A 56938-nucleotide genomic window follows, 5' to 3' on the forward strand; every position below is an offset into this window, starting at 1 on the left:
CGGAGGAGCGGCGCGCGTTGGAGCAGGCGCTGGCCTCCGGTGAGCTGCTGGGGGTGGCGAGCACCAACGCGCTCGAACTCGGGGTCGACATCGCCGGGCTGGACGCGGTGGTGGTGGCCGGGTACCCGGGGACGCTGGCCTCGTTCTGGCAGCAGGCCGGGCGCGCCGGGCGGTCCGGCGACTCGGCGCTGGTGGTGTTCGTGGCGCGGGACGACCCGCTGGACACCTACCTCGTGCACCACCCGGCGGCGATCCTGGACAAGCCGGTGGAGGCCACGGTCACCGACCCGGGCAACCCGTACGTGCTGGCCCCGCAACTGGCGTGCGCGGCGGCGGAACTGCCGCTGACCGAGGCGTGCCTGCCCGCGTTCGGACCGGGCGCCCGCGCGGTGCTGGATTCCCTGGTGGAGTCCGGAACCCTGCGGAAACGGCCCAACGGCTGGTACTGGACCTCGCGCGAACGCCCCCAGGGTGCCGTCGACATCCGGGGTTCCGGCGGCGAGCAGGTCGCGGTCGTCGAGGCCGATTCCGGGCGGATGCTGGGCACGGTCAGCCAGGGCAAGGCGTGCTCGACGGTGCACGAGGGGGCGCTGTACCTGCACCAAGGGCGCTCTTACGTAGTCGACGAATTGGACCTGGACGGGCTTCTAGCGCTGGTACACCCAGAGAGCCCGGATTGGACTACCTCGCCTCGTGAGGTCGTGGACATCTCGGTGCTGTCTACGCTGTCGCAGCAGGCTTATGGCGGCGTGACAGTGTGCCTGGGCGAGGTAGCGGTGACGTCCCAGGTGGTCGGCTACCTCCGCCGCCTGCCGTCAGGCCAGATCCTGGACCAGGTGCCGTTGGACCTACCGGAGTCCACCCTCAACACCCGCGCGGTCTGGTACACGATCGACCAGGACCTGTTGACAGCAGCAGGTTTGGCCCGCACCGAGATCCCCGGCTCCCTGCACGCCGCCGAACACGCCGCGATCGGCCTGCTCCCCCTCTTCGCCACCTGCGACCGCTGGGACATCGGCGGCGTCTCCACCGCCCTGCACCCCGACACCGCCCACCCCACCATCTTCGTCCACGACGGCCACCCCGGCGGCGCAGGCTTCGCCGACCGGGGCCACGCCGCCCTCCTCCCCTGGCTCCAAGCCACCCACCAAGCCATAACCTCCTGCGACTGCCCCACCGGCTGCCCGTCCTGTGTCCAGTCACCGAAGTGCGGGAACGGGAACGAGCCGCTGGACAAGGGTGGGGCGTTGAAGGTGTTGCGGGTTGCTGTGCAGGCATTGCGGGGTGGGGCTGAGTAGGTCTGGGGTTGGGGGCTGGCGGCTCTCGTGCTCGCCTGCGGCGTCGACGGTCAACGCCTCGCCTTCGGCATTGGCCTGGGCGCGACAAAGCGAAGAGCTCGATGCGGCGAACTTGTTTTGCGCGGGGCCCCTACGACACCCGGGCAGAACCACAAAGCAGGGGCCCAAGAGCAGGCCCTGCCACGGTGAGCGACGCTACGAGTGCCGTCCCCCCACACAAAACAAGTCCGCCCCATCGAGCCGGCCTGGCACCAGCGGATCCGAGGAGCGTTCTGGGGCCAACGTTGTAGAGGGGCGCGTTGGGCCAACGCCTGAGAGGGGCGCGGAGGGCCAACGTCGCACAGTCTCGACCAGTTGGGACCGGTGACTCCGAGGAGCGCGTGGTTGACCAACGTTGTCTAGGGCAGGTTGGGGCCAACGATCGTTAGGGGCCGGGTGGGAACCTACGACTGAGACAGGGCGCGTGGGGCTGGCGCCTGCGGGCGCGCGCCGGGACCCTCTTCTCCCGCAGAGGGGGGAATGCGGCAGCGCGCCGGGGGCGACCGGTTGGGCGGTCGCGCTTCCCGGCGCGCTGCATGCCGCCGAGCTTGGGGGTTGGGTCTGCTACCGCGCTTGGCCACGGGTGTGTGCGCGGGACCGTCGACGGGGAGTTCGCGACCTGCGGGGTAGGCACCGGGAGGCGGGTCGGTGCCTGGTGCAGGGTCGGTCATCCCGGGGCGGGGTGTCGACTGGGCGGCTGGGCCGCTGTCCCTGTCCGTGGCGGTGCGCGGGAGACCGGAGTCCCCAGCTTGTGCTCGGCTGGCTGCCTGTCCCTCGGGGACGCACTCGGGCGGGAGTTGAGCGTCGGCCCGGTGAGACAGGCTGGGTGTGGTCGGACCGGGGCGCCCTAGGCGGGAGGGCGGGATCCGGTCCACCACGGTGGGTGGTGGTCGGTCAGTCGCGGGTGGCGACCAGTGGGCGGGTGGTCGGCTCACGCAGCGCGTCGAGCAGTGCGTCCTGGATGGTCTCGGTGGTCGGGATCTGCCAGCCGCACACCTCGGGCTTGACCCGCCAGTGCACGACGCCGTGCTGGAACGGGCTGGGCGGCAGGGGGATCCAGTCGCCGGTGCCGCGCAGGGCGACGTCGGGGTTGGCGGCGAGTTCGGCGGTGAGGCCGGAGCCGGTGCGGGTGAGGAAGAACCAGCGGTGCTCCGGGGTGGCGAGGATCGGCACCGGCAGCCCGACCGACCGCAGCACCCTGGCCGCGCGCCTGCCGAGGTCGTCGCCGACCTCGATGGCGTCGTAGCCGAGGCCGGTGGCCAGCAGCAGGCTGTAGGGCTGACCGGTCCACCAGGTGGCGACCTGCTCGGCCTTGGTGCCGACCCGGTCCTGCCAGTCGGCGTGGATCGGAACGGGGCCCGTGGTGTCCTCGGAACCGTCGCGACCGGCCCAGTGGCCAGCGACCGGGTAGGTACCCGGCAGCACCGGCCAGCCGCGGAACGCGAGGCCGATCGCCTCGGCGCGCAGCTCGACGCGGAACGCTCGCCGCCAGTTGTCCGACCTCACGGTTCCCAACATCTCGGGCACTGCCTCCTCGGGGTACGGGAGCCGGTCCGGCGCCCTACACCTCACTCAACGGCATCGAGGACGCTGTACGAAACTCGCCGTCGGCAACTGGTCGGTCTGGCGAGGTAAGTGACCGGTCAGCCGACCGGAGCGACCAAACTCACCTGACCGGTCACCCGCACACCCCCGCGAGGTCACCGCACGGCCGTACACCGAACTGCGGCGACGCCACCAGCGGGCCTGCCACCTGCGGAAACACCGGTCGCCACGGTGGGTGACCACCGCCGCCACCCGGACGGCCCCGGACATCCTGTGATGCCGTTCACCGTCCGGAGCCGACCGCTTGGCCGCCGCTGACCGGTCCGGCCCGCGCCGCCGCGGCTGCCGACCCGACCACCGCGACGCCGGGGACCACCACCTCGACCGTCGCGTCCCAACCGCTCACCGCACACCGGACGAGCCGCGCGCCCATCCGCTCGGCGACCCACCGAGCCCGCCCGCAAGCGGACTCGACGCCGTCGACCACGTGCGCGGCCGCGGCCAACGCCCCGAGATCGGCGGCGCCCCGCGCCCGGTGCCGGGCCGCGACCACACCACCGAACGTCAGGACCATGAGTACCACTGCCATCACCCCGGCGATCACCGCGAGACCCAGAACCGTCGCGAACCCGCTGTCGCCCCGATCGCCGCTGGGGTGGGGTCCAGCACCCGGTGCCCACGGCGAACGGGTGGTCATGGCGTGACCCCGGGTTCCAGCACGGCGTGGGCGGTGGCGTGGGTCGGGAACAGCGGGTGGTTGGTGTCGATGGTGACGGTGATCGTGTCGGACGTGGTGCGGATGGTGATGGTGGCTTCGGGTGGAGCCGCTTGTCGGGCCGCTGCCTGCGCTCGGCCGAGGTCGCCCCTGATGGCCAGGCGGGCTGCCTGGGCGGCGGCGTCCACGCAGCGGACGTGGTCCACGGCGGCGGCGATCGCGGTCAAGGCGAGCAGGAGGACGACCACGACGGCACTGAGGACCAGCGCCGCCTCAACGGTGACCGAGCCTTCGTCGTCCGTCACGGCGACAGCGCATCGGTGATGATCTTGGCAAGCGCGGTGGACACCTGGTCGCTGATGAGGATGGCGATCAGCACCCCGCCGAGCATGGCGGCGCCCAGGACGCAGAGGGCGTACTCGACGGAGGCCGAACCGGTCTCGTCGTGGAGGAAGTCGTGCACGGTGAACTCCATGAGTCTCTTTCGGACAGTCAGAAGTGGAACGTTCGCGCGGCGGTGCCGATGACGACGGGCAGGACGCCGACGCAGAGGAACGCGGGGAGGAAGCACAGCCCGAGCGGCAACGTGATGAGCACCCCGGCCCGCTGCGCCCGCGCCTCAGCGGCATGCTCCACCCCGGCCCGCACGTCACCCGCCAACCGGCAGGCGACCTCAGCGAGCCCAGCCCCGGACCGCGCGGTCCGCCGAGCCGCCCTGGCCACCGCGGCCGTCTCCGAAGCGTCGACCGCCGCGGCCCAGGCTTGGCGTGGATCAGCACCCAACGCCAGTTGCTCAGCCACACCGCGCAGAACGGCGCCCGCGCTCCCAGGTAAGCCCTCACTCACGGCAGTGATGGCTGTCGGCACGGGCATGCCTGCCCGAAGACACGCCGCGAGCATGTCCCAGGTGGCAGCAAGCCTCAGCTCATCCATCTTGTCCTGCGGCGGCCTAAGTGCGCGCCGCGCACCTAGGTAAGCCAAGACACCAGCGACAAGTCCCACAACGCCGGCCACCGCAACACCCAGACTCGCCGCCGAGACGCCCACGAACACAGGCACCAACCACTTCGGCCGCCCCCTGCGATCGAGCCCCATGACCCGCCGAAACCTCCGCCGCCCAGGCGCCAACGGCGCGACGACCACTAGCGCCACAGCGAGAAGCAGAAGCGCGGCTATCACGTCGACACCCCGCAGTCGGCGACGCAACCGATCCGAACGAGACCGGCACAGGTCGACAAACCCTTGAGCGCCAATGCTCCCTGGCCGAACGCGATGTTCGCGGAGATGGCCGCGGCTAGAGGTGGTGTTGGAATCATGCAGGTATCGCGTGGTCGATGAAGTCGGGATTCGGGATGAGAACGGTTCCGGTGAGCAAGCAAAGAACGAGGCGCAGCTTTGTCGAACACGAGAGCTGGTCGCGGCCTCAAGGCTCGATGACGCAGCCGGGGGTTGGGTGTGACGGTGGGAGTGGGCTTAAGTGGAGTGGTCATGTGGGCACCGCGCAGCGGGTGATGTGGGCAGTCGGGAATGGGCCGCGGTAGGGGCGCAGGGCGAGAACACAGCGCGGGTTGGCGGGAGACGGTGGCGGGCGGATACGGGTGGAGGTTGAGGTTGGTGACTCGATGCCGCGGCCGGGGGCTGGGTGTGGTGGGCGTGGGCTTAAGTGGAGTGGTCATGTGGGGACCGCGCGGTGGGTTATTCGGGTGGTCCAGGTTAGGCCGGTGCTGGTGAGTAGGGCGCCGAGGACGAGGGTGGATTGGCCGAGGGTGGTGGTGGCGAGGGTGGCCAGCGGGTGTGCGCCTGTGGCCTCGCCTACGGCTAGGGCGGCGGCGGGGAGGGCGGCTAGGAGGGTGGTGCTGATTTGTGGGCCCGCGAGACGGGCTTGGACGGCTCGGGTGAATGTGGCTTGGTGGGACAGGTCTTGGGCTACGGCGGTGAGGGTGGCCATCAGGGGGACTCCGTGGCGGGCGGTGAGGTGCCAGGCTTGGCGCAGTTGAGGGGGGTTGATCTCCAGGTCACCGCCCAGGCGAGATGCGGTGGCGATGAGGCGGAGGCTCTCCGCTGCGCTGGCGGGCGCGTCCTGTGCTGCCTGTTCGGCGGCGGTGACGGGGTGCGCACCTGTTGCCAAGTCGGCGACCAAGCCCGCGACGGCCTCGGCGAGGTCTTCCAGTTCGGCCAACTGCCTGCGTTGGCGCAGCGTCATCCGCCATCGGTGGCAGAGGGCCGCTCCCACCAACCCGGCCGCGAGCGCGCCCCCGAGCCCGAACGCCGCCCATCCGCCGACGCACCCCAGCACGACGAGGAGGGCGTCGGGTGTGGTGGCCCGCACCTGCCATCGCCGGACCGGCGGCGCTGCCAGTCGTCGAAGCCGCCGAGCAGGCCGCGTCGACGGCCACAGCAACACCGCGATCGCGAGCATCACCAGAACCACGGCACACCTCGCAGGCAACGGCACCGCGCCCGGACGCCAACACACCAGCCCGGACCACACCTGATCCCGTCGGCCGGAACACCCCCGCGAACCACGCACCCTCCATCGCCCGCGCGGCGGCCCGATCGATCACGAACTCCGGCCCACGTTCGACACAGCGCCCGACGTACAACGGCAGTGGCGCCCGGGCGGGACGAGGGAGACGCGAGCAGGCTGATCAGCGCCCCTCCCGTAGCTCGCCTTTGCGGCCACGAGTTGCCGCGAAACGGATGGCCACCACCGAGAGGCGGCTCAGACGCAGAGCGCCGCGAACTCACGCCCGCCCGCTCCTCAGTCAAGCGGACGATGCCGTTCGAGCACGGCGACCGGCCACCCGACGCAAACCGCACGACGAGTTGGTGCGACGTGGATCCCCGCGGCAGCTCACACCTGGTGGGGCTAAAAGGATGTCGGCGGAGTTCGTTGGCTGGGCAGAGGGCTGGTCGGCGAACAGAGGTCATGACCACGGGACACCTCGGGCGGTGAGCAGGGTGGCGAGCAGGGGGCGGTGGGCTGTCCAGGTGCCGTCCTTGTAGGCGGTGTGGGTGGCGGGGCCGGTGGGAGTGGCGGTGAGGACGGCGATCTCGGTGAGGGTCGGCGTGGGGGTGCGGCGCATGTGGAGGACCAGGTGGATGGCGGCGGTGAGTTGAGGGTGCAGGGCGGTTCGGTCGAGGCCACCCAGCGCGGCCAGGGCCTCCAAGCGGGCGGGGAGTTCTTGCGGGGAGTTGGCGTGGACGGTGCCCGCGCCGCCGTCGTGGCCGGTGTTGAGCGAGGTGAGGAGATCGATCACCTCCGGGCCCCTGACCTCACCGACGACGATGCGGTCGGGGCGCATGCGCAGGCCCTGGCGGATCAGGTCGCGCAGGGTGACCTCGCCTGCGCCCTCGATGTTGGGCGGGCGGGCCACCAGGCGGACGAACTGGGGGTGGTCGGGGTGGAGTTCGCCCGCGTCCTCCACGCAGATGACGCGTTCGTGCGGCGGGACGACACCGAGCATGGCGGCCAGCAGGGTGGACTTGCCCGCGCCGGTGCCGCCGGTGACGAGGAACGCGAGGCGGGCGGTGATGACCGCGGTGAGCAGGTCGTGGACCTCGGCGTCGACCGTGCCCAGGGCGCGCAGGTCGGCCAGGCGGTGGTTGGCCGGGCGCAGGACGCGCAGCGACAGGCAGGTGTGTTCGGCGACCGGGGGCAGGACGGCGTGCAGCCGCACCTGGCCGCCCGGCAGCCAACCGTCCACATAGGGCTGGGCGTCGTCCAGCCGCCTGCCCGCCGCCAACGCCAGGCGTTGGGCCAGCCTGCGGACGGTGTCCTCGTCGGGGAAGCGGACATCGCTCCGACGCAGCCCTGACGGCCCGTCGACCCACACCTGGTCCGGCGCGGTGACCAGGACATCGGTCGTGCCGCAGTCCCGCAGCAACGGCTCCAGCGGTCCGGCGCCGACGAACTCCTGGCGCAGCAACGTCAGCGCGGACAGCACGTCGCGGTCGCCGACCACCCCCACCTCGGCCCGCACCGCGTCGGCCACCAGGGCAGGCGACACCTCGGCTCCGCCACCCACCAGCCGCCGCCGCACCCGGTCGATCAGGTCACCGGACATGGCTGGGCACCGTTTCGAGGGCGTGCAGGACTGCCTTGCTGGCCCGGGAGAGCGAGCCCCGCAAGGGAAAGCTGCCTTCGTCGAGCCGGGCAGGGAGCGCAGGATCGCGCCGGTAGGAAGCCAGCAGCGGTAGGTCTACCGCCTTGGCGATGTCCGGTGGTCGCAGGTGCGGTGCGTCCCGAACAACCAGGGACGGTCGGATCCCCTGGGAGGCAAGGTAAGTGGCCAGCCGTCTCGTCGCGGCTGCTGCCCGGAGTTCGGCGGGCACGATCAGAACCGTCAGGTCGGCACGATCAAGAGCGACCCGGCTCGTCGGATCCGGGGTGCGGGGCAGGTCGCACACCACCGTCTCCCCCGCGCGCGTGCCCGCTTCCATTACGGCGACCACCGCGTCCGGCGACGGGCCATCGCCCTCCCTGGCACCGGAGAGCAGCGTCAGCCGGAACCTGCCCTTCGTCCGGCCGGGCAAGGACGAGTGCAGACTGGACACCGGCACCCGACCGGTGCGCAGGCGGACGTCCGGCCAGCGCAACCCCGGTTCGTCCTCCGCGCCGAGCACCAGGTCGAGGCCGCCGCCCATCGGGTCGCAGTCGACGAGCAGCGCGTTCGTCCCCGAGCGGACCGCCGTGAGCGCTACCGCAGTGGCGAACACCGAGGCACCCGCCCCGCCGGTGCCACCGATGACCGCCAGGACCCGGCCCGCCGTGCCCGCCGGGGCCTCGGTGACATCCGCGAGGGCGGCGGCCAACCAGGGTTCGTCCTCGGGCAGCGAGACGACCTGCTCGGCGCCCAACCGCACGGCGCGCTCCCAGCTGCCGGGCGGCGGGGTGCCCGCGACGACGAGCACGACCCCTTTCCTGCGCGGCAATCCCGCATCGGCGCAGGCGGCGGCCGCGGGGTCGTCGAGCAGGACCAGGGGCGCGCTCGGCCACCTGGCGCGCACGTCGGACAGCTGATCAGCGCGGTGCGGCTCGGTTCCGGCCGCGGCGCACAGCCGCAGCACGTGCTCGGTCAGGGACTCGTCCCGCAGCCACGCGGTGGGTCGGTGCACGGCTCCTCCTTCGTCGTTCGCCGGTGCTGTGACCAGAATCTGGTGAAACTGGCAACGGCGGAAGGAGACCTGGTCAGGCTGGGGACAACTCGGGGGGATGTGGACAACTCGGGGGTCCGCGAGCGGATCGGGACGGCGGAGTGTCGGTGGACTAGGGCAAGCTGGAGGGGGCTGCCCTGCTCCGGATATGGGACGACCCCCGCCAGGGGGGAGGGGCGGGGGTCGTCAGCGGGTTCAGCCCCGGGGGGTCGGACTGAACCGGCCCGGCTCTATGGCCGGGTAGCCATACTGTATCCCCTCCACGGCGTTCGATGGCCACATACGGCAGAAGACACCCTGCCGAGTTCGAACGCGGCGCCCCCAGGCAGCTGTGCGGGGCCGGACGGCGGCACGCAGACCACCGTCCACGTGCGCTTCCCACGGCATCGGCGGACATCAGGGCAACCGGCCACATGACAGCGGCTCCTATGCTGACCCGGTGAACGACTCCGCGGCGCTCCCGCCCGCGCCCGGTCGGGTGGCGGCCTTCTTCGACCTCGACAAGACGGTGATCGCCAAGTCGAGCGCGCTGGCGTTCAGCAGGCCGTTCTTCCAGGGCGGGTTGATCAACCGGCGCGGGGTGCTCAAGAGCGCCTACGCGCAGTTCGTCTTCGCCTCGTCCGGCGCGGACGCCGACCAGGTCGAGCGGATGCGCGCGCACCTGACGGCGTTGTGCGCGGGCTGGGACGTCGAGCAGGTGCGGTCCATCGTGGAGGAGACGCTGCACGACATCGTCGACCCGTTGGTGTACGCCGAGGCGGCCGAACTGGTGGCCGCGCACAAGGCTGACGGGCACGACGTGGTGGTGGTGTCGGCCTCTGGCGAGGAGATCGTGACCCCGATCGCGGCGATGATCGGCGCGACGCACAGCGTGGGCACCCGGATGGTCGCCGTGGACGGCCGCTACACCGGTGAGATCGACTTCTACTGCTACGGCCCGAACAAGGCGACCGCGATCCGGGACCTGGCCGACGAGTTGGGCTACGACCTCGCGGCGAGCCACGCCTACTCCGATTCCAGCACCGACCTGCCGATGCTGGAGGCGGTCGGCAAGCCGTCGGTGGTCAACCCGGACCGGGGGCTGCGCAAGGTGGCCGCCGAGCGGGAGTGGCCGGTGCTGACGTTCACCAAGCCGGTGTCGCTGCGGTCGCGGTTCCACGCGCCGTCGGGCACGACCGTCGCGGTGACCGCCATCGGGCTCGGCGCCGTGGCCACTGCGGGCGCCGCGTGGTACGGACTGCACCGCCGTCGAAGGAGATGACCGGTTCCCGCCTCGGACAAGGGATCTCTCCCGGGTGGGCAGGGGAGCCTACGCTCACGGGCAGTCGCGGTCGACGCTTTCGCAGACCTTGACCGGTGCACACGAAAGTGCCCTTGAAGTGACCTTCGCCACTGGGTAGAAAGGTGATGCGGACCCCGAGTCGGCCAGGGACGGAGCGAAGAGAAGCTCCGATCCACCCCGAGCGGGCTCCGTGCGCGAACACCGGAGCACCCACGCGCAGCACGCCGCGGGAGGCATGTCGTCAAGGGACTGCGTACCGGGACGCCGGACGCCGAGGCCAGGTAGGTACGACTTCAGTTGCACGCTTGGTAACCCGAGTGATTCGCGCCGCGACTTTGGGCGGTCCTGCTCTTCGGAGCGGGACCGCCCAAATCGTTTCCCCGCGTTGACCACCGCTCCCGGCACTGGGTAACTTCACCGTGATAGCTCCACTTGTGGTGAAGAACTCACAGCATGGGAGTCCGCAGTGCCCACCCGCGCCGTCCGCTGGTCGTTCACCGCCCTGGTCGCCGCGTGCGCCTGCGTCGCCACCGCTGTGGCAGTCCCCCTGCTCATCACCCCCGCCACCGCAGGCCCGGACGACGGCGCGTTGACCAGGCCGGGGCCGCCGCTGAGCCAGGATGCGGTCATGCACACCTGGATCGATGCCCGGCTGCACCGGATGCCGCTGGAGCAGAAGGTGGGCCAACTGTTCGTGGCCACCGTGTGGGGGAAGTCGGCCGCGGAGGCCCATCCCACCAACCGGGAGCGCTACGGCGTGGACACCCCTGCCGAGGTGGTGCGGCACTACCAGGTCGGTGGCGTCATCTACTTCAACAACGCCGGTACGGACAACGTCGACAGCCCGGCCCAGCTCGCCGCCTTCTCCAACGGCCTGCAGCGCGCCGCGCTCAACTCCGCTCCGAACCTGCCGCTGGTTGTCGCCATCGACCAAGAGGGCGGCAACGTCACCAGGGTGCCCGCTCCCGCTACCGAGTACCCCAGCGCGATGGCGCTAGGGGCGGGACGTAGTGCTGCCGACGCGCGGACGTTGGCCAGCGTCAACGGCAACGAACTGCGCGCGATGGGCATCAACCAGAACTTCGCCCCGGTCGCGGACGTGAACTCCAACCCGCGCAACCCGGTGATCGGTGCCCGCGCGTTCTCCGCGCACCCGGACCTGGTCTCGGACATGGTCACCGCGGAGGTGCGCGGGTACCAGGCGAGCGGCAAGCCGTCGGACACCGTCTCGGCCTCGGCGAAACACTTCCCCGGCCACGGCGACGCCGCGACCGACAGCCACACCGGGCTGCCCGCGATCACCAGGACCGCCGAGCAGTGGCGGGCGGTGGACCTGCCGCCGTTCCGGGCCGCGGTCGACGCCGGGGTCGACTCGATCATGACGGCACACATCCAGTTCCCGAGCCTCGACCCGACCGGGGTGCCCGCCACGGTGTCGCGCCCGATCATCACGGGGCTGCTGCGGCAGGAGTTGGGCTTCACCGGCGTGGTGGTCACGGATTCGTTGGCGATGCAAGGGGTCCGCGAGATGTTCGGTGACGCCGAGATCCCGGTCTTGGCGTTAGAGGCCGGTGTTGACCAGTTGCTCATGCCGCCCGACCTCGCGTTGGCACAAGAGTCCGTGATCAGTGCAGTCCGTTCAGGCAGGCTTACCGAGCGCCGGATCGACGAGAGCGTGCGGCGAATCCTTGCGCTGAAGTGGAAGCGTGGGATCTTGACGCAACCGCTGGTAGACGAACGCACGGTCGGTCGGCTCGTCGGCGCCCCCCAGCACAAGGCCGCGATACAGCGGTTGACCGACCGGACCGTCACGGTTCTGGCGAACGACGGCACACTGCCGCTGCGCACGACGCCCGGGCGGGTCCTGGTGACCGGGGTGGGCGATCCGACGAACGCGGACAACTCCCCCAACACCCTGGCCGCCGCTATCGGGGCACGGGGGTCGACGGCGAACGCGTTGCCCACCGGTACCCGACCGTCGGTTGCGACGGTCGCTCAAGCGGTGACCGCTGCGAAGGGTGTCAACCTCGTAGTGGTTCTCACCAACAACCTCGCAGGCAACACCGAGCAGCGTTCTTTGGTGGAAGGGCTAGTGGGCTCCGGTGTGCCTGTAGTCGCCGTCGCCACGCAGGCGCCCTACGACCCTGGGTTCGCCAACGCGCCCAACTGGCTGGTGACCTACTCCTGGCGTGCTGTCTCGCTCGAGTCGCTTACCCGGGTGCTGTTCGGCGAGGTCTCTCCGCGCGGGAAGCTGCCGGTAGACGTCAACCTGGGGAATGACCCGACATTGCCGCTCTACCCCTACGACCACGGCTTGACCTGGTAGCGGGCTTCCGGGAGCTGCGGAGGCCCTACCTGCTGTATCCGTGAAGGGTGGGGCGATGCTCGTACAACTCGGAGCGGCGGTGGCGGTCTTGGCGGTCACGGCGGGCGTAGGGCCAACGGGCAGGTTCGACGTGCCGGTGAACGGCTTCGCAGCTGCCACGACGGTGCTGCGCGAAGGTAGCCCTGAGTCCGTCGGTCTCGACCCGGCGCCGATAGAGGCGGCCAAGGCCACCATCGCAGGCAGCCCCCTCTTCCCCGGGGCAGTGACTCTGCTGGCACATGACGGGGTCATCGTCGACCGGACCGCGACCGGTAAGGCCGTGCGATACGCGGACGCGACGACCGAGCTTCCCGCTGAACAGCAGGTGCCGATGCGCGTGGACACCATCTTCGACGTGGCGTCGGTGACCAAGCTGTTCACCTCCATCGCCGTCTTGGGCCTGGTCGAGGACGGGAAGGTCGACATCGAGAAGCCTGTGTCGACCTACCTGCCGGAGTTCGGCGTCAACGGCAAGGCGACCATCACCGTCAAGCATCTGCTTACCCACACCTCCGGCCTAGAGCCCTTCATCCCTCTCTGGCGGGACTATCCGGACAAGGCAGCGCGGATCAAGGCCGTCATGGACCACGCTCCGTCTGCGCCGCCCGGCAGCGTCTACACCTACTCCGACCTCAACCTCATCACCCTGGGCGTGCTGGTCGAGCGCCAACGCGGAGAGTCTCTGGACTCCGTGGTCACCAAGAGGATCACTACACCGTTGGGTCTAACCGACACCGGCTACAACCCACCAGCCAGCAAGCGGGACCGGATCGCGGCCACGGAGTACCAAACGACACCGGCACGCGGGATGGTCAGAGGCGAGGTCCACGACGAGAACGCGTGGTCGCTGGGTGGGGTAGCCGGTCACGCCGGGGTGTTCTCGACCGCTGAAGACCTGGCCGTGTTGGGGCAGACGATCCTCAACGGCGGCACCTACCGGGGTAAGCGCATCCTGCGTGAGGCCACGGTCCGGGAGATGTTGACCAACCACAACGCCGCCTATCCCGGTAACGCCCACGGCCTCGGCTTCGAGCTGGACCAGCGCTGGTACATGGGCGGCTTGGCGGGCCCCAGGACAGCCGGGCACACCGGCTTCACCGGGACCTCGCTCGTGCTCGACCCGGCGTCGCGGTCCATCGCGGTCCTGCTGACCAACCGGGTTCACCCGGTGCGCACCAACGGCTCGATCAACTCGGCGCGGGAAGCGCTGGCCTCCGGGCTGGCCAGGGCGCTGGCCGTGCGCCCGCGCCAGGGTCCAACGGCCTGGTACACCGCGACCGGTGGCGCGACGCTGCTCACCGGGCCGCTGCGGTCGACCGGTCCGGTCTCGGTGAGCTTCGCCGCATTCGTCGACACGGACGCGGGCGACAGCCTCGTGGTCGAGTTCGAGGACGGCGGGGAGTGGCGCGCGCTGCCGCTGCGGGTGTCCGGGCCGGGCGCCCCCGAGCAAGAAGTCTCCGGTTTGTCCGGTTCTGGGCACCGTAGTTGGTGGACAGTCCACGCGATTGGGCCGGTCGGGGCGCCCGTGACGGTTCGTTGGCGCTATGTCACGGACAGTCGCTATAGCGGCCGAGGGGTGACACTTGATCGAATCACCGTCACTGACAGTAGGCGAATCCTACTCGACGGTGAGAAACAACCCCACTTGATACGCCCGCTCGGGTGGGGGCCCAAAACTCGTTGACCTTCGGATGCTAACAATCCGCGTTCGCCCAGCGATGCGGTGGGCAAGCCCCCACCAGGGGCGACGACCGGTACGGACACATTTGGGTAGCGTTGCCACCAGATGTCATGCACCGTCTTGTACTACCCCATAACTGTTAGTAAGTTTCCCACGTGAGTGCGAGTCAAATGACAGCAGAACACAGCGAGTCAAGCCCGTTGGTCCGCATTCGCTCGCTCCTGCCCGGCCTAGCCCGTGCGGAGCAGCGGGTGGCCAAGGTTGTGCTCGACAGTCCGTCCACCGTCGCCAGGCGCAGCATCACCGAGGTCGCCGAGGCCGCGGGCACCAGCGAGACCACCGTGACCCGGTTCTGCAAGGCGATCGGCGTCGGGGGCTACCCCGAGCTGCGGATCGCCCTTGCCGCCGACACGGCTCGCTCAGCCGCGCGCGTCGACCGCGACCTCGGGGGTGAGATCGCGCCAGAGGACGACCTGAAGACCGTCGTCGGCAAGGTCACCTTCTCCGACGCGCGCGCCGTCGAGGAGACAGCCGAACAGCTCGACATCGAAATACTCGCCAAGGTGGTCGACGCCGTGGCGACAGCGGGCCGGGTCGACGTCTACGGCGTCGGTGCCAGCGCGTTCGTCGCCGCCGACCTGCAGCAGAAGCTGCACCGGATCGGCCGGGTGAGCTTCGCCTGGAACGACACCCACATCATGCTGACCTCGGCCGCGGTGCTGAGCCCAGGCGACGTCGCGGTGGCGATCTCGCACACCGGGGCCACCGTCGACACCGTCGAGGCGCTGCGCACCGCCCGCGAGCACGGGGCGACCACGGTCGCGCTGACGAACTACCCGACGTCCCCGATCGCCGAGGTGGCCGACCTGGTGCTCACCACGGCCGCGCGGGAGACCACGTTCCGCTCGGGGGCGACCGCGAGCCGCATCGCGCAGCTCACCGTCGTCGACTGCCTGTTCATCGGGGTCGCGCAGCGGCACCTGGACCAGTCGATCAAGGCACTGGACTCGACCAGGGACGCCGTCGGCACGCACCGGCTGGAGACGAGGCACGACGGGCGGCGCAAGCCGCGGGAGAACGGGAAATGAGACCTGGTGCGCGGGCCAACCGCGCCGGGGAGGGGGAACTCGGATGACCGTGCCACGTCAGTCGGTCCATGTGGACTCCCCGACCGAGCGGCGCAACCCGCGCACCACGGAGATCGACCGGATGTCGACGCTCGACATCCTGCGCACCATCAACTCAGAAGACCAACTCGTCCCCACCGCCGTCGCCGCCGCCCTCCCACACCTGAGCCGCGCCGTCGACATGGCGACCGAGGCACTGCAGTCCGGCCACCGCGTTCACTACGTCGGCGCGGGCACCTCCGGCCGCCTCGCGACCCTGGACGCGGCAGAGCTAACGCCGACCTACAACGTCCCCGCTGAATGGTTCCTGGTCCACCACGCGGGCGGACCTTCCGCACTACGGGAAGCGGTGGAAGGCGCGGAAGACGACGAGTCCGAAGGCGCCGCCGAGATGCGCCGTGACGCGCGCCCCGGAGACTTCGTCCTCGGCCTCACCGCTTCCGGGCGAACCCCGTATGTGCTGGGGGCACTAGCCGAGGCTCACCGCATCGGCGCGAGCACCGCCCTGGTCTCGAACAACCCGGACGCCGCCCGCGCCCCTGGCGTCGACCTGGTGATCGCGGTGGACACCGGGCCTGAGGCGATCTCCGGATCGACCAGGATGAAGGCCGGTACCGCGCAGAAGATCTTACTCACCACGTTCTCCACTGCGGTGATGGTGAAGATGGGGCGCACGTACTCGAACCTGATGGTCAGCATGCGCGCGACCAACGCCAAGCTACGCGGCCGAAGCCTCCGGATCCTGCGCGAGGCAACGGGGTCCGGGCAGCAGGAGTGCTCGGCCGCATTGCTCGCGGCGCACGGGGACCTGAAGGTAGCGATGGTGCACCTACTGTCCGGCGTGGACGTGATGGATGCGGCTCGGGCGTTAGCCGAGTCGAGTGGACACGTGCGACGAGCGTTGGGGTTGTTGGGGGCGCACGCTTTCTGAGTTTCTGCCTCGGGTTGTCCACAGGAAAGCTTCTGCTCGCCTTCCTCAAAGAAGCGCCCTCTCAGACGTTGGCCAGCCACACGGCCCTCTGCAACGTTGGCCCTAACGTGCCCCTCTCAGGCGTTGGCCCGAAACCGCTCCTCGGATCCGCTGGTGCCAAGCTGGCTCGATGGGGCGGACTTGTTTTGTGTGGGGGGACGGTGCCCGTAGCGTCGTTCGCGGACAGGGCCATGCTCTTCGGCCCCTGCTTTGCGGTCCTGCCACGGGTTCCGTAGGGGCCCCGCACAAAACAAGTTCGCCCCATCGAGCAAAGCTCAAAACTCGCGCCCCCACGCAATGCCGAAGGCGAGGCGTTCACCGTCGACGGCGCAGCCGAGACCGCGAGCCGGATCTCCCCAGCTCAAGATCAAACCGCCCAAAGCACCCCCCGATATACAGCTTACCGAGAGCCACCGACACCACGCACCGAGCGAGCCAGCACCCTGTGGACAACCAAGCGCTCAGGCCGTTGCAGCATCAGCGATCGACGCAGCTTCCCGAGCACCCGCCTCTAGGGACTCGCAGCTATAGGTGATCCACTCGGCAATGGCATCTGGCGCACCAGAGGCGAAACCGGCGGCAAGCTCCCGATAGCGGCCAACATTGCGTAGGAACGCCACCTCGGGAACAGCGAGCCCCTTGGGGTCCAACCCCGTGCTGATAAGAGTCAACCGAGCAGCGGCACGAGCAACAACCCCGTCTCCAGTACCAAAGGGAGTCAGAGCCAACAGCTCACCATGGACGATCGCGGCAAGAACCGGTCCAGGAACCTTTGTGCCGCCCGCAATAAGACCCGCGAGCAGGTCCAAGCGACTAGTGACACCCAGCCCTGCGCGAGGGCGGCCGAGGCCATCGGACGCAGTCAGGTCGGCGGCAGCCAAGACATGCAGTCGGGCCAGGGCTTGCATGGGGGCGCGTTCCCAGGTGGGCAGCAGCGGCCCCAGGGCCTCGGCGACGCGGAGGGCGCCTGCCAGGGTGGGGTCGATGACCTCGCCGTCCGGCGGGATGTCGGCGGGGCCGCCGTCGAGGACGGCGGAGGCGCGGGCGGCGCGGACGGATGCCTCGGCGGCGGTGGCGGGCCAGCCGCGGCGGTTGGTGGGGTGGCGGTGGACCTCGGCGACGGCGTCCCTGGCTCGCGCGACGGCGTCGGAGACGCCGGGGAGGTCGAGGAGCGGGGCCAGCGGGTCGGTCACCTGGCGAACATTACCGGCGGGTCACCGAGGTGCTAGCTCGGGTCCAGGGTGCGTTCCCGGTTCGAACGCGGGCCGGGTAGGGGTACCGCGGGGGTCAGTCTGATCTGGTTTCGGCCACTGTCCTTGGCCTCGGCTAAGGCTTGGTCCGCGTACTCCTGGAGCGTCGCCAGGTCTGTGCCGTGCTCGGGAGACAGCGCTATCCCGCCGGAGATGGTGAAGTCGCCGACCAGCTCGGTACGGCCACCGGCGGCCTTGGTCAGTTCGACCGCCATGGACTCCACCGCACTCCTGATGCGTTCGGCGATGGCCCAGGCGTCGGCGCGGGAGGTGCTGGGCAGGAGCACCGTGAACTCCTCGCCGCCCCAGCGGCAGACCAGGTCGTCGCGGCGGACGCTGGTGCGCAGGACGCCCGCGAGGGCCTTGAGGACCTCGTTGGCGCCGAGGTGCCCGAGCCGGGAGTTGACCTGCTTGAACCGGTCCAGGTCGAACATCATGACCGCGGTGGGGCGCCTGCGGGCCTGGTCGGCGACGAGGGCGAGGGCGGCGGCCGGGTTGAACCCGCGCTGGTTGGCCAGGCCGGTCAGCGGGTCGTGCAGCGCGTCGACCTCCAGCCGGTCGCGCTCCAGCTCCAACTGCTCGATGCGCTGGGTGTGCCGGGTGTACCCGACAACGACGACCGATAGCGCTGCCAGCAGCAGGCCATAAGCGACACCTGCGCCCCATGCCGCGATCAGGCCGAGACAGAGCGTGATCGCCAGGTCCGCGTTCTCCTTGCGGTGTCCCAGGATCGAAACCCACGACCAGTCGCCACGCAGACCGCGGGCGATTCCGATGACAACTGTCTGCGCGAGGTAGTACACACCGAACGCGGCCGCCACCGCCGCCGTAGCGGCTAGGACCTCGTTCGGCTCCACCCTTGCGCCGCGCACCCAGTTGTGCAGTGGGGTCGCCGTGGCGAGGGCCTGGGCCGCCAGCGCGGACGAGGTGATGGCGAAAGTCGTGAACACATAACGTCCCGGCGGTTTCCGCGCGATGAAGTACCGGCGGATTCGGATGACCAGGACGAGCGCCACGACCAGCGGAATCGGCAGCACGAGCGCACCCGCGCAGGTCCATACCCCCGTGTGGTCGATGTGCTCACCCGACAAATGCGCGGCCCTGCGTCGTTCTTCCGCCGGTCGGGTTGCCTCCATGTGCAGTATCGCGAAGGCCGTGAGCAGCGCGAACAGCCGCAGTGAAAGGGAATCCGGCCATCCGGCCGACACCGCGCCGACCACCGCCCATGCGAAGATCGCCACCTCGGTCGCCACGATCCACGTGAATCCGGAGGACGTCGTGTGGGCGAGGAGGTCGAGGGCCCTTATCCGCCTCGGTAGGGGTATGCCGGACAAGCGGGTGTCCTGGGGACTTGTCAGACTGGGCATTGTCCCCCTTTGCGACAGACGGGACACTGAACGTGACCCGCGGCGGGCGGGGTACGTTCGGTCCCCCCGGACCCGAGAGGGAGGTAACACCGTGCGGAACCGCGAGTACTGAGCCGAACTGCTGCCACGGCAGTTCGAGTCGACCCAGCAGTCCGACCCCTCGAGGAGGAAGCCGCGATGCGCAACCGCGAGTACTGATCCCCAGCCATGCCACCGCCCCTCTCGGTACCGAGGCTCTCCCCTGACGCCAGGCGAAGCCCACCACCGCGCAGCCTATGGTCGCGACCACACCGGCAAGCGTGCTGGTCGGCGAAGTGGGACCGGGAGTTCACGGCGGACCGGCCACCGACGAGCACCGACTGGTCCTGCCCTGCACGCAGGCCCGTTCGGACCGCCCCGGTGGCGCGCCCGGTGATCCGATCCGGGAGAAGTTCGACGCAGGCCGCCCCGGCGAGGTAAGTGCCACCTGCTCCGGGTGCTGCGAACAGTGACAGCCCGACCACCGCGTGCCCGCGCTGGTCGGGTAGCACCACACCGTCCCCGGCGAAGGCGGCGGTCCTGGCGGCGGGCCGGGGCCGCGGCCCGAACCGCACCCGCGGTTGCCCGTGCCCCATCTCACACCGGGTGGTCGACCCCGTTGCCGGAGGTCGCCGTCCTGCTCGCGCGATCAGCGCGGCGGACACGGGGGTCGGGATCGCGTCGGCGACCCGCACCGCCCGGAACTCCGGGGCAGCCAGTGGTGAACGCCCACCCATCATCCCCCCACCACGTCGACCTCTCGGCATTCCCTACCTGGATCACCGCCGACCACGGTACGTCCCCACCAGGCTACTTTCCGCCGAATCGGAAGAGGACAGCCGAACGGAGCAGATACCCACCGATCGGCCGAACTCCGAACCGGGCCCCACTGGTCTATACCTATGCGGTGTCGGACTGTCGGGCGGGCGCCAGGAGCACTAGATTCCTCTCGACAACCGGCCGCGCCCGCCGGAGGAACCGGAGATTCACCGAGGAGGTCAGGTCCATGACCGAGCAGTCCGGTCAGACACCGACGCTGGACAACCTGTCGACGGAGAGCCGGGTGTTCGCCCCGACCGACGAGTTCAGCGCGGCGGCCAACGTCGGGGCGGCGGCCTACGAGCAGGGCGCCGACGACCGCGAGGCGTTCTGGGCCGAGCAGGCCGAGCGGCTGAGCTGGGACACCCGCTGGGAGCGGGTGCTCGACTGGGACGACGCGCCGTTCGCCAAGTGGTTCGTCGGCGGCAAGCTCAACGTGGCGGCCAACTGTGTCGACCGTCACGTCGAGGCGGGCCTGGGCGACCAGGTCGCCATCCACTGGGTTGGCGAGCCGGGCGACAGCAGGGCGATCACCTACGCCGACCTGCTGCGCGAGGTCAGCAAGACGGCCAACGCGCTGGCCGAGCTCGGCCTCGAGCCGGGTGACCGGGTCGCCATCCAGCTGCCGATGATCCCTGAGGCCATCTACTCGATGCTGGCCTGCGCCCGGCTCGGCCTGGTGCACAGCGTGGTGTTCGGCGGCTTCTCCTCGACGGCGCTGCGCTCGCGCATCGACGACGCCCAGGCGAAGCTGCTGATCACCTCCGACGGGCAGTACCGGCGCGGCGCGCCCGCCCCGATGAAGGACAACACCGACGAGGCGACCGCGCACACGCCGTCCATCGAGCACGTGCTGGTGGTCCGCCGCACCGGTGGCGACGTCGGCTGGACCGAGGGCCGCGACCTGTGGTGGCACGACCTGGTTGATCGACAGCCGGAGACGCACGCGGCGCAGGCGTTCGACGCCGAGCACCCGCTGTTCATCCTGTACACGAGCGGCACAACGGGGAACCCCAAGGGAATCCTGCACACCTCGGGCGGTTACCTCACCCAAGCCTCTTACACCCATCACGCCGTCTTCGATCTCAAGCCGGAGACCGACGTGTACTGGTGCACCGCCGACATCGGCTGGATCACCGGGCACTCCTACATCGTCTACGGTCCGCTGTCCAACGGCGTGACCCAGGTCGTCTACGAGGGTACGCCGAACACCCCGCACGAAGGTCGACACTGGGAGATCATCCAAGAGCACAAGGTGTCGATCTACTACACGGCACCGACCCTGATCCGCACTTTCATGAAGTGGGGCGCGGACATCCCGGCTGGCTACGACCTGTCGAGCCTGCGGGTGCTCGGCAGCGTGGGCGAGCCGATCAACCCGGAGGCGTGGATCTGGTACCGGGAGAACATCGGCGCCAACCGCACCCCGATCGTGGACACCTGGTGGCAGACCGAGACCGGCGCCATCATGATCAGCCCGCTGCCCGGGGTGACGCACACCAAGCCGGGCTCGGCGCAGCGGCCGCTGCCGGGCATCTCGGCGAAGGTGGTCGACGACCAGGGCGTCGAGGTCGCCAAGGGTGGCGGCGGCTACCTGGTGCTCGACCAGCCGTGGCCGTCGATGCTGCGCGGGATCTGGGGCGACAACGAGCGCTACCGCGACACCTACTGGTCGCGGTTCGCCGACCTGGGCTTCTACTTCGCCGGTGACGGCGCGAAGTACGACGCGGACGGCGACATCTGGCTGCTCGGCCGGGTCGACGACGTGATGAACGTCTCCGGCCACCGGATCTCCACCACCGAGGTCGAGTCGGCGCTGGTGTCGCACCCGACGGTGGCCGAGGCCGCGGTCGTCGGCGCCAGCGACCCGACCACCGGCCAGGGCATCGTCGCGTTCGTCATCCTGCGCGGCTCGGCGAAGCCGGACGACAGCACGGTGAAGACGCTGCGCGACCACGTGGCCACGGAGATCGGCCCGATCGCCAAGCCGCGGCAGGTCCTGATCGTCAACGAGCTGCCCAAGACCCGCAGCGGCAAGATCATGCGCAGGCTGCTGCGCGACGTGGCGGAGAACCGGGCCATCGGCGACACCACGACGCTGGCCGACTCGGCGGTGATGGACCTCATCAGCTCCGGGTTGAAGTCCGCCCCCAGCGAGGACTGACACGCCCACCGAGACGCCCCCTGCCCTACCGGGTGGGGGGCGTCTCGGCGCGCAGGGTGGCCAGCAGTTCGGTGATGGCGTGCATGATCCGCTTGGTCGCCTCGTTGATGGACTCGCGATCTGTCCCGTTGAGGTCGGACAGGTCTACCGGGTCACCCGCGACGATGTCGATCGTCTTGCGGGGGAACAGCTTCGGGAACTTGGCCGTAGCGGGCAAGAGCGCGTGAGTCCCCCAGTTCACGACCGGGACGACCGGCGCTCCCGTCTCTAGCGCTACTCGGGCCACACCGTTCTTCACCTTCCGCGACGGCCAGTGGTTCTCGTCGTCGGAGAACCCTGCCTCGGGGAAGAACATCACGCACTCCCCCTTGTTCACCGCCTCTACCGCGCCGAGGTAGGCGTGACGGGCCTGCGCGGTGTCGCGCTCCACGGGGATGTGGCCGCCTCCCGTGAGGACCCGCTTGACCAGCGGGATGCGCCACAGGCTCGCCTTGGCCAGGTAGCGCGGGATGCGCCCGGAAGCCAGGGAGAACGCGGTCACGGTTACCGGGTCGGCGAACGACAGGTGGTTCGACGCCAGGAGTACGCCACCGGACTTGGGTAGCTTTTCCCCGCCACGGAAGCGCAACCGGGTGACCACGGCGAGCAACGGCCAGATGAGGTCGATGGCGAAACTGAACCAGAACCCCCTGCCCCGGCGCGGGACGCGGAACATCAACGCGATGGCACGCCAGGTCGGCATGGGTTTGTTCGAGTCAGACACACCACAATCTTCGGTCATCACACCGACAGGTCTTGGTGGAACCACCCATGTTGCGCGGAGAATGCCCGGGTGAGCACCGAGAGCGACGGCCGCGTCCCGCACGAGGGTGAGCCGCACCACAACGGACTGGCAGGCCGGTTGAACTGGTTGCGGGCCGGGGTGCTCGGCGCCAACGACGGCATCATCTCGACCGCCGGGCTCGTGGTCGGCGTGGCGGGTGCGACCGCCGACCGGACCGTGATCATGGCTGCCGGGGTGGCCGGGCTGGTGGCAGGCGCGCTGTCGATGGCGGGCGGTGAGTACGTGTCGGTCAGCACCCAGCGCGACACCGAGCTGGCGGCGTTGCGTAAGGAGGAACGCGAGCTGCGAGAGATGCCCGAGGCCGAGGAGCGCGAGCTCGCCGAGATCTACGAGGACAAGGGGCTGTCCCCGGAGCTGGCGACGCAGGTGGCCCACGAGCTGACCGTGAAGGACGCCCTCCACGCGCACGCCGAGGCGGAGCTGCAGATCGACCCGGACAACCTCACCAGCCCGTGGCAGGCCGCGTGGGCGTCGTTCCTCTCGTTCGCCGTTGGCGCTCTCATCCCGCTGATCGCGATTGCCCTACCGCCCGTGGACGCGCGGGTGCTTACCTGCATCGCGGCCGTCGTAGTCGGCCTTGTGCTGACCGGCTACGTCAGCGCAAGGTTGGGCGGGGCGGTCGCTAGGCGCGCTGTCTTGCGGAACGTCGTAGTGGGCGTGCTGGCGATGGTGGTCACCTACTTCGTGGGAGTGCTGTTCGGCGTGACCGTGGGCTAGGGCAGCACTAGAGTGAGAGGCAGGTGCGCCGGGAAGTCTGGTCGGCAAGTGGTCCAGCCATGCCTAGGAGCAGCCCTTGTCGCACCGCCGCCGTCCATCGCCGCCCGCCGCGCTGACCGAGTTCGCCCGCTACCTGCGGACCGAGACCGTTGGCGGGGTGGTGCTGCTCGTGGCGGCCGCTGCCGCCCTGGTGTTGGCCAACTCGCCGCTGTCCGGTGTGTACACGGCGGTGCGTGATGTCGAGTTCGGTCCGCACTTCCTGCACCTGAACCTGACCGCGGGTGAGTGGGCCAAGGACGGGCTCCTGGCGCTCTTCTTCTTCGTCGCGGGCTTGGAGCTCAAACGCGAGTTGGTGCTGGGCGAGCTGTCTGACTTCAAGGCGGCGATCTTGCCCGTTGTCGCTGCCGTCGGCGGGATGGTCGTCCCCGCCCTGGTAGCGCTAGCGATCGCCTGGGGTGATCCGCGCGCGGGTGACGTGTGGGCGGTGCCGGTGGCGACGGACATCGCGTTCGCGCTGGGTGTGTTGGCGCTAACCGGGTCAGGCATGCCCAGCAGCGCGCGTGTGTTCCTGCTCAGCCTGGCGGTAGTGGATGACCTCGGCGCGATCCTGCTCATCGCCGTCTTGTTCACCAGCGGGCTCAACCTCATCGCAGCAGCGGTAGCTGCCGCGCTGCTGGGGCTCTATGCCTACCTTCAGCACCGCCGGGTGACTTCCGCATGGATCTATGTGCCGCTCGTGATCGCGGTGTGGGTCGCGGTCCACTCCTCAGGGGTCCACGCGACGATCGCCGGTGTCGCGTTGGCGTTGCTCACACGGGTCAAGAAGGACTCCTACGAGAGAGAGGCGCCCGCACTGCGCTTGGAGCACCGGCTCCAGCCGTGGTCAGCAGGGCTCGCGGTGCCGGTCTTCGCCTTCTTCGCCGCCGGGGTCTCGATCGGTGGGGATGCCCTGCGGCAGTTCACCGGCGACAAGGTCGTCCTGGCCGTGTTCGCCGGGCTCGTGGTCGGCAAGCTGGTCGGCATCACCGGCGCCGCGCTGCTCGCGGTCCGCCTCAAGCTGGCCACCCTCCCCGCTGACCTGGGCAAACGAGACCTGGTGGCGGTCGCCATGCTCGGTGGCGTCGGCTTCACCGTCAGCCTGCTGATCGCCGAACTCGCCCTCGACCCGGCCGACGCCGAGGTGGCCAAGGCCGCGGTGCTGGTCGCGTCCGCGGTGGCCGCGCTGCTGGCCGCCGCGCTCCTGGTCGGTCGGGGACGGGCGCGGCGGCGAAACGCGGAGGGTACCGCCCGCCCGGCCTCCGATGACCGAGCATGGCACGATGACGCAGGTGACCAGCGCGCACGGAAAAGCAGACGGTTCGGGGCTGCCGCAAGTCCCCTCGATCCCCCTCGCTGACGACCGCGCCATCGCGGCAGCGGGCGAGCAGTCCATCGGGCACCTGGTCAAGGACGCGACCGCGCACCTGTCGACCCTGGTGCGGGCCGAGGTCGAGCTGGCCAAGTCCGAGGTCGCCAAGGAGGTGAAGAAGGGGATCAAGGGCAGCGTCTTCTTCATCATCGCGCTGACCGTGGTGCTCTACAGCTCGTTCTTCTTCTTCTTCGCGCTGGCCGAGTTGATCGCCGACCTCGGCATGGTGCGCTCGGGGGCCTTCGCCATCGTGTTCGGCTTCATGCTGCTCGTCGCGACGGTCTTCACGCTGCTCGGCATCCGCAAGCTCAAGTCGCTGCGGGCGCCGGAGCGCACGATCTCCACGGTCAAGGACACCGCGGCCGCGTTGACCCACCGCGGCGACCGCCAGTCCTGAGCGACCACCCGTGCCCGCCCACCCGGATCCCTCGGTCGTCCGCATCGATGGACCGTGGGCGCACCGCGACGTGCACGCCAACGGCATCCGGCTGCACGTCGCCGAGACCGGCGAGGGCCCGCTCGTCCTGCTGCTGCACGGCTTCGCCGGGTTCTGGTGGTCCTGGCGCGACCAGCTGACCGCCCTGGGCGACGCCGGTTTCCGGGCGGTCGCGGTCGACCTGCGCGGTTACGGCGACTCCGACAAACCGCCCCGCGGCTACGACGCGTGGACGCTGGCGGGTGACGTGGCGGGGCTGGTGAAGTCCCTCGGCGAACCGAAGGCCCACCTGGTCGGCCATGACTGGGGCGGGCAGCTCGCCTGGGCCGTCGCCGCGTTGCACCCACGCGTTGTGCAGTCCTTGGCGACCATCTCGGCTCCACACCCTCTTGCCCTAAGAGGACAAATCCGCCGCACGGCCCTGCGCAGGGCGCCGCGGAATCAAGCCCGTGCGATGCGGCACCTGTTCGGCGCCCAGATCCCGATGCTGCCCGAGCGGCGCATCACCCAGGATGGCGCCGCGCTCGTCGAACGCCGGATCCGGTCTTGGTCGGGCCAGTACTGGTCAGGGCTACCGGAGGCCGCTGAGCGCTACCGGACCGCGATGCTGGTTCCCGGTACCGCGCACAGCTCGCATGAGTACTACCGGTGGGCCGCACGATCCCAACTCCGCAGCGAGGGTCGGCGGTTCACCGAGGCGCTAGCCCGCAAGATCGAGGTCCCGGTCTTCCAGCTCTACGGCACGGACGACCCGTGTGTCCTACCTCGTACTCGCACCGCGTCGGGCCCGTGGATCGATGGCACTGCCGAGCACCACGAGCTGCCCAAGGTCGGGCACTTCCCGCACGAAGAGGCGTCGGCAGCGACCAACGCGCTGCTGACGGCCTTCATCAAGGGCTAGTTCGAACAACGCCCGGTGCCAACCGGCTCCCGCAGTGCCGCCGCTTGGCCGACCTCCGCGCGCACCTCGGCCGCGGTCAACGCGTAACCGGTCTCCGAGTCGTCGATGGCCGCGCCGAACACCACGCCGATCACCTCACCGGCGGGGTTGACCAACGGGCCGCCCGAGTTCCCGCTGAGCACCTTCGCGCGCAACGTGAACACATCCCGGTTGACCGTGTTCGCGTCGTAGATGTCCGGTCCCCGCAGAGGGATTCGGTCGCGAACGCGAGCAGGCGCGGCGGTGTAAGGCCCGTCGAGGGGGTAACCGAGCACGATGCCGTCTTGGCCGCTAGAGGCGTCGCCCTGGGCGAACGGCAATGCCTGCGCCCTCAATGCGGGCACGCTCAAGATGGCCAAGTCGGTGTCGGGGTCATAGTGCACAACGGTGGCCTTGAGAGTGCGGTCGCCTGACTCCACGCTGACCTCGTTGGTGCCCGCGACGACGTGCGCGTTGGTCATGACCCGTTGCGGGGCGACCACGAAGCCGCTGCCCTCCAGCGCCCGCTCGCACGACGGCGCCTTGGCGTTGACCTTCAGCACGCTGGGCCGCACCCGCTGCACCACCTCGCTGGCCTGCAAAGCCGGGTCGGGCGGGTCGACCTCCTTGTTCGGGGTCCGGTTGAACGGGTCCACCGCGGCCGGGAAGCCGGAGACGTCGAGCAGTTGCCGCAGCTCGTTCGGCAGGCCCTTGGCCGCCTGCGGCATCACGTCGTTGACCCCGCCGAGCACCGCGGAGTTGTTGATCGCCGAGGCCAACCCGGGCAGCCCGCCGACCGTGGTCAGCGGCAACGCGATCAGCCAGGCCACCACGAACACGACGGCGCCCTGCACGACCGCCCCGAGCGCGCTGTCCACCCCGGCGAGCTTGGGCGAGGAGATCTTCTGCCGGATGGTGCGCCCGATCCACACCCCGAACGTCTCGCCGAGCGCCACCAGCAGCACGAACACCGCGACCGCGAAGGCGACCCGCGTCGGCGTCGAGTCGATCTGCTCGACCACCAGCGGCGCCAGCTTGATCCCCGCTACCGCGCCGATCAGCACGCCGATGAAGGCGGGCAGCGCGGTCACCACGCCTTGGCGCGCACCGGACACCGCGGCCAGCACCGCGAGCGCGACCACCAGGACATCCACCCAGTTCACGACTGGACCCCCGCTCCGACCGCGCGCCACGCGGCGTCGAGGTCGCGCACGTCACCGGTGTCCCACGGCCGCTCCCAGCCGCCCACGGCCAGCAGCATCGTCAGCAGGCCCGCGGTGAAGCCCCAGATCAGCATGCCCGGCGCGGCGAACGCGGGGCCGACGTAGCCGCCGGGGTGCGCGACGCGGAACCGGTTGGCCGGGTCGGCGAGGTGCGAGATCGGGATCCGCGCGACCGCCTGGGTCTCCGCGGCGTCCACGGCGCGCACGGGACTCGGTTCGGCCCAGTGCGCCAGGACCGGCGTCACGTCGAACCCGGACACCGGCACGTGCAGCGTCGGCAGCAACGCCACCGGCCGGACCCCGGCGGGGTCGAGACCGGTCTCCTCGACCGCCTCGCGCACGGCGGTGTCGACCGGCCCGCCGTCGACCGGTTCGGCGCCGCCGCCCGGGAAGGCGACCTGGCCGGAGTGGTTGCCCCCGGTGTCGGCGCGCAGTTGGAACAGCAGGTCGGGGCCGTGTGCCGCGGTCTCGCCGAGCAGCATCAGCACCGCGGCGGGGCGGGCGCCGGGGCCGGGCGCGGCGAACCGCTTCCACAGCCCGAGGTCGAGGTCGGTGGTCGCGGCGACCACCGGGCCGAGCCAGTCCGGCAGCCCTCCCGGGTCCACCAGCGGTCCATGCGTGCTCATCGGCCCCCTCCGACGTGGCGGTCGACGGCGGAGCGCACGTCGTCGACCGACCGGAACAGCCGCGGCTGCGTGATCAACGTGGCGGTGCCGTCCGCCGCTACCAGGTAAGAGGCGGGCAGCGCGTCCGGCACCCTCAGGCCGCGTTGGACCTGCCCGTCGCGGTCGAGCAGGTTCGGGAAACGCACCCCGAGCACGCTCAACAGGTCGAGCGCGTCCTTGTCCTGACTCTGTACCGCGATCCCGACGACCTCAACCGCGCCAGGACCGGCCGCGTACTCCGCGAGCAGCGGTAGTTCGTCGCGGCACGGCATGCACCAGGTAGCCCACACGTTGACCAGGACGGGTCGGCCACCGAACACGTTGCCCGCGACTACCTGCGCGCCATCGGCCAGACATTCCGCGTGGGCGTCGACGAGGCTTTGCACACCCGCACCGGTCGGGCACCCGGTCAGCGCCGCGGCCGCTCTAGCCGCGGTGAGGTCCGGTCCTGGGGGTGGGGGCGCGGTGGGTTCAGCTCCGCGAGGCCATACCGCCACCGCCCCGGCGACCACCAGGATCACCGCGACCAGCGCCCACCTCGCGGCTGTGCTCACTCGGTCGGCTTCCCCGGCCGGTAGCCCTCACGGGTCCGTTCGGCGAGCGCGATCAGGTGCGGTCCCTCTACTCCCTTGACCAGCTTCGCGGCCTGCTCCGGCTCGGTGGGACCGGCGCCGAAGGACGGGCAGTCGCGGTAGAGGAGACAGGCGCCACAGGCTGGCTTGCGCGCGTGGCAGACCCGGCGGCCGTGGAAGATCACCCAGTGCGACAGCATCGTCCAGTCTTTGCGCGGGACTAGAGCGCCGATCGCGTGCTCGACCTTGACCGGGTCCTCTTCCTCTGTCCAACCCCAGCGACGGACAAGCCTGCCGAAGTGCGTGTCCACGGTGATCCCGGGTACGCCGAACGCGTTCCCCAGGATCACGTTCGCGGTCTTGCGGCCGATGCCGGGCAACTTCACCAGCTCGTCCAGCTTCCCGGGCACCTCCCCGCCGTGCTTCTCGACGAGCGCGGCACCAAGACCGATCAGGGAGGTCGTCTTGTTGCGGTAGAACCCCGTCGGCCGGATGAACTCCTCCAGCTCGGTGCGGTCCGCGGAGGCGTAGTCAGCAGCCGTGCGGTACCGGGCGAACAGGGCAGGAGTGGTCAGGTTGACCCTGACGTCCGTGCACTGCGCCGACAGGATCGTCGCCACGGACAGCTCTAACGGAGTGGTGAAGTCCAACTCGCAATGCGCGTCCGGGTAGCCCTCTGCGAGCGCTCGGGTCATGCGGCGCACCCTGCGGGTCAGGCCAAGGTCGCGCCCGGTCTCCTCGGCTGCTGGCCGGGGCGGGCGTCGGGTGGTCGGCGGCACCTCGCTAGCCTACGGGCCGTCGGACAACCCGGGATGTGCCCCGGACGTCAACCAGGGTGACAACGGCGCCGGGGCCGGAGGCGGACCCGGGGCCAGCGGTTACGGAGCGAGGATCGACGACACATGGCTGTCTGGTTCGTGTTCGCGGTACCTTTGGTGATCATGTTCTTCGCGCTGTTCATGGAGCGCGTCGAAGCCCGGCTGCGGCACGTGGCCGTGCAGGAGACCGACGTCGAGGAGTTCCTCGAGTCGGCGCGGCCGGACGAGGTGCGCGCGCTCTACGGGCACGGCATCGGTCGGGCGCTGGAGCTGTTCCGGCTGCGCAGGCTGGGTGGCCGTGCGGCCAAGCGCGGTCGCCGGGGCGGGGCGTAGGCGCTAAGGTCATGCGGCTGGGTGCGTGAGCAGGCACGTCACAGGTGGTTCCGACCACCGCTAGGCGGCGAGCCGACGGGAGATCCCCGAGCAACGCCCTACACTGTATGTCGTGATCGACGTTGGCGGGAATGCGCCCGCGTCGGGTGGAAATGGGAGGACCGAGGTGGACGAGACCCTGGCCCGTGCGGGCATCTTCCAAGGGGTCGAGCCGGCCGCGGCCGAAGCGCTCGCCCAGACGCTGGAAGCCGTGGAGTTCCCGCGCGGGCACGTGATCTTCGCAGAGGGTGAGCCAGGGGACCGGCTGTACATCATCCAGTCCGGCAAGGTGAAGCTCGGCCGCAAGTCCCCGGACGGCAGGGAGAACCTGCTCGGCATCTTCGGCCCGTCCGACATGTTCGGCGAGCTGTCGATCTTCGACCCCGGTCCGCGCACGTCGACGGCGACCACGGTCACCGAGGTCCGCGCGGTCACCATGGACCGGCCCGCGCTGCGGCAGTGGATCGCGACCCGCCCGGAGATCGCCGAGCAGCTGCTGCGGGTGATCGCCCGACGGCTGCGCAGGACCAACGGCATGCTGGCCGACCTGATCTTCACCGACGTGCCCGGCCGGGTCGCCAAGGCGCTGCTGCAGCTGGCCCAGCGGTTCGGCAGCCAGGAGGCCGGGCTGCTGCGGGTCACCCACGACCTCACCCAGGAGGAGATCGCCCAGTACGTCGGCGCCTCCCGGGAGACCGTGAACAAGGCGCTCGCCGACTTCGCCCACCGCGGCTGGCTGCGGCTGGAGGGCAAGAGCGTGCTGATCCTGGACCCCGAGCGGTTGGCCAGGCGCGCGCGATAGAGCTGACACGCCAAGAGGACCCGGTCTGGCTAGACCGGGTCCTCTTGTGCGTTTGTGGACGGAAGGCCGGGCGCCGCCCCCGACGCGGCGCACCGACCTCCCGCTGTTGCGTGAACCATCCCCCGACGGCTCACGCTCCCCGCCCCTCCGACCAGGCCCCGACCTGCTACCGGAGGGAACTCGTGGTGGGTACCCCGCGGGGCGGCCCGCACACGGCGCCCCACCCATCCTTGAGTGGTTTCACCCTCAAGGACTCACCGCGGGCCCCGGACGTTGCCCGGGTTCACGGAGAATCCCCGCTTCCGTTACTGAACCGAGATGTACCCCACAACGGAGTGGCGGAAACCACCGGGCAAATACTGGTACGGCCGTACCGGAAAATGCATACTGGTACGCATGTCCCAGTCTGCCGGTCTCGCCGACTACCGCGCTGCCCTCACCACCCCGGGCGCTCGGGGGCCCGCGCTCGCCTCGCTGCTGGGCAGGCTGCCGGTGGCGATGGTGGGCTTCTCGATGCTGCTCTACATCCGCGAGTCCACCGGCTCTTACGCCACCGCGAGCCTGGTCTCCGCGGGCACGCTGATCGGCCTCGCCATCGGGTCGGTCGGCCAGGGGCGGATCATGGACCGGATCGGGGCCGCGATCCCGCTGCTGGTCACGACCGCCCTCTTCGGCGTCTTCGTCGGGCTGACCCTGATCGCGACCGAGTCCGGGGCACCCACCGCACTGCTCATCGTGCTCGGCGTCGCGGTCGGCATGACCGAGCCGGTCGTCGCCTCCGCGTCGCGGACGATGTGGACCAGGGTCACCCCGGTCGGGCCGGTGCGCGACGCCGCGCTGGCCTACGAGGCGATCAGCATGGAGGTCTTCTTCATCCTCGGCCCGGCCATCTCCGGCCTGCTCATCGCCCTGCCCTGGGCGGGCACCGGCCTGGCGACCGCCGCGGTGTGCATGATCGTGGGCAGCGTGTGGTTCGCGCTGACCCCGACCATCCGGCGGCACCGGCCGGAACCGGTCGCGCACGCGGGCCTGCTCGGCCCGCTGGCGTTCCCGGGGATGCGGACGCTGGCCATCGCGGCCATGGGCTTCGGCGTGCTCCTTGGGTTCATCGAGGTCGCGGTGCCCGCGGCGGCGACGGCGGCGGGCAACACCCCCGCAGGCGGGCTGCTGCTGGGGCTGCTGTCGATCAGCTCGGTGCTCTTCGGCGTCGTCTACGGGGTCCGGCCGTGGCCCAAGGCGATGAACCTGCGGCTCTCGGCGCTGCTCGCCGTGTTCGCGGTGCTGGTGGCGGTGCTGGCGATCCCGACGACGCTGGTGTGGCTGGCGGTGGCGCTGCTGCTGGTCGGCACCATGGTGACCCCGCAGGCGACCACCCACTCGGCGGCGATCGACCTGGTCGCGCCCCCGAACGCGGCGACCGAGGCGTTCGGCTGGATCATCACCGCGGTCACCCTCGGGCTGGCGCTCGGGCAGTTGGTCAGCGGTCAACTCGTCGAGCACGTGGGGATCTGGTCGTCGTACCTGGTCGCCACGGCTGCCGGGCTGGTGTTCGCTGGCATCGTCTACGCCCGCCGGGCCACCGTCGGCGAACGGGTGGCAAGCCCGGCGCAAGCCCCCGCCATGGCCTGTGGATAACTTCTCCCGGCTGTCGGACCCCGCCGCTACCTTGGCCGCATGGATCTCACCGCGCCCACCGCGGCACTCGCCTCAGCCGCAGCCGACCTCGTCCGGCTCGTGCCGGGCAAGTTCGTCGACCCGGTCCTCAGCGGCGTCCTGCTGACCGCGACGGCCGCCGGGGTGGGGTTGGCGGCCAGTGATCGGGAACGCACGGCGACGGTGTCGTGCGGCGCGGTCACGCACACCGACGGGCAGGTGTTGGTGCCGGGCAAGCCGCTGGCCGAGACGCTGCGGGCGCTGACCGACCCGGAGGTCCGGCTCGTGGTGGAGGGCAACCGCCTCGCCATCCGCGCGTCCGGCGCCCGCTTCGCGTTGCCGCTGCTGGACCACACGCTGCACCCCGGCGTCAGGCTGGTGTCCGGCCCCGGCGGCACGGTCTCCGGCTCCGCCTTCGCCACGGCCCTGGCCACGGCGGCGAGCACGGCCGCGCGCGACGAGGCCCTGCCGGTCTTCACCGGCGTCCGCATCCGCTCCGAGGGCGACCGCTTGGTCTTACGCGCCACCGATCGCTACCGCATGGCGATCGCCAGCCTCCCGTGGGAGCCGCACGGCGAGATCGACGTGATGGTCCCGGCGACGCTGCTGGCCGAGGTGGGCAAGCAGGTGTCCGGCGTCGGCCAGGCCCGGCTGACCGCCGCGGCGAACCAGTTCGGGGTGGCGTGGGGTCGCACCGCGGTCGCCACCGCCGTGCTGGACGGCAGCTACCTGAGCGAGACCAAGCTCGCCCTGTCCGATGTGGACACCCGGGTCGTGGTGGACGCGGAGTCGTTGGTGGCCGCCACCCGACGGGTCGCGCTGTACAGCGACGCGCGGGGCGTGGTGAAGGTCGAGGTGGGCGACTCCGAACTACGACTGCGCGCAACGGACCACAACGCGGGCGAGGCGGAGGAGTCCTTGAAGGCAACGGTGTCGGGTGGGCGGACCAGCCCGTCGTACCAGTCGCGGTACCTGCTGGACGCCTTGCGGCCATTCAGCGGCGAGGTCGAACTGGCGATCCAGCCGGGGATGCGGGCAACCGTGGTCACGGCCGTGGAACCCGGGGAGGTGGACCTGCGCTACATCCTCATGCCGATGCTCCCGCCCAAGATCTGAGTCCACACCGGTCCTGACCACAGTGGACACCTGCGGCGCTGCGTCGAGCCATCCGCGCTGAGCGGCTGACCGATGGGGCTGGCGCGCGTCACCTGGTCCCCGGTGGCCAGGCGGCGATCCCGTCCAGCGGCCAGGCGGCGGTAAGGCGGCCAAGCGGCGATCCCGCCAGGCGGTCAGACGGCGGCCAGACGGCCAGGCGGCGATCCCAGCGGCCAGGCAGCTGGACGGTGGTCCGGCAACCGGGCGGTGGTCAGACGGCCGAGCGGTGGCCAAGCGGCTATCCCGCCAAGCGGCGATCCGGCGGCCAAGCGGTGACCCGGCAGCCGAGCGGTGGTCAGGCGGTCAGGCAGCGGCCAGGCGACCAAGCGGCGGTCAGGCGGCTAAGCGACCGAGCGGTGGCCCGGCGGTCAGACGGCGACCAAGCGGTGGTCAGGCGGTCAGACGGCGGCTCGGCGGCCAGGCGATCAGGCGGTGGCCAGGCGACCAAGCGGTGGTCAGGCGGTGGTCAGACGGCCGAGCGGTGATCCGACGGTCAAGCGGCGGTCAGACGGTCAGGCAGCGGCCAGGCGACCAAGCGGTGGCCAGGCGGTCAGGCGACCAAGCGGTCAGGCGGTGGCTCGGTGGTCAGGCGGTGGTCAGGCGGAGGGCCTTGTCCAGGATGCGCTGGACGTGCAGGCCGCGGGCGGCGTTGACCCGGTGGGTGGTGGTGCCGGAGTGGACCATCCGCACGAAGTCGTCGAGCAGCAGGGCGTAGGAGTCCTGGGCGGGGGTGGCGCGGCCTGCGAGTTCCAGGTTGGCGAGGTCGTTCACGCCGAAGACGGCCAGTTCGGTGACCGTGGGGCGGGTCGGCAACGCCATCGAGAGGGTGGCGGTGCTGGTTGGACCTGCCTCGTGCTGGAGCAGGAGTTGCCAGATGTCCGGCTCGCCCCGGTGGGCGGCCAGGACGTCGGTGATCGGGCCGAGCGCGGCGTCGAGCAGGTCGATGACGTGCGGGCCGATGTCGGCCAACGCGCCACCGGTGTGCCGCCAGGGCGAGTGCGAGTAGGCGCCCCCGAGCAGCGCTCCGGAGAGCCAGCGCACGCTGCCGCCCGCCCAGCCCTGCCTGGCGTGGATCTCCGCGAGCCACGACACCACCTCCGGCGCGAACCGCCGGATGAACACCACGATCGAGGCCACCCCGGCCCGCTCGACCGCCGCCACCACCCGCTCCGCCTCGGCCACGCTCCCGGCTACCGGCTTCTCCAGGATCACGTGCTTGCCCGCCTCGGCGGCCCGGATCGCCAACTCCCCCTGCACCGACGGCGGAACCGCGAACGCGACCGCGTCCACCCGCTCCAGCAACTCGTCGAAGTCCCCGACAACCGGCGCCCCCAACTCGGCCGCCGCCGCCGGCCGCCGCGCCCACACCGCCGTCAACTCGGTCCCGGCGTGCCCGGCCAACCCCGGCGCGTGCACCGCCCCCGCCCACGGTCCCGCACCGACAAGACCCACCCGAAGCACGCCAGCAGCCATGCCCCCATCCTGCCCCAGCACGGCACCGCCGCCGCGGACGACCACTCAGGACTTCCGGCCCGGTCGGTGCCCCCGATCACCGGGCAAGATCGCCGCATGTCCGCGACGCGCGATGGTGACCCTGCCGAGGAGACTGGTCCGTGGGTACCGCCCTTCGGCACCCGGTGGGGATTGTGGCCCGATGTGCGCCAGGTCAACCTCGCCAGGGAGGAGAGCGAGCGGTGGCGCCCGTTCTCGGTGCTCGCGCTCCTGCTGGTCGTGCTGGGTCTGGTGGTCAACTCGACGGTCGTCCTGCTCTTCATGCTCGTCGGGGCCTACGCCTGGATCGTGACCCCGCAGGACATCCCGCTGCCCGCGCACTGGCGGGGGAACGGCCTGGTCGAGGTCGCGCTCGCCGTCGTGCGGCACACCGTCCCCTGGCTCGCGCTGCTCGTCGGGGTGCTGCTGTTCGTCCAGATCGCTTGGTACGTCCGGAGTCCGGCGCGGCGAATGGCGTCCTGGCGCGAGTCGCACTTCTGGGAGTACGTCAACGACGTCGGCAGCGCGCGGATCGGTACCGCGGGGGTGCACGACGCCGTCGTCTTCGGCAGCGTGCGCTCGATCAAGGCGTTCCTGAGTCGAACGGGCTTGCGGGTGCGCGAGGGGTTCGGCCCCGAGCGCGTGGCCCACGCCCGGCGCTGGGCGTGGGCGCACGAGGCCCAGGCACTGGCCACAGCGCTCACCGGACTCGCGGGGCTGTTCCTGTCACTCGCCCTGGTCCTGTGGTCGCACGGGGTGATCACCGCGGCGGAGGAGGTCAGCGCGGTGCGGGCGCTGCTGGTGCTCGCCACCGACTACGCCTGGCACCTGGCGGAGGCGATCCCGGCACTGGAGTTGCCGGACACGTTGCACTGGGAGCGGCCCGCGCTGTTCGAAGAGGACGTGACCTGGGGCTGGATGCTGCTCGTGCTGAAGGTGCTCATCTTCGGGCCGATCGTGCTCTACATCAGCGATGTGATCCGCGTCCGCCGATCGCCGCAGCCGCCGTTGCCGCCCTTCGGTGGCGACGCCGTCATGCAGGTCCTGTTCCGGGAAGTCATGGAGTCGGGGATGCCGGTCATGTCGCTGGTGTGGCGCCGCGCGTGGGTCGGGCACTACGAGGACTGCGCCGCGTGGCTGACCGAGAACGGCGTCGCGGCTCCAGGTGGCGGGCGGTGGACGGCGAACGCGGTCGGCGAGCACGTGCGCGTTGCGGTGGACCGCCGGTTGGCCGCCGCGCAGACGCCGTCGGAGCAGTGACCGCCCCGGGGGTCAGTCGGTGGGGAGGACGGCCCGGTGGTGGGTGCCGTCGTGGACGATCTTGGGGGTGATCTTGGCCAGGGAGCGGGGGGTGGTCATGGCAGTGGGGACGGAGGCTGCCTCGGCCAGTTCGGTGAGGGTTACCCACGTCGGTGGGAGCAAGAGGCGGGCGCCTGCCTTCCAGTCCGCGAGGGCGGCGGTGGGGGTCTGCCAGGTGGCGTCCTCGGCCTCGGTGGTGGCGCCGTCGGGGTGTTGGCCGAGGGGGACGGCGGCGAGGAAGAAGCGGGTGTCGTAGCGGCGCGGCTCCGCCTCCGGGGTGACCCAGTTGGCCCACGGGCGCAGCAGGTCGGCGCGCAGGACCAGGCCGTGCGCGGCGAGGAACTCGGCGAAGGAGTACTTGCGGTCGACCAGGTCCTGCCGAGCCGAGTGGAACGGGCGGGTGTCGGAGATGACGTCGGTGCCGTCGGTGCCCGCGAGCAGGACACCGGACTCCTCGAACGTCTCCCGGACCGCCGCGCAGACCAGGGCCCTGGCCAGGGACTCGTCGCAGCCGAAGCGGTCGGCCCACCAGGCGGGTGGTTCGCCGTGCCAGCGGGTGGACGCGTCGGCGTCGCGCTTGTCCACGCCCCCGCCGGGGAAGACGGTCATGCCGCCCGCGAAGGCCATCCCCAGCACCCGGCGGAGCAGGAAGACCTCCAGGCCCGCCGCGTGATCTCCCCCGGTCGTGCCGTCGCGGACCAGCACCACCGTGGCGGCGTCGCGCGGGACGGCGGGCGGTCCCGGCAGTTCCGGTGAGACGAACCCGTCCGGTAGGACCAACTCCTCGGGCAACTCGTGCACGATCTGACCTTAACGGGCGACGCAGCCCGACCCGGACACGAACGGAGCGCCGAATGCCCCACCCCGCCTACGGTGTATCGCGCCAGGTGACGCCGTTCGCCACCGTGCTGCTGGAGGACAACCCCGGGCCGTTGACGCTGGACGGCACGAACACCTGGCTGCTGCGGGCCCCCGGCGCCACCCGGTCCGTCGTCGTCGACCCCGGCGAGGCCGACACCCCGCACCTGGAGCGGGTCCTGGCCGCGGCCGGGGAGGTCGAGGCCATCCTGATCACCCACCACCACCTCGACCACGTCGGCGGCGCCGCCTGGCTCGCGGACCGGGTGAACGCGCCCATCAGGGCGTTCGACCCCACCCTGTGCCGCGACGACGCCCCGCTGCGCGACGGTGACGTCCTCCGGTTGGCCGGGCTCGACCTGGAGGTCCTGCACACCCCGGGCCACTCCGCGGACTCCCTCTGCTTCGCGATCGACCACGCGGGCAGCTCCGCGGTACTCACCGGCGACACCATCCTGGGCCGCGGCACGACCGTCATCTCACCCCCCGACGGCAAGCTCGGCGCCTACCTGGACGCGCTAAGAGCCCTCGCAGACCGCAAGCCGGGCACGGCAGTGCTGCCTGGCCACGGTCCAGAGCTGCCAGATCTCGTCACAGTGGCCCTGGACTACCTCACCCACCGCCAGCAGCGCCTTGACCAGATTCGGGCCGCTCTGGCGCAGATAGGCCCAACGGCAACCCCGCGCCAGATCGTCGAGGTCGTCTACGCGGACGTCGACCAGTCGCTCTGGGGCCCGGCCGAGTGGTCCGTGCAGGCGCAGTTGGAGTACCTGCGCGACCAGTCGTGAAACGACGGAGACCGCCGGGCCATCAGCGGCCAGGCGGTCTCCGGTCGAAGGATCACCAGGTCTAGGGCACCGGCGGGATGATCGTGAACGTCGGATCACCCGGCCTGCCCGGTCCCGGTCTCCCCGGCAGCCCGCCCCCGTTGTCGCCGGGGAACGTCGGATCCGTGCCCCCCGGCGGGGGGATGGTCGGGTCGGTCGTGCGCGGCGGCGGCACGTACCCGGTGCTGACCTGGAGCGTGATCGTCTCGCCCGACAGCGCGGCACCCCGGGGCGACTGCCCGACCACGGTGCCCTTCTTGCGCGCGTCGTTGCGGTCCTTGACGACGACCTTGTACCCCGCCTCCTGCAGGACCCTGGTCGCTTCCTCCTGGCTGAGGTTGATCACGTCGGGGACCTTGATCTCCGGGCCGCCGTCGACGTAGCGCGGGTCGACCGGGGGCAACTCGGCGCGCGGCTGGCCCTCCATGTACTTCTTCATCGTCGCGAACCAGGTGCGCGCGGGCACCTTGCCGCCGTAGATGTTGCCGCCTGTTCCGCACAGCCGCGGCGGGTCGTAGTCGCAGATGCCCTGGGGCTTGGGGCTGTCGTTGAAGGTCAGCACCGCCGCGGCGTACTGCGGGGTGGCGCCGATGAACCCGGCCGACTTGTGCTCCTGGGTGGTGCCGGTCTTGCCCATCATCGGCCGGTCCCAGCCCGCCGCCTGGGCCGCGGCGCGCGAGGTGCCGCCCGTCATGGTGTCGTCCTTGGACAGGCCGGTGACCAGGGTGTTCGCCAGCGGCTCCGCGATGGCCTGCTCGCAGGGCTGCTCGTTGACGTCGACCTTCTTGCCGTTGCGGTCGAGCACCTCCAGCAGCGGCGACGGCGGGCACCAGACACCGCCGCTGACCAGGGTGGCGCCGACGTTGGCCAGCTCAAGGGTGCTGACCGGGCCGGGGCCGAGGGTGAACGACGCCTTGCCCGCGCTGTTGCCGCTCGGCTTGAAGAAGTCGCTCTGGCTGAGCCGGTACTCGGCCTCGGTACGGCTGGGGTCCGGGTCGACGCCGCCCATGCTCGAGGCCATGGTCTCGCGCAGGCCGAGCCTGCTGGCCATGTCGACGACCGGCGCCATCCCGATCCGCTCCTCCAGCTGCACGAACGCGGTGTTCGGGGAGGTGGCGAGCGCGTCGGTGAGCAGCATCTTGTCGCCGTAGTTGCCCGCGTTCTTCAGGCAGTACAACCGGGTGTCGCCGTCGTTGGGCGCCGGGGTGCGCGGGCAGGTCTTACCGCCGCCGGTGAAGACGTTGGAGGTGAAGGTGCCCGGCACGTCCACGATGTTGTTGATGCCGCCGCCCTTCTCCAGGTAGGCCGCGGCGGTGAAGATCTTGAAGATGGAGCCCGCGCCGAACTTGTTGGCGATCCGGCTCGGCAGGCCGTAGGTGGTCTGGCCCGCGCCGGCGTCCAGCCCGTAGTCGCGGTTGGCGACCAGCGCGAGCACCTGGTGGCGCTCCTTGCCCGGGGCGATGATGGCCATCGTGTTGGCGATGCCCGGCTGGGTCTTGGGCACCTCCGCCTCGGCCGCCTCCTTGGCCAACTGGGTGGCGCGGGCGTCGAAGCTGGTCTTGATCGTGTAGCCGCCGGTCTTGATCTGGTCGTCGGTGAACCCGAGCTTGGCCAGGTACTCGAACACGTACTGGCAGTAGAAGCCGTACTGCGGTCCGGCGCCGACGCAGTTCGCGGCGGGCTTCTTCGGGCTGGGCAGGATGCCGAGCGGCTCCTTCTTCGCCACCTCGGCCGCGTCCTGCGACAGCTTCTGGTTCTCGACCATCTTGTCGATCACGAAGTTGCGCCGCTGCAGCGTCTCGGCTGGCTTGCGCCACGGGTTGTAGAGCACCGGGTTGTTCACCGCGCCCGCCAGCAGCGCCGCCTGGGCCACGGTCAGCTTGTCGGGGCTGGTGCCGAAGTACGCGCTGGCCGCGGCGCCGATGCCGTAGACCTCGTAGGCGAACTCGACCACGTTGAGGTAGCCGGTGAGGATCTCTTCCTTGCTCATCTTCTGCTCGAGCTGGATGGCGATCCGCGCCTCGCGCAGCTTGCGCGCGATGGTCTGCTCCTGGGCCTTGCTCTGCTCGGTCTTGTTGTCCCGGTTGACCACGTTGATCAGGTAGTTCTTGACGTACTGCTGGGTCAGCGTCGAGGCGCCCTGGGTGTCGCTGCCCGCCTGGTTGGAGATGGCGGCGCGGATGGTGCCCTTCCAGTCGACGCCGTGGTGCTCGTAGAAGCGGCGGTCCTCGACCGAGATCAGCGCGGCCTTCATCGTCGGCGAGATCTGCTCGGCGGTGACCGGGATGCGGTACTGGTCGTAGAGGGAGGCGATCGGGGCGCCCGCGCTGTCGGTGATCGTGGTGATCAGCGGCTGCGGCGTGGACACCAGATCGGCCGACACGCTGTCGATGGTGTCGCTGGCCCGGTTCGACGCCACCCCGAGGGCACCGACGACCGGGAACATCATCCCGGCCACCAACACCCCCGCGAGCAGGCAGAGACCGAGCAGTTTCAACAGGCTGTCTCCCACACGCACGGGGACCAGCGTACGCGTGACCCAGTCGGACCACCGTGAAACCGTCACGCGAAGTGCCGTTCGGACGACACCACCTGGCGTATTGACTTTCTGTAACGCCTGCGTCCATTGCCGTACTGGATGGAACCGGGACCCGGTAAAGTTCGTCAACGTCTCACGACAGCGCCGAACAGGTCCCGCAGGTGGAGCTGGAAGGCACCGGTACCGGGGGGTATCGGGTTTCAGGGTCGCGACGACGACAGGGGTGGGGGATATGCATCTCGAAACTCAAGCGCAGGCCGACTGGCGTGTCCGGGCCACGTGCCGGGACGAGGACCCCGACGGGCTCTTCGTCCGGGGTGCGGAGCAGCGCAAGGCCAAGATGGTCTGCATCGCGTGCCCGGTCCGCACCGAGTGCCTCTCCGAGGCGCTGGACAACCGGATCGAGTTCGGTGTGTGGGGCGGTATGACCGAGCGGGAGCGCCGAGCGCTGCTGCGCCGCAGGCCAGACGTGGGCTCGTGGCGGGAACTGCTCGACGACGCCCGCCGCAGGCACACCTACGACGACGTGGACGCCGCGGTCGGCTGAGCCGCCCGCGGACCACCGCCGCGCCCGCCGCAGGCAGGCGCGGGGAGCCGTCTCGCCCGCCGAGGGGCCGACCCGACGCGGGCCGGTGGTCTACCCGCGACCGTTCGCCAAAGCGATCGTTGTGCGGTGCCGTCGAACAATTCACCGGACAGATCCTGGACAGTTCCGGTGGGGCAACCACCGGGGGGTTGTTGCCCCACCGGGAGAATTCCGCGAATCGCGGTCATATCCCGGCCGGAGTCAGGCACCCGCTAGTTGATCACCGATCTCGCGCAGCCCGGCGAGGTCGTGCACATCGGCGGCCAACGCGGGGACGTGGGCGATGGCGACCGCGGGATGTGCTTTCGTGAAGCGGGCGATCAACCGGCGTTCGCGCTGCGCGAGCGCGACCCGGTCGGCGTGCAGGCGCAGCACGGCGGCGGCCAGCGGCGCGCCACCGGCGGCCTCCAGGTTCTCCGCCGCGCCCAGCGCCTTGGCCGCGGGCAGCTCGGCCAGCACCGGGTGGGTGCGGTTGACCACCAACCCGGCCAGCGGCATCTCCTCGTCGGCCAGCCGCTCGACGAAGTAGCTCGCCTCGCGCAGCGCGTCCGGCTCGGGGGCGGCGACCACGACGAACGCGGTCCCGCTCGAGCGCAGCAGCTCGTAGGTGCGGCGGGCCCGCTCGCGGAAGCCGCCGAACATGCCGTCGAACGCCTGCACGAACGCGGAGGCATCGGCGAGCAGCTGGCCGCCGACGATGGTGGACACGGCCTTGGCGAACAGGCCGAACCCGGCGCTGACCACCTTGCGGATGCCCCAGCCGCTGGCCCGGGCAGGCGCGGTCAGCAGCTTGATCATCCGGCCGTCGAGCGCGGTGGACAGCCGCTGCGGTGCGTCGAGGAAGTCCAGCGCGGAGCGCGACGGCGGGGTGTCGACCACGATCAGGTCCCAGGTGCCGTCGGCGGCGAGCTGGCCGAGCTTCTCCATCGCCATGTACTCCTGGGTGCCGGAGAACGACGACGAGATGGTCCGGTAGAACGGGTTGGCCAGCACCTCCTCGGCCCGCTTCGGCCCCGCGTGCGCCAGCACCATGTCGTCGAACGTGCGGCGCATGTCCAGCATCATCGCGCTGAGCGACCCCTTGGGCTCGAAGCCCGCGACGCTGACCGCCCTCGGGACGTTGCCCAGCTCGGCTAGCCCTAGAGCCTGCGCGAGGCGACGCGCCGGGTCGATGGTGAGCACGACGGTCGCGCGACCGCGCTCGGCAGCCCTGACAGCGATGGACGCGGCCGTGGTCGTCTTACCCACACCGCCGGAGCCGCAGCAGACGATGACGCGGGTGTCGGGGTCGTCGATGAGCGAGTCGACGTCGAGGGTGCTCATCGGACCCCCTGGTCGACCAAGACCTCGGCCAGTTCGTAGAGCGTGCCCACGTCGATGCCGTCCACTTGCTCGGGTAGCTCTACCGCCGGCAGGTCGATCTCGGCTAGCTGCTCGCGGGCTCGTTGTTCCGCCTGTACGCGGATCGCGTGCTCCACGGTCTCCTCGACCAACCCGTCCAAGTCCGCCTCGGACAGTGCCAACCCGGCCGCTTGCAGCCCCGCGCGCACTCTCGACGCGTCAACCCTGCCGTCGGCGGCAGCGGTAACCGAACGCGCGGGCAGGCGGGGTGGACGGACGCGGTTAAGGAGGATCGCACCGGGGCGGAGATCGGCGCCGTCGAGCTCCTCGACCGCCTCGATGGTCTCGCGCACCGGCATCTCCTCCAAGAGCGTCACCAGGTGCACGGCGGTGTCACCGGAGTGCAACAGCCGCACGACACCGTCGCTCTGGCCCTTGATCGGCCCGACCTTGGCCAGGTCGGCCATCGCCTTGGTGACGTCGAGGAACTTCACGATCCGGCCGGTCGGCGGGGCGTCGACCACCACCGCGTCGTAGACGTGCCGCCCGCTGTCGTCGGTGCGCGTCACGCACTCCTTGATCTTCCCGGTGAGCAGCACGTCCCGCAGGCCGGGCGCGAGCGTCGTGGCGAACTCGATGGCGCCCATCTTGCGCAGCGTGCGGCCTGCGAAGCCGAGGCTGTAGAACATCGACAGGTACTCCAGCAGCGCCGCCTCGACGTCGACGTGCAGCGCCCGCACCTCACCGCCGCCCGGGGCTGAGGCGACCTTCTCCTCCGAGTACGGCAGCGGCTGGGTGTCGAACAGCGCGGCGATGCCCTGCCTGCCCTCGACCTCTACCAGCAGCACCCGCTTGCCGCCGGTGGCCAGCGCCAACGCGAGCGCCCCGGCCACGGTCGACTTGCCCGTGCCGCCCTTGCCGGTCACCACGTGCAGCCGGGCGCGCGCGATCTGCTCGGTCCAGCCGACTACGGGGGTGGTCACCGATTCAGCGTAAATGCCCGGTTGCCCCGAGCGCCCCCCGAGTACCGGGTGATCAGCGCCGCTTTCAGCCGACCAGCAGCAGCGCGGAGGTGACCACCCCGACCACGATCACCGCACCCCAGGCGATCCCCGGCGGGAGCACGGTGACGGTCAACACACACAGCAGCACCAGGGCGGTGAACGCGATCGCGCCGGAGACGGCGACCGTGCCGGACCGACCGCTGCGGTCGCGCACCTTGGCCATCGTCAGCAGTACCAGCACCAGGCCGCCGACCCCGAGCAGCGCGGTGGCGATGATCCGCCAGGACTCCATGGTCGAACCGTACCGACCGGCGCGGGGGCCCGGGGTTCCACAGGTCGACGCGGGGTTCCACAAAGGCCGCCAACGGCTAGGGTGAGCCCCGATCTGGTCGCTCGACCGGGTCGTCCGCGACGAGGTGAGGAACGGCGTTGGCTGAGTTGACCAAGTGGGAGTACGCCACCGTCCCGCTGCTGATCCACGCGACCAAGCAGATCCTCGACCAGTGGGGCGAGGACGGCTGGGAGCTGGTCTCCGTGCTGCCAGGGCCGACCGGCGAGCAGCTGGTCGCCTACCTCAAGCGCCCGAGGGGTGCCTGATGACCTGGAGCGCGCGACTGGCCGAGCTCGGCGTCGAACTCCCCCCGGTGGTGGCCCCCATCGGGTCCTACGTGCCCGCGATCAAGGCCGGGTCGCTGGTCTACACCGCGGGTCAGCTGCCGGTGGTCGACGGTGAGGTCGTCGCGACCGGCAAGGTCGGCGCCGAGGTGAGCCCCGAGGAAGCCCAGCAGCTGGCCAAGCTCGCCGCCCTCAACGCGCTCGCCGCCGTGCACGACCTGGTCGGCGTGGACGCCGTGGTGCGGGTGGTCAAGGTCGTCGGCTACGTCGCCTCCGCGGAGGGCTTCACCGGCCAGCCCGTGGTGCTCAACGGCGCGTCCGACTTCCTCGGCGAGGTCTTCGGCGACGCGGGCGCCCACGTGCGGTCCGCGGTCGGGGTGAGCGAGCTGCCGCGCGGCGTGCCCGTGGAGGTCGAGCTGGTGGTGGAGGTCGCGTGAGCGCGCACGAACTGCTCCTGCGGCTCGCCGGGCGGCTCAGCGACCGCCAGCTGTGGCGCTTCCGCGACTGGCTGGCCGCCGACGCCGTCGACGCGGTGGCCAGGGCGTTGCCGCTGACCCTGCTGCGCGAGCGGGTGGCGATCACCCCCGAGGAGTACCGGCTCGCGGTCAACGCCCTGATGAGCAACGGCGCCGACGCCGAGAAGCTCAACGCGCTCGCGTGGGTGGACGAAATCGCCGAACTCGACTACACCTTCTCCGCAGAGTCGCCCGAATGGGTGAGCATGGGTGACTCGGTGGCCGTGGTGCTCAGCGCGATGCTGCGCGGTCGACCCGAGGTGGTCGAGGCGCGGTCGAGCTGGCGCCGGGGTCGCACGGCCGGGTCGGTGGCGCGGGTGGTGCTGGTCACCACGACCGGGGACGCGCCGAGGCTGACCGGGGAGCTGCAGCGGGTGCTGCGCGCCCTGGGCACCTACGAGCCCGCCGTGGAGGTGCTGCCCAGCGGCACCGAGCTCCCCGGGTACCACCGGGCCGCCTTGGCGGCCTCGGAACCGCTGGTCGCCGAGGGCCACCTGGTTCCCAGCTAGGCGCTGCACGAGTGGGAGGGGTCAGAACGTGACGCAGGTCTCGCCAGGCAAGGGTTCGTGGGCGGGGGTGGCCCTGCCGATCCGGGTGCACGACCTCCTGCTCGTCTTCGCGGGCAGGCTCGACGACGACGCGCTCGCCGACGCCAGGGAGCTGTTGGCCTCCGCCGAGGTCGACCGCGCCCTGGAGCTGATCGCGGGCTGCCTGGTCGCCGGTCCGGTCGGGGTCGGCAAGGGCGAGCGCGACGAGTTGCTGTCGCTGTTCGCCGCGGCCAACGCCGACCCGACCGTGGTCGAGCGGCTGCGCCTGGTCGAGCCGGACCTGATGACCCGGCACCGCTTCGCCGCGGGCAAGGTCGACGGGATCGGCGCCGAGCAGGGGGTGTCCGACGCCATCAACCGGGTGCTCGACGCGCTGCCCGACATCCGCGCCGTGTGGGCCGTGTGGCGGCTCACCCCGGCCGGTGCCGCCACCGGGGCCGTCCCGCACCGGGTGATCCTCATCGGCGTCGGACCCACCGGGTCGGCCGCCGCCACCGCGTACCGGGTCGAGCACGCGCTGCGCCGCGCCGGGCTCACCGCCTCGGTCGAGGTGCTGCGCGACGGCACCGAGCCGACCGACTACCACCACACCGCGATGCGCTACGCCACCGAGGTCCAGGTGCCCCGCACACCGCCCGCGGTCGTGGCGAAGGTCGTGAAGAAGCCGGAGCCGTGGGTCACCGAGGAGCCGGTCGACGACTCCCTCAACGACCAGGAACTCGGCCTGCTGCGGCAACTGCAGGAGGAACTGGCGCGCCGGGAGCAGACCGACCCGGCCCAGCCGGACTGGCACGGCGAGCTCGGGGCCGCCGACGGCCAGACGTTCGACTGGCACGAGGCCAACAGCTCGACCATGGTCAACGGGATGCCGCTGCAACCACCGGAGAACCGGAACTAGTCGTTCGTGGTCAGGGCAGGCACCTCAGGCGCCTGCCCTGATCGCTCTCCCGGCCCGCTGGATCGCTGGTCCGAACCGGAATCGCGGCAGTCGAGCATCAGCCGGCGAGCTTCGCCTTGACGATCGCCGCGACCCTGCCCGCGTCGGCCTTGCCTGCGACCTTGGTGTTGGCGGCCTTCATGACCTGGCCCATCTGCCGCTGCCCGGGAGCTTCACCCAACTGGGTGGTGACCTCGGCGATGGCCTGCTCCACCGCGGCGGCGATCTCGGCGTCGTCGAGCTGCCTGGGCAGGTACTCGTTGAGGACCTCGGCCTCGTCCAACTCCAACTGCGCCTGCTCGGCCCGGCCCGCGCCCGCGAACGCCTCCGAAGCCTCCTTGCGCTTGCGGACCTCGCGCGCCAGGACCTTGAGGACCTCGTCGTCGGTCAACTCGCGGGCCTCGGTGCCCGCGACCTCCTCCTTCGTGACAGCCGCCAACGCCATGCGCAGGGTCCCGAGCCGGATCTTCTCCTGGCCCTTCAACGCGGCGGTGAGGTCTGCCCTGAGGCGGTTCTTCAGCTCGGCCATGGGGGGAACAGTACTGATCGTCGAGTGCGGTCGCGGCGAACCCGTACGCTCGTGGGTGTGAGTGACGCAGTGAGGACCCTCGGTCGCATCGCCATCGGCACGACCGCGCTCGGCGCGGCCACCATCGCCTACGCGGCGGGCTACGAACGGACCAGGTGGACCCTGCGCCAGGCGACGCTGCCGGTGCTCGCCGAGGGCGCCCGACCACTGCGCATCCTGCACATCTCCGACCTGCACATGCTCCCCGGCCAGAAGTCGAAGCAGCGCTGGGTCGCCGCGCTCGACGAGCTGAACCCGGACCTGGTCGTCAACACCGGCGACAACCTCGCCCACAAGCAGGCCGTGCCCGCCGTGGTCCGCGCCCTCGGCCCGCTGCTCAACCGGCCCGGCGTGTTCGTCTTCGGCAGCAACGACTACTACGCGCCGAAGCCCAAGAACCCCGCGCGGTACCTCTTCCCGTCCAACAAGCGCATCCACGGCATCCCCCTGCCCTGGAAGGACCTCCGCGCCGCCATGCTCGAACGCGGCTGGATCGACCTCACCCACAACCGCACCCTCTTCACCATCGACGGCCGCCCCATCGCCGCCGCGGGCGTCGACGACCCCCACCTGCGCCGCGACCGCTACGACGAGATCGCGGGCAAACCCGACCGCCAGGCTACCCTGCGCCTCGGCGTCACCCACTCCCCCGAACCCCGCGTCCTCGACCGCTTCGCCGAAGACGGCTACGACCTGGTCCTGGCAGGCCACACCCACGGCGGCCAACTCCGCATCCCCGGCTACGGCGCCCTCGTCACCAACTGCCAACTCGACCGCGGCCGAGCCCGAGGCACCTCCCGCTGGGGCGCCCACACCTGGCTCCACGTTTCCGCCGGCCTGGGAACCTCGCCCTACGCCCCCGTCCGCTTCGCCTGCCCGCCCGAAGCAAGCCTGCTGACCCTCGTCCCCCGCCTGACCAGCACAGATCCCGCCGTGGTCGGGACAAGGGGAGCCCGGTTCGGAGCCAGCGCACGCGTCCGTTAGACTTCCCCACGTTCCACTATCGGGGTGTGGCGCAGCTTGGTAGCGCGCTTCGTTCGGGACGAAGAGGTCGCAGGTTCAAATCCTGTCACCCCGACGCAGGTCAGGCCCTGTCCACTTAGGTGCGGACAGGGCCTGATTTCGTCTCTGGGTGACAAACTGAGTGACTACGGCTGTCAGGGCGTCCACAGACCACTCGGTGAGCGCACCAGCCTGGGTGCGAGGCGTTGACCGGGTTCCGGCAACGCGAGGATCTCCCGCACGATGTTCCCGAGGCCACCGCGGTCGTGCTTCCAGACGCAGCCACCGCCGTACTCCGTGGCCAGGATGCGCAGCCCGAGCACGTCCGTCGGGCCGTAGATCCAGAGAGCATCCGTGTAGCGCTCGACGTGCCGCGTTCCCACGAGCCCGGTCACGGCACCTGCCTCATTCACCAGGGGGCGGAATAGCCACCCCTCTTGGCGGGCGGTGACCAGCTCCGCCAGGTCCGGATAGCGGGCGATAGCGATAGCGGTGGTGATCTCTACATCCGACATCCCGGGCTCCCCTGTCGACATCCCGTGGCGACACCCGGTCCCGGGGCTCAGCCGGGAGGTCGGGGAATAGCGCGCGTGGCCGCGCACCCCCGGCTGGCCTGCCGGAACCGGGTGTCTACATCGGAACGTAGATCGACTACCCATCGGTAACCCGGACTCTCGGTCCGGGCTGTCCGTCAGACCGGGATACCCAGCCGCTCCGCCAAGACCGCACCTTGACGTGCGGCATTAGACCGGCCGTGTCGAACAATCGCTTGCAAGAGCGTGTGGGCCGCGGGGCGATGGGACACGTCCTCCGGCGCGCTGGCGTGCGCGGCCTGTACGGCGATCAGGGCACCGTGGTAGTCCTGCCGCTGGCTGTACCCCTTGGCCTGATCGAGCAGGAACGCAACCCGACGCTCGATGGACAAGCTCGCTGGCGGCTCGATGCGTTCGGCCAACCGGAGCGCTTCGCCTGCCTCGCCGGTCTCCAACTCCAAACTGACGGCATGGATAGCGACATTGGTAGGCCCAAATGCCGTCCACGCCGTGTTGCGCTCCCCCGTTACTGCGGCCACCTTGGCTGCTACAGCGAGCTTGTCCCGCGCGGCCCAGGTGTTACCTGCCCGCACCTGCGCCACAGCGCCCACGGACAACAGAGCCCCCTGCAACGCGAGACCGTCAAGGCTGGCACTCGCAGAACTGCGACGAAGGACTTCCAGGGCGTGAGCGACAACGGCTTCCGCGCCATCTGGTTGCCCATCGGCCAAGAGCACGTGCGCAAGGTTCCAAGCCGCGGCCGCTTGCGCCAAGGCGCTTCCTGAGAACTCAGAGGCCCGGACGGCCCGGTCAGCCGCCAGAAGTGCCGAGTCGACGCGACCCAACCGCTTGGAAACCGTCCGCACCAAGCCGTACAGCTCAACGACAAGCGTGTGCGGTGCCTTCTGGTCAGCGCCATGAGAACGGCGCATGGCTTCGGTGTCAGTGATGAGCGTGGGCAGCGTTTCCGCAAGCTTGCTGTAACGCGCTGGCGAACTCTGCCAGGTGCGCCAAGCGTCGTTGATACGCCGCCGGATGATGTCGACGTCGGGCACTTCTTGGCTCTGGGCTGGCACTGTCAACGCTCGATGAACGGCTGAACCAGCCGGGGGCACGGCGCGGCTGGCTGTCTCCACCCGAGCTGTTTCAGGCAGCAGCTCCCCGACCGTGCGACGGAGCGCTTCAGCCAGGTTGAGCAGCACCGGCAACGTGGGCAGCTTCTTGCCACGCTCGATCTGATAGAGATAGTCGCTGGTGATACCGCTGAGGCCAGCCACAACCGCCTGTGTCTGGTGGTTGGCCAACCTGGCCTGCCGCACCCGACTCCCGAGGTGCCGCGCGAGCTGGTCACTCAACGCCTCAACCCTCCCCGCCGCACTGACCCCAACCAGCACAAACTGTACGCTTCCGGTCGCCCTCAGTGGCCGGTGGCAGACTGACACCATGGCCAAGGTTGATCCCACCGACGTGCGTCCGCGGCTGCTTGTGCTCTGGGACATCGACCACACCTTGATCGAGACTCGCGGAGTCGGCTTCCGCTTCTTCCAGCGTGCGTTCCAGTCGGCGACCGGCCGGCCTCTGGCACGTCGGGCCAAAATCGCTGGCCGCACGGAACTGGACATCATCCGTGAAAGCCTGCGCGTCAACGACATCGAGCCGACAGACGACGCAGTCAGCAATGTCGCGGTGGCCCTCACCCGCGAATACGAGGCAGGGCGAGTCGAGTTGGGCCAGGTCGGGCAGGCTCTTCCTGGGGCACATGACGCCCTGCACTCGTTGACCACCAACGCTTTGGTATTTCAGACCGTGCTGACCGGCAACCTTCCCGAGGTAGCCCGGGTCAAGCTGGAAGTCTTCGGGCTTGCCAACTACTTGAACCTGGACGCAGGCGCGTTCGGAGCAGACCACACCGAACGCGCCGCGTTGGTAGGTGTGGCCCAGGAACGAGCGTCCGCCCGAACCGGCGTCTCGTTCTCCAGTGACGCCACAGTGTTGATCGGTGACACACCTGGAGATGTCGCTGCGGGCAGAGCCGCGGGCGCCCGGGTCATCGGCATCGCCACCGGGAAGACGACAGTCAAAGAGCTGCAACAGCAGGGGGCAACGCAGGCGGTCGAGTCCCTACAGGGAGTGGATATGGGCGCCCTACTTGGCCTCTAACGAGAAACAGGACTAGGCCCCGCCCACTTGGAGTGGACAGGGCCTGACCTAGTTGCCGTGGGGCTACGTCTTCGTACTCGGGAAGATCCGGTCCATAGCCGTTGCCCCGTCCTCCACCACCGGGTTGAGTTGATGCCGGTAGACAGTCTCCGTCACCGCGATGCTGCTGTGTCCCACGAGCCGCGAGATCTGTTCCAGCGTCAGCCCGCCGTCCGACAGCAGCGAGACGAAGCTGTGCCGCAGCTCCCGAGGTGTCCACTCATCTGGGTTGAGCCCAGCCGCCTTGGCAAGCCTGCGGAACCCCCGCCGCACGTTCGCAGCATCGAGCATCGTTCCGGTCTCAGAGGCGAACGCTAGGCCGTTCTCGTGCCAGCGGTCACCTGCGTCCAGGCGGGCCTGCCGTTGCCGTGCCTCCTGTGCATCGAAGGCCGCCAAGCAGCGGTCACCGATCCCCAGCGAACGACGGGATTTCCTCGTCTTGGTGTCACCGCCGGACCGCACCGACCGCCACACGTTGACGTGAGCCTTCGGCCTATCGGCTTGGCTGACGTCCCGCTTGGCTAGCTCCTCTTTGGAGACGCGAACCAGGTTCTTCCAAGGGAATGGGCGCACCTCTTCCGTTCGACAACCGCTCAGCAGAGACACGACGACATACGCCCCGATCGTCGAGTTGTCGCGTTCAGCCGCCAACAGAAGCGCATCAGCCTGCGCGTAGGTCAAGGACTTTGACGGCCGACCGGTCTTGCCTGTCGGGCACTCGCACAGCAATACGACGTTGCGCTTCACCTTGTCGCGAGCCTGTGCGCGGTTTACGGCTCGGAGCAAGATGGACCGAATGTCACGTAGCGTCCGCGTGCTCAGGCTCTTGGCCAGCCCCGCCAGCCACACATCCACCTCATCGGCGCTGAGCTCACGCAGCTTGCGCGCCCCGATCAGTGGTACGACGTGCAGGTTGGCGAGGATGCGCAGCTTCTCGCAGGTGGCTTCCCCTCGTCCCGGCAAGCCGTACGCGAGCCAGTCATTGACCGCTTGCGCGACCGTGTACCCGTGCGCCTGGAGGGTGACACCATCGTCGTAGTCTCGAATGATCTCTTTGAGCTTGTTCTTGGCCTCCGTCTTCGTCTTGCCGCTTCCCCGCCTGACCACCCGCTTCCCGGCAGGCGTGTACCCGACGGTCACGCTGGCGATCCATCGCTGGCGCGACTCGTCCCAATGGAGCCCGCCGTCACCGTGACTACGCCGCTTGGTCAAGGGTCGCCTCCGATTCACTGATGAGCAGCTGGACGTAGTCGTTGAGCGCGGCAGCAGGGATGCGGCGCGACTTTCCTTGGGTGACCGTCCGGAGACGACCGGAGCGGATCAGTTCGTACAGGGCGGTTCTGCCGATGGAGAGCAGTTGCATCGCGTCCGACACGGTGTAGAGGTGCCTAAGCGGTACGACGGTGGGAGTGAACTCGGTGGTCACGGTCAAGCCCCTTGGATCGGCGGTGACAGGCGGGCGGACGTCGCATGGCGATCCCTTCCGATGGCTGGGGTGACAGCAGGTGTCACCCGAGGTTTTTGCTGATCAGGGCAGTGACAGGGACACCGGTGACAGGGGTGACACAGCGGGGGCAGTGAGAGCGTCACCAGCGAGCGGGACGAAGTAGCGGCCCGTGGTGTCCTTGGTGAGCTGGTTGTCGTCGACCATCCGCCCACACGTGCGCTTGGCGTTGTCGTTGGTGATCCCGGTACCGGCGGCGATGACCTTCGGGGTACTACCGGGGTTGTTCCGCAGGAACCGGAGGATGGCGGCCCGGGTGTCGCTGACCATGTGGTCGACCGCAGGGCCGTCGAGCATGTTCCAGGCGCCGTGTTCAGCATCGAAGGACAGGGCGTACTCGGCTTCCTCGACATCGCGGCCGGTAACGTGCAGCTGCCCGTCAGCGGCGTTGCGACCCCGTTGGAGCACGAGCACGGCGTCCGCGGCTCCCGCGATCCCGTTGGTACCCGACACGGTCTGTAGGAAGTCCTCAGAGGCGGCTTTGCGCACGTGGGTGACCACCAGGACCGCAACGGCGTACTTGTCGGCTATGTACTTGATCCGGCCGATAGCGGCATAGTCCGCCGCGTACTGACTGCCGGTTGTGTTCTCGCCACCGCGCACCTTGGCAAGCACGTCGATGACGACCAAGCGGGCGTCCGGGTTGCGGTCTAGCCACCCGCAGATGGCTCGGTCTCCTCCATCCGCCAGCGGCGGGCACTCGGTGGCCAACGTGAGCAGCGACGGTCCAGGAAGCCCTGCGAGCATCTTCCGCATCCGCGACTGCAACCGCCGGGCGGTGTCCTCCAACGCCAGGTAGAGCACCGGCCCGGAGTCGCTGACGATGGAACCGAACGCGGGCTGTCCACCCGCGATCGAGAGCCCCAACCCCAGCGACAGCCACGACTTACCTACCTTCGGCGGCCCAGCGATCAGGTTGACGCCTTCGCAGATGACTCCCGGAACAGCCCACTTCGGTTCGGGGAAATCAGCCGCCAGGAGCTGATCCGCAGTCCAAGCGGTACGCAGCATTGGTCCGTCATCTTCGGGACGCAGCGGTCGCACAACGGCGCTCATGCGGCCACCTGTCGGGGCCGACGCGCACCAGCACGCAAGCCGGAGGTGATCGTGCCGTTGGCGGTGTGCTCGCTGTAGGCGTGCACGGCCAGGTGCCCGGACGCGGCTTGCAGCAAGGTCGCGCGCACCTCCTCCTCTGTGAGACCACCACCGGCCACGAGCTGGCCCAGCGCGCACGCGGCGATGTAGAGCGCTTGGTTCCGCTCCCCACCGGCCGCGCTCTCGACCCGGGCGACTTCGGCGGCAATGGCAGCGTCCAGGTAGCGCGAGCGACGGGCGCGGCCGTGCAGAGTGACGGGAGCAGGTGGGGTGATAGGTAGCGGCTTGGGACGAAGCCGGTCCATCAGCCATCCGGGCAACGACGCGACAGGGGCAGCGTGTTCGACGCGGTAGGTGCGTCCGTCCACTGCGGAGCCGGGACCGGCGACACAACCGCCGCCCGCACGGGTGTCGATGTGCCAGCCGAGTCCCTGACCACGGTCACCGGCCGTGTTGCGGAACGTCTCGCCGCGCGGTGCGGCGAAGTACAGGTGCAGGCCGCCGGACGGGGTCAAAACGGTGAAGGTGTCAAGTGGCAGCGGCTCACTCGCCTGTTCAGCGAGGACGGCCAGGACATCGAGCCCGCAGTTGACCCCGGGAAGGTTCCAGGCTTCCGGGACGGTCTCGCCGGGCTTGGCGGTGTCCAGGTCGACAACGACCAGGTTCGCCGGGCCGGTGGCGATGCCGACGTTGTAGACGCCTGTCGACCAGCAGCGGGTGATGCGCTCAGGGTCGGTGGTGGCGCGGCGCTCCCAGTCTCGAACGGCGGGGCGCTTGGCACCGGGGGTCATGGGGAAGACGGGCCAGCCGCGGGCAGCCAGAGACAGAGCGGCGGTGTGCATGGCGTTCATGTCGTGCACTCCTGTGTGGATGATTGAGGTGACTACCGGCGGCGATCGCGGCGCACGCGCGTCCAGGCGTTGTGGACACGACGGCCCATGCGGAGCCGGTAGCCGTTACCGCCGCACGGGCGGCAGGGACGGAACGCACGGATGAGTGGGGCGCGATGGCTACCAGCGCCCTTGCAACGACGGCAGCGCTTGAACGGCCAGATCGCGCACGTCGCGACGTAACCAAGCGTGAACATGACGACCAGGGCGGACGGGTTGAGCAGGAGCGCGGCGAGGGTGCCCACAGTGGTCTCCTGGCTGATTCGGGGTGCACGAGACCCGCGCCTCTAGGCACTAGGACGCTGATCAGGGATGTTGTTGTCGCCTAGAGGGGGCTCTAGGTCTAGAGGGGTCTGGATCTAGACCTAGAGCCGGGCTCTCGGGAGCAAGGCTGCGACTTCTAGCTACTCTTGGTAATTGCGTCGGCGATCCACTCGCGGTTGATGCCCATGCGGTTCGCCCCCTTGCCGGTGGTCGGATCGGTTCCCCACACCTGCTTGGTTGTGATGCCGTACGGCTTGAGCGCTCCGGCTAGCTGGGTGGCTTTGGCCGAACCGGTGGGCAGCTCTGCCCAGGGGCCGTAGGCCGATGGCCGGAGTTCGGCGAGTCGGTCCACGATGGACTCTGACCACGCCTTGCCCGCATCGCCGATGGCGGCCAGGACGTCATGCAACAGGGTCGTGTCGTCGCGTTCGTCGACCTGGGCGTCGAGCCCTGCCGCGTAGCCGGTGAGCAACCCAGCGGCGACGCGGGTGGCGCGGGCACGGGTGGCGATCTTCTCGGCGGCAGGTGCGTCGATGTAGACGCCGCGCACGGTGCGCGGCTCATCGCCGTCGCCTTTGAGGATGCCGATTCCCTTGTCACTGAACGAGAAGGTTGTAGCGCGAACGCCGTTCTTGTAGGACGACGTGCCTAGGACCATGTCGTTGGGCACCTGGCCAGCCACCTTGAGGCAGAACCGGAGGACGGCGTTGTCGCTGATCTGCGTCGGGATGGACTTGGAGTCCGGCCGTTGGGTGGCCAGGAACAGGGCGATCCCTGTTGCCGGGCCACGCTTAACCAGGTCGGTGCAGATTTCCTCGATCTCCGCGCCGTACTCGGGGTGCTCGAACCACACCTGACACTCATCAACACCGGCCATGATCGGGTGCAGCCCCAAAGATTTCTTGCTGGCGAGCTCGCTGGTCACCTTGGACTCGGGGCACAAGTCCTTGGGGAGTTCCCGGATGACCTTGGTGCGGCGCCGCATCTCTTCGCGCAGCGCTCGGAGCGAGGTTAGGGCGTACTCGATGTCCTCGGGGTCGTCCCCAGCGCGGTAGCGGTGGCTGACGGGCGCCAGGGGCGAGAGGTCCCCCGTCCCCTTGAGGTCGAACACGTGCAGCTCCGCGCGCGGGTCAAGGCAGGCGATCAGCAGCAACTCTCGCAACGTGAACGTCTTGCCCATGCGCGGGACCGCGCCGATGATCCCGGCGACGAACATCAGCGTGACGTCGACCCACCGGCCGCGCTGGTCGGTGCCGAACGGCTGAGGCTTGAACAGGTCGATCGGCTCACCGCGGCGCAGCGGCCACGCGGGCTGCTTGGCCTTGCTCATGTCCTGGTCACCGACCCACAGCACCAGGCGTCCGGGATGGACGGCGGCGTTACCCTCCGGCCAGACACAGCCGAGTGGACGCCCCAGCCCAGAGGCCAACCGGTCGCGACGTTCAATGACGTCGCCAGCGGTGACGCCCGGCGGGAGTTCGACGTCCGCGCGCCAACCGGGACCGTCCCGGCTGATCGGCGCGGTGAACCCGATAGCCCGGTTGTTCTTGGCCATCGCCTGGTTGATCCCGGCGATACCCAGCACGGACAGGGCACGTTCGACCACGTCAGAGGTGAGTTTCTGGACCTGCACGGCGGTGACGGCCCGGCTGGCGACTGGTCGGTCTGCCGGGGTGCCGAGTTTGCCCAGGATGCCCGCGGCGATGCACCCACCAGCCCAGATGACCCACTCTGGGGTGACCGCTGGCAAGACGAACAGCAGGACCGCTCCCACGGCTGCACCCAGGACCAGCAGGATTGTCCGCAATCGGACTCGCGCGTCGCGCTGCTGCGACAGCTTGAGGTAGTGCTCAGCGTTGCCGTTCATCGCCATCTGCCGCCGGACCGGGCGTCCTTCGGCATCGGACAGCCACCGGCCGGTGGCGGCGGCCAAGAGCAGCGCTCCCTGCGGCGATCGCACTGCGAGCTTGAGCGCGTAGAGCGGCGATCGGACGACGTGGTAAGCCGCGCTGTGGCTGTAGTGCTTGGCAGTCCATTTGGCGGTGGCCTTGGCCTCTGCGAGCGTGCGCAGGTACTCCGGGATGATCGGCAGCCGCTCGGTACTGCGGATGCGTTCGATCCACGACGTGGCGGGGCCGTCGTCCGCCTTGTCGACCAGCGCACCAGGCGAGTCGTCAACAACCTCACCCTCGATGACCTCGACATTCGCGGGCTCGGTGGTCCTGGTGAACGGCAGGACCACACCGTTGGTAGTGGGCTCAGGCGTGCTCATCGCCCCTCCTCGTCCTGCATCAGGTGGGTCAGAGCGGCAGCGCACCCGAGTACGACCACGGGCAGACAGGACACGGGCGTGGTGATCTGCCATGGGGCCGACGTCATCCCGGCGGCCGTCATCAGGTGGTAAGCGACCTGACCGCAAGCACCCAGCACGAGTGCGCCGATCGCCGAGTTCCGGGCGAACTTGCGTGCCCGGTCGGACCTGGATGCGGAGAGCCATACCCGGAGCGCGAACGCGGCGTATGCCTCGACACCGAGCGGGAGGGTGATGGCGGAGTCAATCGTGAACTCGTCCGCGATGCCAGGCAACAAGGCGATCTCACCGAACCCGGTGAGTTTGCCCAGGCCGACCCAGCCACCCCAGATGGCGACGAACGCACCCGCCGCGATGACCAGAAGCGCCCATGTGTGGGCACGCTGGCCGATCCCCGAACGCTCGATGCGAGCCGGAACGGCCTGGGACGGCTCCGGGTCTGCGGGGGCGATGACCTCGACGGACGCTGTGTCAACGGTGCCGCAGTCAGTCAGTTCGTGTGTGGGCTCCGGGTCCGGGGTCAGGGCGTCGTCCGGCGTGAGGTTGGTGACCCCAACCGGGGTGTCCAAACCGTTCTCGGTGGCCGGGGCGGTGGGGTTGAAGCCGGACGACCTGACCGCGTCGAGAGCGG

Annotated in this window: 54 protein-coding genes and 1 tRNA gene (2 of these 55 only partly in view); 25 read left to right on the plus strand and 30 right to left on the minus strand. The window is 70.0% G+C overall.

Features of this window, described 5'->3' with window-relative positions:
* Positions 1-1298, plus strand: partial view of a DEAD/DEAH box helicase gene (locus tag CLV68_RS01835; protein ID WP_121388889.1) — the 3' portion only. Its footprint begins 1024 nt before the window's first position; 1298 of the gene's 2322 nt are visible here — the last part of the coding sequence; its start codon lies beyond the left edge, outside the window; the stop codon is at positions 1296-1298.
* A gap of 933 nt (positions 1299-2231) precedes the next feature.
* On the opposite strand, the gene CLV68_RS01840 is transcribed toward CLV68_RS01835, so the two are convergent.
* The 8 genes from CLV68_RS01840 to ssd all read right to left on the minus strand — a co-directional run bounded on the left by CLV68_RS01840 (position 2232) and on the right by ssd (position 8715).
* Entirely contained in the window at positions 2232-2855 is a 624-nt protein-coding gene (locus tag CLV68_RS01840) for a bifunctional DNA primase/polymerase (RefSeq protein ID WP_121390895.1), read from the minus strand.
* Positions 2856-3165: 310 nt separating this feature from the next.
* Positions 3166-3579, minus strand: a complete 414-nt coding sequence (locus tag CLV68_RS01845; RefSeq protein WP_121388890.1) for an Rv3654c family TadE-like protein — start codon at positions 3577-3579, stop codon at positions 3166-3168.
* Complete coding sequence (locus CLV68_RS01850) at positions 3576-3902, minus strand: TadE family type IV pilus minor pilin (protein WP_121388891.1); 327 nt, start codon at positions 3900-3902, stop codon at positions 3576-3578. Before CLV68_RS01850 ends, CLV68_RS01845 begins: the two co-directional genes overlap by 4 nt.
* The gene (locus CLV68_RS01855; RefSeq protein ID WP_121388892.1) at positions 3899-4072 is read right to left on the minus strand and encodes a DUF4244 domain-containing protein; all 174 of its coding nucleotides are present in this window, start codon (positions 4070-4072) and stop codon (positions 3899-3901) included. The genes CLV68_RS01850 and CLV68_RS01855 overlap by 4 nt, the downstream gene beginning before the upstream one ends.
* Positions 4073-4089: 17 nt before the next feature.
* Positions 4090-4530 (minus strand): type II secretion system F family protein, encoded by a 441-nt coding sequence (locus CLV68_RS01860; protein ID WP_246009629.1) that lies wholly within the window; start codon positions 4528-4530, stop codon positions 4090-4092.
* 739 nt (positions 4531-5269) lie between these two features.
* Positions 5270-6028, minus strand: coding sequence for a type II secretion system F family protein (locus CLV68_RS01865; protein WP_147459855.1), 759 nt, complete (start codon positions 6026-6028; stop codon positions 5270-5272).
* Positions 6029-6524: 496 nt separating this feature from the next.
* Positions 6525-7664: a TadA family conjugal transfer-associated ATPase gene (locus tag CLV68_RS01870; RefSeq protein WP_121388894.1), complete on the minus strand. Its 1140-nt coding sequence runs from the start codon at positions 7662-7664 to the stop codon at positions 6525-6527.
* Complete coding sequence (gene ssd, locus CLV68_RS01875) at positions 7654-8715, minus strand: septum site-determining protein Ssd (RefSeq protein WP_121388895.1); 1062 nt, start codon at positions 8713-8715, stop codon at positions 7654-7656. The genes CLV68_RS01870 and ssd overlap by 11 nt, the downstream gene beginning before the upstream one ends.
* Positions 8716-9193: 478 nt before the next feature.
* Between ssd and CLV68_RS01880 the strand changes: the two genes are divergently transcribed.
* The 5 genes from CLV68_RS01880 (at position 9194) to CLV68_RS01900 (ending at position 16140) form a co-directional block, all read left to right on the plus strand.
* A complete protein-coding gene (locus CLV68_RS01880; RefSeq protein ID WP_121388896.1) occupies positions 9194-10015 on the plus strand; it encodes an HAD-IB family hydrolase in 822 nt (273 codons plus the stop codon).
* Between the two features lie 487 nt (positions 10016-10502).
* Positions 10503-12362, plus strand: coding sequence for a glycoside hydrolase family 3 protein (locus CLV68_RS01885; protein WP_425454809.1), 1860 nt, complete (start codon positions 10503-10505; stop codon positions 12360-12362).
* Positions 12363-12417: 55 nt separating this feature from the next.
* Positions 12418-14085 carry a serine hydrolase domain-containing protein gene (locus CLV68_RS01890; protein ID WP_121388897.1) on the plus strand — a complete coding sequence of 556 codons (1668 nt, stop codon included), beginning with the start codon at positions 12418-12420 and terminating at the stop codon, positions 14083-14085.
* 167 nt (positions 14086-14252) lie between these two features.
* Positions 14253-15170 (plus strand): MurR/RpiR family transcriptional regulator, encoded by a 918-nt coding sequence (locus CLV68_RS01895; RefSeq protein WP_121388898.1) that lies wholly within the window; start codon positions 14253-14255, stop codon positions 15168-15170.
* Between the two features lie 43 nt (positions 15171-15213).
* Positions 15214-16140, plus strand: a complete 927-nt coding sequence (locus CLV68_RS01900) for an N-acetylmuramic acid 6-phosphate etherase (protein WP_092779212.1) — start codon at positions 15214-15216, stop codon at positions 16138-16140.
* 500 nt (positions 16141-16640) lie between these two features.
* Here the strand turns inward: CLV68_RS01900 and CLV68_RS01905 are convergent, their stop codons facing one another.
* Positions 16641-17372: a Fic family protein gene (locus CLV68_RS01905; RefSeq protein WP_121388899.1), complete on the minus strand. Its 732-nt coding sequence runs from the start codon at positions 17370-17372 to the stop codon at positions 16641-16643.
* 32 nt (positions 17373-17404) lie between these two features.
* On the minus strand, positions 17405-18763 hold the full coding sequence (locus tag CLV68_RS01910; RefSeq protein ID WP_170224034.1) for a GGDEF domain-containing protein: 1359 nt from the start codon (positions 18761-18763) through the stop codon (positions 17405-17407).
* Between the two features lie 1057 nt (positions 18764-19820).
* Between CLV68_RS01910 and acs the strand changes: the two genes are divergently transcribed.
* The gene (gene acs, locus CLV68_RS01915; RefSeq protein WP_121388901.1) at positions 19821-21797 is read left to right on the plus strand and encodes an acetate--CoA ligase; all 1977 of its coding nucleotides are present in this window, start codon (positions 19821-19823) and stop codon (positions 21795-21797) included.
* A 25-nt stretch (positions 21798-21822) separates the two neighbouring features.
* On the opposite strand, the gene CLV68_RS01920 is transcribed toward acs, so the two are convergent.
* Entirely contained in the window at positions 21823-22560 is a 738-nt protein-coding gene (locus tag CLV68_RS01920; RefSeq protein WP_425454810.1) for a lysophospholipid acyltransferase family protein, read from the minus strand.
* Positions 22561-22629: 69 nt separating this feature from the next.
* Here CLV68_RS01920 and CLV68_RS01925 point away from each other — a divergent pair, with 69 nt between their 5' ends.
* From CLV68_RS01925 to CLV68_RS01940, 4 genes are all read left to right on the plus strand, one after another.
* Positions 22630-23358 carry a VIT1/CCC1 transporter family protein gene (locus CLV68_RS01925; protein WP_121388903.1) on the plus strand — a complete coding sequence of 243 codons (729 nt, stop codon included), beginning with the start codon at positions 22630-22632 and terminating at the stop codon, positions 23356-23358.
* Positions 23359-23434: 76 nt separating this feature from the next.
* Positions 23435-24754 carry a Na+/H+ antiporter NhaA gene (gene nhaA, locus CLV68_RS01930; protein ID WP_121388904.1) on the plus strand — a complete coding sequence of 440 codons (1320 nt, stop codon included), beginning with the start codon at positions 23435-23437 and terminating at the stop codon, positions 24752-24754.
* Complete coding sequence (locus tag CLV68_RS01935; protein WP_121388905.1) at positions 24678-25163, plus strand: phage holin family protein; 486 nt, start codon at positions 24678-24680, stop codon at positions 25161-25163. The genes nhaA and CLV68_RS01935 overlap by 77 nt, the downstream gene beginning before the upstream one ends.
* Before the next feature lie 10 nt (positions 25164-25173).
* A complete protein-coding gene (locus tag CLV68_RS01940; protein ID WP_170224035.1) occupies positions 25174-26103 on the plus strand; it encodes an alpha/beta fold hydrolase in 930 nt (309 codons plus the stop codon).
* Here CLV68_RS01940 and CLV68_RS01945 read toward each other — a convergent pair.
* The 4 genes from CLV68_RS01945 to nth are packed head-to-tail and all read right to left on the minus strand — an operon-like array spanning position 26100 to position 29276.
* A complete protein-coding gene (locus CLV68_RS01945; RefSeq protein ID WP_121388906.1) occupies positions 26100-27284 on the minus strand; it encodes a MarP family serine protease in 1185 nt (394 codons plus the stop codon). The genes CLV68_RS01940 and CLV68_RS01945 overlap by 4 nt on opposite strands.
* Positions 27281-27970, minus strand: a complete 690-nt coding sequence (locus CLV68_RS01950) for an NUDIX hydrolase (protein ID WP_121388907.1) — start codon at positions 27968-27970, stop codon at positions 27281-27283. The genes CLV68_RS01945 and CLV68_RS01950 overlap by 4 nt, the downstream gene beginning before the upstream one ends.
* Entirely contained in the window at positions 27967-28563 is a 597-nt protein-coding gene (locus tag CLV68_RS01955) for a TlpA family protein disulfide reductase (RefSeq protein ID WP_121388908.1), read from the minus strand. The genes CLV68_RS01950 and CLV68_RS01955 overlap by 4 nt, the downstream gene beginning before the upstream one ends.
* The gene (gene nth, locus CLV68_RS01960; RefSeq protein WP_211346414.1) at positions 28560-29276 is read right to left on the minus strand and encodes an endonuclease III; all 717 of its coding nucleotides are present in this window, start codon (positions 29274-29276) and stop codon (positions 28560-28562) included. The genes CLV68_RS01955 and nth overlap by 4 nt, the downstream gene beginning before the upstream one ends.
* A gap of 207 nt (positions 29277-29483) precedes the next feature.
* On the opposite strand from nth, the gene CLV68_RS01965 reads away from it, so the two are divergent.
* The 4 genes from CLV68_RS01965 to dnaN all read left to right on the plus strand — a co-directional run bounded on the left by CLV68_RS01965 (position 29484) and on the right by dnaN (position 33342).
* Positions 29484-29732, plus strand: coding sequence for a hypothetical protein (locus CLV68_RS01965; protein WP_092779188.1), 249 nt, complete (start codon positions 29484-29486; stop codon positions 29730-29732).
* 166 nt (positions 29733-29898) lie between these two features.
* Entirely contained in the window at positions 29899-30573 is a 675-nt protein-coding gene (locus CLV68_RS01970) for a Crp/Fnr family transcriptional regulator (protein WP_018683904.1), read from the plus strand.
* Between the two features lie 396 nt (positions 30574-30969).
* Positions 30970-32208 (plus strand): MFS transporter, encoded by a 1239-nt coding sequence (locus CLV68_RS01975; RefSeq protein ID WP_121388910.1) that lies wholly within the window; start codon positions 30970-30972, stop codon positions 32206-32208.
* Positions 32209-32247: 39 nt separating this feature from the next.
* Complete coding sequence (gene dnaN, locus CLV68_RS01980) at positions 32248-33342, plus strand: DNA polymerase III subunit beta (RefSeq protein WP_121388911.1); 1095 nt, start codon at positions 32248-32250, stop codon at positions 33340-33342.
* Between the two features lie 624 nt (positions 33343-33966).
* Here dnaN and CLV68_RS01985 read toward each other — a convergent pair.
* Entirely contained in the window at positions 33967-34854 is an 888-nt protein-coding gene (locus tag CLV68_RS01985; RefSeq protein WP_121390899.1) for a Gfo/Idh/MocA family protein, read from the minus strand.
* Between the two features lie 96 nt (positions 34855-34950).
* Here CLV68_RS01985 and CLV68_RS01990 point away from each other — a divergent pair, with 96 nt between their 5' ends.
* Positions 34951-36132 (plus strand): hypothetical protein, encoded by a 1182-nt coding sequence (locus tag CLV68_RS01990; protein WP_147459856.1) that lies wholly within the window; start codon positions 34951-34953, stop codon positions 36130-36132.
* 12 nt (positions 36133-36144) lie between these two features.
* Here CLV68_RS01990 and CLV68_RS01995 read toward each other — a convergent pair whose 3' ends face one another.
* Positions 36145-36972, minus strand: a complete 828-nt coding sequence (locus tag CLV68_RS01995) for an NUDIX hydrolase (RefSeq protein WP_121388913.1) — start codon at positions 36970-36972, stop codon at positions 36145-36147.
* 53 nt (positions 36973-37025) lie between these two features.
* On the opposite strand from CLV68_RS01995, the gene CLV68_RS02000 reads away from it, so the two are divergent.
* Entirely contained in the window at positions 37026-37817 is a 792-nt protein-coding gene (locus tag CLV68_RS02000) for an MBL fold metallo-hydrolase (RefSeq protein ID WP_121388914.1), read from the plus strand.
* Between the two features lie 61 nt (positions 37818-37878).
* Here the strand turns inward: CLV68_RS02000 and CLV68_RS02005 are convergent, their stop codons facing one another.
* A complete protein-coding gene (locus CLV68_RS02005; protein WP_170224036.1) occupies positions 37879-40374 on the minus strand; it encodes a penicillin-binding protein in 2496 nt (831 codons plus the stop codon).
* Positions 40375-40627: 253 nt separating this feature from the next.
* On the opposite strand from CLV68_RS02005, the gene CLV68_RS02010 reads away from it, so the two are divergent.
* Positions 40628-40942: a WhiB family transcriptional regulator gene (locus CLV68_RS02010; RefSeq protein ID WP_092786208.1), complete on the plus strand. Its 315-nt coding sequence runs from the start codon at positions 40628-40630 to the stop codon at positions 40940-40942.
* 240 nt (positions 40943-41182) lie between these two features.
* Here CLV68_RS02010 and bagB read toward each other — a convergent pair whose 3' ends face one another.
* From bagB to CLV68_RS02025, 3 genes are all read right to left on the minus strand, one after another.
* Positions 41183-42304 carry an ATPase BagB gene (gene bagB, locus CLV68_RS02015; RefSeq protein WP_121388915.1) on the minus strand — a complete coding sequence of 374 codons (1122 nt, stop codon included), beginning with the start codon at positions 42302-42304 and terminating at the stop codon, positions 41183-41185.
* On the minus strand, positions 42301-43305 hold the full coding sequence (gene bagA / locus CLV68_RS02020; RefSeq protein WP_092786204.1) for an ATPase BagA: 1005 nt from the start codon (positions 43303-43305) through the stop codon (positions 42301-42303). Before bagA ends, bagB begins: the two co-directional genes overlap by 4 nt.
* A 64-nt stretch (positions 43306-43369) precedes the next feature.
* Positions 43370-43618, minus strand: a complete 249-nt coding sequence (locus tag CLV68_RS02025; RefSeq protein WP_121388916.1) for a hypothetical protein — start codon at positions 43616-43618, stop codon at positions 43370-43372.
* Positions 43619-43764: 146 nt separating this feature from the next.
* Between CLV68_RS02025 and sp36 the strand changes: the two genes are divergently transcribed.
* From sp36 to CLV68_RS02045, 4 genes are read left to right on the plus strand one after another with little or no spacing between them, the layout of a single operon-like run.
* Positions 43765-43923 (plus strand): Sp36 family protein, encoded by a 159-nt coding sequence (gene sp36, locus CLV68_RS02030; RefSeq protein WP_211346500.1) that lies wholly within the window; start codon positions 43765-43767, stop codon positions 43921-43923.
* Complete coding sequence (locus CLV68_RS02035) at positions 43923-44378, plus strand: RidA family protein (RefSeq protein ID WP_121388917.1); 456 nt, start codon at positions 43923-43925, stop codon at positions 44376-44378. The genes sp36 and CLV68_RS02035 overlap by 1 nt, the downstream gene beginning before the upstream one ends.
* Positions 44375-44965: a hypothetical protein gene (locus tag CLV68_RS02040; RefSeq protein WP_092786196.1), complete on the plus strand. Its 591-nt coding sequence runs from the start codon at positions 44375-44377 to the stop codon at positions 44963-44965. Before CLV68_RS02035 ends, CLV68_RS02040 begins: the two co-directional genes overlap by 4 nt.
* Positions 44966-44993: 28 nt before the next feature.
* Positions 44994-45902 (plus strand): hypothetical protein, encoded by a 909-nt coding sequence (locus tag CLV68_RS02045; protein ID WP_121388918.1) that lies wholly within the window; start codon positions 44994-44996, stop codon positions 45900-45902.
* 97 nt (positions 45903-45999) lie between these two features.
* Here CLV68_RS02045 and CLV68_RS02050 read toward each other — a convergent pair whose 3' ends face one another.
* Positions 46000-46470, minus strand: a complete 471-nt coding sequence (locus CLV68_RS02050) for a GatB/YqeY domain-containing protein (protein WP_121388919.1) — start codon at positions 46468-46470, stop codon at positions 46000-46002.
* Positions 46471-46539: 69 nt separating this feature from the next.
* Between CLV68_RS02050 and CLV68_RS02055 the strand changes: the two genes are divergently transcribed.
* Positions 46540-47493 carry a metallophosphoesterase gene (locus tag CLV68_RS02055; RefSeq protein ID WP_246009827.1) on the plus strand — a complete coding sequence of 318 codons (954 nt, stop codon included), beginning with the start codon at positions 46540-46542 and terminating at the stop codon, positions 47491-47493.
* Positions 47494-47513: 20 nt separating this feature from the next.
* Positions 47514-47587: transfer RNA gene (locus CLV68_RS02060), tRNA-Pro, on the plus strand.
* Positions 47588-47666: 79 nt separating this feature from the next.
* On the opposite strand, the gene CLV68_RS02065 is transcribed toward CLV68_RS02060, so the two are convergent.
* Both CLV68_RS02065 and CLV68_RS02070 read right to left on the minus strand, forming a co-directional pair.
* On the minus strand, positions 47667-48026 hold the full coding sequence (locus CLV68_RS02065; RefSeq protein WP_121388921.1) for a hypothetical protein: 360 nt from the start codon (positions 48024-48026) through the stop codon (positions 47667-47669).
* 176 nt (positions 48027-48202) lie between these two features.
* Positions 48203-49399 (minus strand): helix-turn-helix domain-containing protein, encoded by a 1197-nt coding sequence (locus tag CLV68_RS02070; RefSeq protein ID WP_121390901.1) that lies wholly within the window; start codon positions 49397-49399, stop codon positions 48203-48205.
* 88 nt (positions 49400-49487) lie between these two features.
* Between CLV68_RS02070 and CLV68_RS02075 the strand changes: the two genes are divergently transcribed.
* Positions 49488-50204 carry an HAD hydrolase-like protein gene (locus CLV68_RS02075; RefSeq protein ID WP_121388922.1) on the plus strand — a complete coding sequence of 239 codons (717 nt, stop codon included), beginning with the start codon at positions 49488-49490 and terminating at the stop codon, positions 50202-50204.
* Between the two features lie 63 nt (positions 50205-50267).
* Here CLV68_RS02075 and CLV68_RS02080 read toward each other — a convergent pair whose 3' ends face one another.
* The 6 genes from CLV68_RS02080 to CLV68_RS02110 all read right to left on the minus strand — a co-directional run.
* Positions 50268-51383: a site-specific integrase gene (locus CLV68_RS02080; protein ID WP_246009630.1), complete on the minus strand. Its 1116-nt coding sequence runs from the start codon at positions 51381-51383 to the stop codon at positions 50268-50270.
* 55 nt (positions 51384-51438) lie between these two features.
* Positions 51439-51669: a helix-turn-helix domain-containing protein gene (locus CLV68_RS02085; RefSeq protein WP_121390902.1), complete on the minus strand. Its 231-nt coding sequence runs from the start codon at positions 51667-51669 to the stop codon at positions 51439-51441.
* Between the two features lie 102 nt (positions 51670-51771).
* The gene (locus CLV68_RS02090; RefSeq protein WP_246009631.1) at positions 51772-52758 is read right to left on the minus strand and encodes an AAA family ATPase; all 987 of its coding nucleotides are present in this window, start codon (positions 52756-52758) and stop codon (positions 51772-51774) included.
* 41 nt (positions 52759-52799) lie between these two features.
* Positions 52800-53693, minus strand: coding sequence for a bifunctional DNA primase/polymerase (locus CLV68_RS02095; RefSeq protein ID WP_121390903.1), 894 nt, complete (start codon positions 53691-53693; stop codon positions 52800-52802).
* A gap of 439 nt (positions 53694-54132) precedes the next feature.
* Positions 54133-56268, minus strand: coding sequence for a P-loop NTPase family protein (locus CLV68_RS02105; protein WP_121388925.1), 2136 nt, complete (start codon positions 56266-56268; stop codon positions 54133-54135).
* Positions 56265-56938 carry the 3' portion of an ABC transporter permease gene (locus tag CLV68_RS02110; protein WP_121388926.1) on the minus strand. Its footprint extends 133 nt past the window's final position, so the window shows 674 of its 807 coding nt (coding positions 134-807); its start codon lies beyond the right edge, outside the window; the stop codon is at positions 56265-56267. The genes CLV68_RS02105 and CLV68_RS02110 overlap by 4 nt, the downstream gene beginning before the upstream one ends.

Source organism: Actinokineospora cianjurensis (assembly GCF_003663795.1).
In the GTDB taxonomy this organism is placed as follows: domain Bacteria; phylum Actinomycetota; class Actinomycetes; order Mycobacteriales; family Pseudonocardiaceae; genus Actinokineospora; species Actinokineospora terrae.

Excerpts from the sequence above, each read along its gene's own strand:
- CLV68_RS01840 (WP_121390895.1), bottom strand. The coding sequence starts at position 2,855 with ATGTTGGGAACCGTGAGGTCGGACAACTGGCGGCGAGCGTTCCGCGTC.
- CLV68_RS01845 (WP_121388890.1), bottom strand. The coding sequence starts at position 3,579 with ATGACCACCCGTTCGCCGTGGGCACCGGGTGCTGGACCCCACCCCAGC.
- CLV68_RS01855 (WP_121388892.1), bottom strand. The coding sequence starts at position 4,072 with ATGGAGTTCACCGTGCACGACTTCCTCCACGACGAGACCGGTTCGGCC.
- CLV68_RS01860 (WP_246009629.1), bottom strand. The coding sequence starts at position 4,530 with ATGGATGAGCTGAGGCTTGCTGCCACCTGGGACATGCTCGCGGCGTGT.
- CLV68_RS01870 (WP_121388894.1), bottom strand. The coding sequence starts at position 7,664 with ATGTCCGGTGACCTGATCGACCGGGTGCGGCGGCGGCTGGTGGGTGGC.
- CLV68_RS01890 (WP_121388897.1), top strand. The coding sequence starts at position 12,418 with ATGCTCGTACAACTCGGAGCGGCGGTGGCGGTCTTGGCGGTCACGGCG.
- CLV68_RS01895 (WP_121388898.1), top strand. The coding sequence starts at position 14,253 with ATGACAGCAGAACACAGCGAGTCAAGCCCGTTGGTCCGCATTCGCTCG.
- CLV68_RS01900 (WP_092779212.1), top strand. The coding sequence starts at position 15,214 with ATGACCGTGCCACGTCAGTCGGTCCATGTGGACTCCCCGACCGAGCGG.
- acs (WP_121388901.1), top strand. The coding sequence starts at position 19,821 with ATGACCGAGCAGTCCGGTCAGACACCGACGCTGGACAACCTGTCGACG.
- CLV68_RS01935 (WP_121388905.1), top strand. The coding sequence starts at position 24,678 with ATGACGCAGGTGACCAGCGCGCACGGAAAAGCAGACGGTTCGGGGCTG.
- CLV68_RS01950 (WP_121388907.1), bottom strand. The coding sequence starts at position 27,970 with ATGAGCACGCATGGACCGCTGGTGGACCCGGGAGGGCTGCCGGACTGG.
- nth (WP_211346414.1), bottom strand. The coding sequence starts at position 29,276 with ATGACCCGAGCGCTCGCAGAGGGCTACCCGGACGCGCATTGCGAGTTG.
- CLV68_RS01965 (WP_092779188.1), top strand. The coding sequence starts at position 29,484 with ATGGCTGTCTGGTTCGTGTTCGCGGTACCTTTGGTGATCATGTTCTTC.
- CLV68_RS01975 (WP_121388910.1), top strand. The coding sequence starts at position 30,970 with ATGTCCCAGTCTGCCGGTCTCGCCGACTACCGCGCTGCCCTCACCACC.
- dnaN (WP_121388911.1), top strand. The coding sequence starts at position 32,248 with ATGGATCTCACCGCGCCCACCGCGGCACTCGCCTCAGCCGCAGCCGAC.
- CLV68_RS01985 (WP_121390899.1), bottom strand. The coding sequence starts at position 34,854 with ATGGCTGCTGGCGTGCTTCGGGTGGGTCTTGTCGGTGCGGGACCGTGG.
- CLV68_RS01990 (WP_147459856.1), top strand. The coding sequence starts at position 34,951 with ATGTCCGCGACGCGCGATGGTGACCCTGCCGAGGAGACTGGTCCGTGG.
- CLV68_RS02000 (WP_121388914.1), top strand. The coding sequence starts at position 37,026 with ATGCCCCACCCCGCCTACGGTGTATCGCGCCAGGTGACGCCGTTCGCC.
- CLV68_RS02010 (WP_092786208.1), top strand. The coding sequence starts at position 40,628 with ATGCATCTCGAAACTCAAGCGCAGGCCGACTGGCGTGTCCGGGCCACG.
- bagB (WP_121388915.1), bottom strand. The coding sequence starts at position 42,304 with ATGAGCACCCTCGACGTCGACTCGCTCATCGACGACCCCGACACCCGC.
- CLV68_RS02025 (WP_121388916.1), bottom strand. The coding sequence starts at position 43,618 with ATGGAGTCCTGGCGGATCATCGCCACCGCGCTGCTCGGGGTCGGCGGC.
- CLV68_RS02035 (WP_121388917.1), top strand. The coding sequence starts at position 43,923 with ATGACCTGGAGCGCGCGACTGGCCGAGCTCGGCGTCGAACTCCCCCCG.
- CLV68_RS02050 (WP_121388919.1), bottom strand. The coding sequence starts at position 46,470 with ATGGCCGAGCTGAAGAACCGCCTCAGGGCAGACCTCACCGCCGCGTTG.
- CLV68_RS02065 (WP_121388921.1), bottom strand. The coding sequence starts at position 48,026 with ATGTCGGATGTAGAGATCACCACCGCTATCGCTATCGCCCGCTATCCG.
- CLV68_RS02075 (WP_121388922.1), top strand. The coding sequence starts at position 49,488 with ATGGCCAAGGTTGATCCCACCGACGTGCGTCCGCGGCTGCTTGTGCTC.
- CLV68_RS02090 (WP_246009631.1), bottom strand. The coding sequence starts at position 52,758 with ATGCTGCGTACCGCTTGGACTGCGGATCAGCTCCTGGCGGCTGATTTC.
- CLV68_RS02095 (WP_121390903.1), bottom strand. The coding sequence starts at position 53,693 with ATGAACGCCATGCACACCGCCGCTCTGTCTCTGGCTGCCCGCGGCTGG.
- CLV68_RS02105 (WP_121388925.1), bottom strand. The coding sequence starts at position 56,268 with ATGAGCACGCCTGAGCCCACTACCAACGGTGTGGTCCTGCCGTTCACC.